Here is a 56,646-nt window from a genome sequence, read left to right as displayed (position 1 = left end):
CATCTGCCAGGGCATGAATGGTGTCATCGCCGCTTCCGCCGAACACATCGGTGCTGACCGTTACGCTTCCGAAGACAGCAAGCTCCACATTGGCCGTGGCGTTGATAGTGTCGTTTCCGCTGCCGCCATCGAGCAGCACATCTGCGGTCTTCTCGGTGCTCTGAGGCGGGCTCTCACCCTGAAGGGTGACGGTCCCATCGAGGTGGTCGTTGCCTGCCCCGCCGAATTGAATGGCAAGTCCGTGCAAATCGCCCTGCGGGACGACAACATTGGTTGTCAAAGTGTCATCGCCGCGACCGCCGATCAACGCGGTCCGGTTGAATGCGCTGCTCAAATGATCATCGCCGGCAAGGCCCAAGACAATGTCGCCGTCAGCCTGTGCGGCAAGGACATCGTCGTGTCTGGTGCCAATGATCAAACTGTTGATGGGATCGATGAGGGAAAGCCAATCGAAGGCCCGGGAATCTGGGAAAAACCCTTCAGTTCCCAACAATTGCTGAGCGGCCTGGCCTTCGATTTGAATCGTATTCGCCATATTTTCCTCCTTGGCACCGGGATAATGATGTCGACGAAAGCTGAGCGACGGAATCGAATTCCGCGAAGCACGAAAATAAATGACAATTAAATGACGGCATTATGCACTGCGCCCGCCGGCAAATTCAGGCCGCGTATTTTGCGGCTACAGGCCCCGTCTCGATTACCCTCCTACGTCGCTGTTGCCGTTGCGCAAATCATCGCGAATTTCCCGCATGCTGCCAGGAAATTGCGCCGATCAGAAGCGGATTGGGATTCGGCCATCGGGTCGGGCTCTTCTGAGTTGAGTATCCGAATCTCTTTCTTGCAGCATGAAACGAACGAATAGATTTAATCCACCCAACAACAAAGCATTAAATCAGAAGTTGCGCGACATCTAATCACATTTAATGCGCACCGCGTAAATAAAGCCGGGTGCGACAATATATCCGGATATGTGGAACCGTTACGACTGGAGCGGTTCCCACTCGTCTCCGCGCCGCGCTTCGCGACAGGACGAGTCGCTTCGTAACATCAGGGATGACGCTGCGGCTCAGGTGAGCGGAAACCCGCGTGGCCGGGGCCGCTTGAATCCGCGGGGAAGCAGCCGGTGATGAGACTGAAGGGAAATCTTCAGCTCGTGCGCCTTCGCGATGACACCACCAGGAGATCGATGCAGCATCCGTGCGATGCTTTGTGCGGGGTAATCGCTACGCGCCATTCGCTTGAGATCGTCGATGTCGAGGTCAGACCAACGGCGTCCCATGATCCCTCGAGATAATTTTTTGAATGCGGATCGAAACGAGCAATTAATTGGATGGGCTTTGGGGGGACCGAATCGGGAAAGGCTTGCCGCGCTGAAAATGTACCGGGCCCCGGTTCTTTGACATTGCTAACACCGCGGCTGCTCCCGTTCTTCCCCGGGAAACTACGGCATTCGCGTGCAGAAACGTGAAGCAGTTCGATGGGGGGCGACTTCGGCGGTACTGCGCCTTGGCGCTCAGCGGAGCCGCGCTGACTTGGTCGGCTTGATCGTTCGAAGCGTGTTTCGGTTTGTCATCAAGCGGAATCCGTCCGTGAATTCAACAAGGCACCGGTTCTTGTTGCCGCGGACCAGCACGCGGCAACCTTGGCCCTTCCGTGCCTGGTCACGGCCGCGATAGATGTGTGTCAGCACTTTGTTGGACAGCACGATTGCCCTACCTTTCGTGCCAGGCTCAGTGAACGGCCCTGGCCGGGCGGCGGGACCGCTCAGGGGGCTCCGGAAAAATGCGCTAGGGTTCGGCACCGAATGGTAGTTCCAGGGATGTGCCTTTTTAAGCTACCTTTTCGGGTATAAACGCGAAGCGCGATATCAGGCCGTGCACGACAGGACGAAGCCAAGCGCTGAAGCGGCTGCTGCCGGATGACATTCTGAAGATCGTCATGCGCGGCCCCGAAGGAAGACAGAGTAGAACATATTCGCTTCTGATTGAATCAGAACCGAAGCTCCAAATTCTCGCCGGATCGCGTCGACGCCATATTCGGCATCCGCCTGATTTCAATGGCTGAATGTCCCGGCTAAGGCTGGCGGCGCCTTCGACCCGTTCAGTCCGGACCTAGCACGTCGAACAAACTGGCGACCCAGATAATCTGGATTGCCAACGCAAAGGCGACGAACGAAACGTGGTATCGTTCGGAAGCCGTAAGCAGCGCCCCTATTGTCCCGCCGATCAGGAGGCTCTGCCTTACCGGATAATACCAGCCATAGAATTGCTTGTAGTAGTTCGCTCCTTTCAGGAGCGTGTCGAAAACATCAACTGAAAACAGAATCAAAAGGAGAACGTAGAATACGGCCCTGCGATTCCAAAAATACTCCTTCAGCCCCTCATGTTCCCCGATGTTGTCCGGAAACACCATTGCGGACAGCATGACGAACACCACGGCGTAGCAGATGATGAGAAAATAGCTCTCGAACGTCCATCGCTCGATCTTGGACAGCGCGAATTCGAACCACCAGAAGTGGATGATGGCGAGGAACAGGAAGATGGCCCATCCAATATGGAGGAGGTTGATCCTCTCCTTTCCGGGGTGCTGAATGAACCGCGTCACGCCGCTGACGAGGCGGGCAAGGCTTATGCCCAGGATCATTCCGACGATGATGCGGATGTGGACGAAGATCTCGTGGCTCTGATGCAGGTCATTGTAGCCATCCATCCGAGTGCCCCCCGGTTGACGTCACAATGAGCTTCAGGCTCTGACGGCATGTGACTCCCGTGCCAGGAACCCTGGCACGTTCCGATCAGCTCGAACTGCGACGCCAACCAGGGATCTGGCTGGCGGACGCGTCACTTCGTGGTGTAGCCGCCGTTGACGAGAATGGTCTGACCCGTCATCCACCAGCCGTCGGACACCATGAAGCGAATCCAGGGCACGATGTCCTGGATATCGGTGAGACCCGTCCTGGTCAACTTCGACAGGGCTGCCGCGGTCTTGTGATAGGCGACCGCATCGGCGCCTTCGGCCGGGTAGAAGAACGGCGTGTCCATCGGACCGGGGCCGATCGCCGTCACCGAAATGCCCCGCGCGCCGAACTCCTTGGCCGCGGCGCGCGTAAAGTGTTCGACCGGCGCTTTCATGCCAGCATAGGCTGCATAGAACGGCGTGAACGCCCCCAGCAGGGACGTGACCAGGGTGCAGATCTTGCCATTGTCGTTGAGCGTCTTGCCCGCTTCCTTGAGGAAAAAGAAAGCCGACTTCGAATTTACCGCGCTCATCTCGTCGAATTCAGCTTCGGTGATCTCGGCCATCGGCTTCTTGAGCACCTTGCCGACGGTATTGACGGCGATATCCGGCCTGCCGATGGCGGCAACGGTTTCGGCAAACAGTTTCTCGACGGCGGCGGCGCTGGTGAGGTCGCCTTGAAAGGCTACGCCCTTGGCGCCGGCAGCATTGATGGCCTTCACGGTCTCGTCGGCGGCCGGCTTCGTCGCAGCGCTATTGTAGTGGATCGCGACGGCTTTCGCGCCATGCACCGCAAGGTCTCGCGCGAGCAGGCCGCCGAGATTTTTCGCGCCGCCGGCGATGATGACGGTCTTCCCCTGGATGCTGTGATCGATCATCTTCTTTCTCCTTCGTGCTGCTGGGGCGCCAACGGTTTGAACTCCCGTCACGTGCCGCCCTTGCGAAGGGAAGCCGCGATCGTGAAGGCACCTCTCGTATCGAGTCTATCCCTTGCCCGATGATTGATGCCGTTTCATCAACCGGGCGCGATACACGCGGTGAAACTGGGTGGTATTTCGACAACATGATCGCTTTCTGATAGCGTGCCAATGATTGATCGAGCGAGTGTTGCGCCGAGGATGACGTGGCCGGCATCCGCTGAACTGATGTTGTGGAGGAAGGACTTGCCAGCGTTGCTAGCTTGCGTTCCGGACGCCTGGGGTCCCAAATTCGGCACGGAAAGCGGCGCTGTCACACGAACGCGGACGGGCCCGAACGAAATCGCCTTCAGGGCGCCGGCGCATATAGCGCTGGTGATGTTCACGCCGCAGCCCAATCGCGAGATCGCTCTCAACAGCAGCCGCAAGACGGTCACGCTGGCGCCGGTCGGGACGATCGAGGTCGTACCGGCCGAGGCTGATCTGTTCGCGCGCTGGCGCGTCGCGAAGGAGAACCTGCTCGTCGCGCACGACCAACACCGTCTGGCTCAGCTCGCCGGAGCGGAGTTTCAGAACGAGGATTTCGAGTTCCAGCCGCCCAGGCCAGGCTTCGTCGACCAGCAGGCGCTGTTGCTCGCCAATCTGATCCGCGCCGAATTCCAGCGCGGCGAAGCCGCGAACGACCTCTGCTTTGACGCATTGATCACGCTGTTTGGCACTCACCTGTTGCGCAGCTATTCGTCCTTCAGCGCTCGGCCGCGCCCTCTGCTCAGCGGCGGTCTTTCACCCAGGGCATGGCGCGCCGTGACGGACTACATCCATGCCAATCTTTCGGAGAGCCTGTCCGTCGGTCGCCTTGCCGAACTGGCCGGACTTTCACCCAGCCATTTCCTGCGCGCCTTCCGGCAAACGTCCGGCCAGGCGCCCCACCAATATGTCGTCACGCAAAGGCTTGCCCTTGTCGAGCGGCTTACCAAGACAACCGACATGCCTTTCGCCGCGGTGGCCAAAGCCGCCGGCTTTTCCAGCAACAGCCATATGACCGCAACCATGAAGCGGACGCGGGGAGTCACGCCGAACAACCTTCGCCGCGACGACCGCCGCTAGTCCTTCGACCGCAGGATGCTGATCCGTGTTTCGTCGACGAAGCTCTTCGTATCCTGATCGGCCCGGCGGAACAGATTGCGTTCCACGACGAGTGAGCGGCCGCTGATGGTCTTGGTGCAGCGCTCCTTGAGATAGACGCCGCCGACCGGCTGGTCGCCCTGATCAGGCTGGCGTTCGGTGCAGGCCCAGCCCTCCGCGCCGTAGCGGGACTTGGCTTGCAGCCCGAGCAGGAACGCCTTCTTCCGGATGTAGAGGCGCGCCTTCGGATCGGTCTCGATCAGCAAGCCGGAGACATGCCCGCTATCGTCGATCGATAGGGTCAGAAGCGCCGGATGGCCCGCCACCATCGTGCCGTCCCGGCTGGTCATGGGATCATATCCAAACCGGATCGCCCGCGTTCCACTGGAGCCGGCAGGACAGTCACGCCAGTCCTTCCAGCCGGTCAAAATATGCCGCGGATCCGTCGCACAATAGAGGTCGACATAGCCTGATTCCGCCAATTCGTTCACGGCCATGCCGAGGCGGATGTCGCGCAGGTCGTTGCCGCCGAATTCTTCCGTCCGGGCCGGAGAATTGGCGAGCGCGACCGCCTGCCAGGCGAGCAGAACGCTGAGGATTGCACAAAGTTTCAACCTGATCGTCACTGGCTCTTCCCCGTGCTGGCCGTCGCATCATCCTGCTTCTTGTAGATGTCGCAAACCCGCGACGTGCTCGAGAAGAAGGTAACGCACTCCGCATAAGTCGGCTCGCCGGCGCCCTTGATATGCGCAAGCACATAGTCGGCGACCGCCTCGATATCCTTCTGCCGCAGGAACGTTCCGGCCTCAGGCGGCATATGCCTGCCCGCCTCCTCGCGGTTCATGCCGTAGCACTTCACCTCATCATAGGCGCCGCGCACGAAGAACGGCATGCCTGTGCTGGGCCGCCCGCAACTGACCGTTTCAATGATTTGCTCACGCGTCAGCACGGTCTTGCGCAGCGACAGCGCATCGCCACCGTAGCCGCCGCCGCCATTGCCGTGCCATTTGTGGCAACCCATGCAATTGGCCTTGCTGAACACCGCCTTGCCGGCATTGGTCGGATCCGAAGCCGTCGCTTGCGCCGACTGACCGAAAGCTGCGGCTGGCATCGAAAGAATCAGGGCGACGACACTCATGAGCAGCACACGTGCCGCCGCCGAGGATGCGTTGAAGATCATCATGACGTCTCTTGTTGACGAAGCAGGAGGGCCCGACATTGCGGGCCCTCCATGGTTGGAAACTCAGAGCGCGAACACGTAGAGCATCGATCCCGGCTGGATCTTCTTCAGCTCGGGCGTTGAATCGATGAACCACTTGTCCCAGGCGCCGCCGAGACCGACGAGGATGGCGAGATATTGCTTGCCATCGACCGTGAAGGTCATCGGCGGTGCGTTGACGCCGCCTCCGGTGTTGAACTCCCAGAGCTTCTGCAGCGACTTGGCATCAAGCGCCATCACTTCGCCGGACGGCTGGCCGCTGAAGACGAGATCAGGCGTTGCAAGAATGCCGCCCAGATTGGGGAACGGCGTTTCCATCTTGCCGGCGATCTTCCCGGTGGTGACGTCGATCGCGGTGACGCTGCCCGTGATCTTGAACGGCTGGCTCGGACCACCGCCGGTCCAGAACTCACGCGGCTTCAGCTTGTCGGGAGTAGCGACCTCGACCTTGATCCGGTTGCAGCTCTCGATCACAGGGATGTACCAGAGCTTCAGGTCCGGATTGTAGGCGGTCGGCGGCCAGTTCTTGCCGCCCATGTTGCCGGGGCAGATGTCGGTTTCCATGTTGGTGCGGCTTGGTGTCACCGAGGCGACGTACGTCTGCACGGCCTTGTTCGGGTCATACTCGATCGGCTTGCCGGTCTCCGCATCGAGCCCCTTGGTCCATGTGACCTTCTTGACGAACGGAAGGCCCCAAATGAACTTGCCGGTGGTGCGGTCGATCGCATAGGCGAAGCCGTTGCGGTCGGCTTCGAGCGCGAGCTTGCGCGGTCCGGTGGGTCCGGGAATATCGACCAGCACGTTCTCCGCCACGCTGTCATAGTCGTAAGGGTCGTTCGGCGTGTGCTGATAGTGCCACTTGATCTTGCCGGTGTTGGCATCGAGAGCCAGCGAGCTGTCGGTGTAGAGATTGTCGCCCGGCCGATACTCGTTGTCCCAGTCCGGTCCCGGATTGCCGACGCCCCAGATGATGGTGTCGGTCGACGGATCGTAGCTGCCGGTCACCCAGGTCGAACCGCCGCCGGCGGCAGCCGCGTTGTTGCTGTCCTTCCAGGTGTCGCTGCCTGGCTCGCCCTTGCCCGGAATCGTATGCGTGCGCCAGAGTTCCTTTTGGGTGTTGAGATCGGTCGCGGCGATCCAGCCGCGGATGCCGTATTCCGCGCCGGCCACGCCTGTGATCGCCATGTTCTTGACGATCAGCGGCGCGCCGGTGATGACCTCGCCCTTATCAGGATCGGCGACGGTGCGTTGCCAGGCGACCTGACCGGTCTCCTTGTTGGTCGCGATCAGCCGGCCGTCCAGCGTGTGGGAAACGACGAGATTGCCCCACAAGGCAACGCCGCGGTTGTCGACGCCGCAGCAGGCGACGGCGCCGGCCCAGTCACGGTCGGTCTTGGGATCCATCTTCCAGACCAACTGGCCGCGGCCGCCATGCGCGTCGATCTTGTAGACCGAGCCCCATCCATCGGTGACATAGAGGAAGCCGTTTTCGGCGATCGGCGTGCCTTCCAGGCCGCCATGGCTCCAGATGCCGCCGGGCTCGATGCCGCCGAGATGCATGGTCCAGGCGACCTTCAGGTTCTTCACGGTATCGCGGTTGATCTCCTTGAGGGAGGAGAACCGGTGCGCGGAGTAGTTCTGGTGATGATGAAGCCAGTTGCCCGGTTCCTTGTCGACGTTGAGCAGCCGTTCCTGGTTGACCTCATCGGCGGCGAAGGCTGGCAATGCCGCCATCATGCCTCCGGCGGCGACTGCTGCGGCAAGCAGACCCGCTCGCCTGGTGATTCTTCTTGCGTGACCTGAAAATCGCTCCATGAGCAAATGCCCTCCTTTGGCAAGTTCATGTTGGATCGAGCGTCCGGCACATCCGAACCGCTCAGTCGAGAAGCCTCGTTCAGCGGGCTCACCTTGCCCGTTGTCGCGATCACGGCGTTCGTGAAACCTCCACCTCCGTTTCCTTGGTTCCGGCTTTCTGGAAGACGACGGCGCATGTGAACTTCTCGCCGTCGACAAGCTTCTGCCGCGTCTGCAGCAGCATCACGTGATATCCGTCGCGCTTGAGCTCGGTGGTCTTGTTTTCCGGAATCGGAATCGACTTGATCTCGCGCATGGCCGGCGCGCCCTCGCCGCGATCGACGGTGTGCTTTTCGGAGAAGTTCGCGAACGGACAGCGGACGCGCAATATCGCGTCGGGCTCGGTCGCATCGTTCCTGATCGTCATCAGTAGCGGGAGATTGATGCCGATCTCGTTGGATGCAGGCACACGGGCGTTGGTCACCTGCAGCGGAACATCCGCCGCGGCGGCCCCGAGCGTCAGCCAGGTTCCGACCGCAACCAATCCAATCGCAAGGATTCTCGATCTGCGGGACAGCGATGTCGCTATGGCGATCATCGGTTACGTCCTGGCGGAAGCGTGATCCTGCGAGTGCCCTGTCGGCAGCGAGCGACAGGTGATGGATGCCCAAACGAAATGCTTCGTCCGACTCATCGGCGCATTCCTCCCAAGATCATTCTTTTTTCTTAGCGAGCGACGTTACGCTCGTTGCAAAAACAAATCATCCCAAAATATGGCGACGAGAGGACCGATGTCTGGAAAAGGATTCCAATGAATGATGCGCTTCACGCATTTCATTCCAACGATGCGCACAGAGACAAGGCGTGGTCACGCCCGCGCGAGAGCCAAGTGTTAGAGCCAAGTCTTCGTGAGTGCTCAACCAGCGCAGTGCAAGCGCGCTGGTACATTGGATTCCAAGTGGGCCATGATGGCCTCTAAGCGACCCCGGTACGTGTCAATCAAGCTTTGCTCAAATCACTCGAAGACTTCGTTGCACCGCAACAGCCGTGGCCGGCGACAGCGTTGTGATCCTCATTCTCCTTTGAGACCGGCGTCGCGGATCAACTGGCCCCACTTGCTCGTCTCCGCGTCGATGAACGCGCCGAACTCCGCGGCCGTGCTGCCGCGGACTTCCAGCCCCTGGGCGAACAGCTTTTGCTTCACGTCGGGATCGGCAAGGATGCGGACGATCTTGTCCTGCAGCCGATCGACGACGGAGCGCGGCGTAGCAGCCGGCGCCATGAAGCCGTACCAGCCGGTAGCGATCACATTGGGCAGACCTTGCTCACGCAAGGTGGGCGCGTCCGGATAGATCGGGCTGCGATCGACTGACGCCACACCCAGCACGCGGAACTTGCCGCTTTGGATATAAGGCAACGCCGTGCTGATCGCGGTCAGCGTGGCATCGACGCGGCCTGCCAGCAATTCAGTGTAAGACATCGCATCGCCGCGGAAGGGAACGTTGAGGCCCTTGACGCCCGCATCCCTGAACAACAGCTCGGCCGCCAGATGGGGTTGGGAGCCGGCGCCTGGAGAGGCGAAGGTAAGCCCGTTGGGCTGCTGCTTGCCGTAGGCGATCAGCTCCTGCAGGTTCTTGAAGGGCGCCTCCGCACTGATAATCAGGAACAGCGGCGCGATGACCGCCATCGCCACCGGCTGCAGGTCCTTGCGGTCATAGCCCAGTTTTCCGAACAACGCCTCGGCCGTCGCATAGGGCGCCGCGGCGTAAAGGAAGGTGTAGCCATCCGGCGTGGCGCGCGCGACCGCTTCGTTGGCGAGGCGCGTGCCCGCGCCCGGCCTGTTCTCGACGATGCATTGCTGGCCGAGCTGACGCTCGAGCTGCTCGGTCAGGATGCGCAGCGAGATGTCGTTGGCGCCGCCTGCCCCATACGGCGATACAAACCGCACAAGACGCGAAGGCCAGGCGCCCTGTGCGAACGCCCGGGAACCGCAGCCTGCAGCGAAGCAGGCCGCGACGCCGCCCAGCAGAGTTCGGCGTGTGACTTTCATGAATGCCTCCCTTTCGTTGTTGCACGTCCGCAGCGTGTTCTTGTTGTCTCTGCGGAACCGCACGGGTGCATGGCCGACCTCAGATCACTTTCTTCTGGGTGAGCCGTTCGATCTGCTGCTCCGAAAGGCCGAGCCAGTCCCGATAGACCTCGCGATTGTCCTGCCCGACGTCGCCGGCGGAATGACGCAATTGCGCGGGATCGGCGGCAAAGCGCGGGACGACATTCGCCATCGCCACCGAGCCGAAGTCGCGATCAGGAACGCGGGCGATCATCTCGCGCGCCTTGGCTTGCGGGTCTGCCGCGATCTGATCGATCGAATAGATCGGCGCGATCGTGCCCTGCGCGGCCGTGAATTTTGCGAGCACCTCCTCGAGCGTGTGCTCGGCGCACCACGCCGCGAAGATCTCGTTGAGCTCGCCCGCATGCTTCACGCGCCGCTCGTTGCCGGAGAAGCGCGGGTCCTCGATCAGGTCGGGCCGTCCGATCGCCCGGCAGTTCGCCGCATAGAGCGCATTGGTCGAACCTGCGAGCGTGACCCAGCGATCGTCCTTGGTGCGAAACACCGCCGCCGGCGCGGAATAGCCGTTGGCATTGCCGATCCGGCTGCGCACGAAACCAAGCTGGTCGAACTCGATGGGAAGGACATCGAGCAACCGGAACACCGCCTCGGTCAATGCGAGATCGATCTCTTCGCCGGGAGCATCGGGATCCCGCGCCCGCTTCCACAGCGCCGCGAGCACGCCGACGGCGCCGAACAGGCCGCCGATGGAGTCCCCGATCGGGTAGCCGGGATGCGTAGGCTCGCCGTCGGCCTCGCCCGTGATGTAGGTCAGCCCGCTCATCGCCTCGAAAATGCGGGCGAAGCCGGGTCTATCGCTATAGGGCCCGTCCTGTCCGAAATCCGTCGCACGCAGAATAACGAGGCGAGGCTGGATCGACCACAGGACTTCGTTCGAGAGACCCCAGCGATCGAGCGTGCCCGGACGAAAATTCTCGATCAGCACGTCGAAGCGCGGCAGCATCTGCTTGAACAGCGCAAGGCCTTCGGGGGCGCGAAGATCCAGCGTCGCGAATTTCTTGTTGCGGTTTGCCGCCTTCCACCACAGGGGCTTGCCGTCCTTCAACGGCGGGAACGACCTGAGCCCATCGCCCTGCCCCGGCATCTCGATCTTGAGGACCTCGGCGCCATAGTCGGCCAGCAGGGTAGCGGCCAGCGGCGCGGCGATGATGGTGGCGATGTCGAGAACCTTCAATCCCGCGAGCGGTCCGGCCATCTCATGCTCCGCTACTTGCGACGCGCATCGCGCCAGCGACCGTCGTTTCCCGCATCATTTCGTGACCTTCGTCTTGGGCCGTTCGCGCGGCTCGATGATCGGCTCGGCCTCGTTGACGAGCGAGCGGATGCTGACGGCAAGAGCCCGGATGCGCGGGCCGATCTCGGATTCGAGCTGTCCGGGCTGCAGGCGGAACGCAGGGATTCCACAATTGATGGCAAACGACTGCTTCAAGCGCCGCGCGTGAAACAGCGGCGCGGCGACCGCGTGGATCGACGGCATGTATTCGCCGTAGCAGGTGCAGAAGCCGCGATCCGCGCACTGCTGAATTCCGGCGCGGTACTTGTCGCGATGCGTGGACCACGCTTCGGCGTTATCGGTTTTGATCTGCCGCTCCAGCAATGCGGAATCAGCGGCAGGCAGTGTCGCGGCCGCAGCGCGTCCCATCGCCGTGCTGACGACGGGAATGGGCATGCCGATGTCTGGGACATGCGGTCCGACATCGCCCGATCTCGCGGACTCGACATAGACCATCGCCGTTCCGTCGAGCAGGCCGATCGAGACGGTGCCGCGCACGCTCTCCGCCAGTTCCTGCATCAACGGCCGCGCCACCTGGCGAAACTGCATGCCCGCAAGCAGCGGATGGGCCATGCGCAACGCCCGCGCGCCGAGACAGTATTTCGCGAGATCCTGGTCGTAACGGAGATAGCCGAGCTCGGCGAGCGTATGCGTCAGTCTCGCAACCGTCGGCCGCGGGATTCCCGTGCGCGCCGAAAGCTCCATGTTGCCGAGCATGGTCGCCTGGGCATCGAAGGCCTCGAGCACCACCAGCCCCTTGGCCAGCGTCGTGGCGAAAGCGGCATCGCCCGCGCTTTCAGCTAGCACCGCCTCCGCGGAGGGAGATGGAATGAAGGTCGGTTTGCGGGTCGCGGAAAGGGCCATGTGGCTCTGCTAGACCAGATCAGGATTTTTGTCCATATATTCTCCGTATTCATGAATTACGTCCACTATTCGGACGTTGGCCAGATAAGACATTAATTCTACTGTCTTACACGGGGTGCCGACAGGAGAATTCAGCTTGCGGCGCCGGGCGTGATGTGATTCTCGGCTTGCGTGTCGACGCTTCTTGAATGCTGGATCGCCCGGTCAAGCCGGACGATGACAGCGGAAAGCTGTTTGACATTTGAGTCAGAAGCCTTCCCCGTCATTCGACAGGACGACGCCGGTGCAAGGCGCGCCAGCGACAAAACAACGACGACGGAGAGAGCGTCGCGCTCCAGCCAACCCGGGAATCAACACAGGGCAAATGAATGGTCGGCCGGTTTTTCCTACTCGCAGCCTGGTGCGCGCTGCTCTGGTGCCTGCAGGTCGACCCTGGGCTTTCGCGCGATGCCGCTGCGGAAGCCGATGACATCGTCTGGACGGCGATCATTCCCGACGCTTTCCCGCGCTACGTCTACACGTGGCGCATGAGTCCGGACGGGAGCTACCGCGAGGACGGGCGCGATGCTGCAAGCGGCAGGCCGATCCAGGCCACGCTTTCCGGACATTGGAGGCGCGATGGGGCGCGCATGATTCTGCGGCAGGAGGGCTACCCCTTCGTCTTCGACGGGCTGGTGGTCGGGAGTAGCTATGCGGGCACGCTGCATCTCAACGGCCGCTCCTTCTCCCGCTTCTGCGCCGCCAAGGGCGAGAAGCCGCCCGGGCGCTGTGGCAGCGAGGCCGGCGTTGCGATGATGCAAAGGCGGGATTGATCGGATGATCGCGCCACGATCGTCGAGGCTTCGGTCTAGAGCATTTTCGGTTCTGATTGAATCAGAACCGAAGCTCTCGATTCTTGCTTTGACGCGTTTTCTTCACGCGAACCGGTGTCCACTTCGCTCGAAAACGCTCTGGGAGCGCCGATACCCGAATCAGGCCGAATCAGTTGGAGCCGGAGCGCGAAGCCCTGCGCGATCACCGTAATGAAAAACCTCCGGCAGGGCATTGCCGGAGGTTTCGGAGGTTTAGCATTAAGAGGTTCTGTCTCAGCGAGACCTAACGGGCCGGCCATGCTGCGCCGACTTAAGCCCTTACTACCTTAGAAAATTACCTGAGTAAATCATATTTTTTTGACCGTTCACTGAAGCCGCAGAGGTGGCGAATGGGAAGCAGCGAATGGCGAGTGGCGAATAGCGAGTAGGGAATGGCGAATAGAGAAGTGTGATGGAGTGCGCGATGCCCGCTCGCATTTCCTACTCCCTAATCCCTACTCGCCATTCGCCACTCACTCTTCACGCAACGAAAAATCCCCGGCAGTTGCCTGCCGGGGATTCTCTAGAGATGCATCAGATCGAGCGGATCAGAAGTTGCGCTGAGCGCGGACCTGCAAGCTGACCGTATCCTGGTCCTTGTACTCGTAAAGCGTGGTCGGCTTTGGGGCCGGCACAGCGAGAACGGCACCACCAGTGAACTTCTGGTCGAGGTGGAGCCAGATGACTTCGGCCGAGAACGTCAGGTTCTTGACCGGGGTCCAACGGGTGACCACGCCGAGCTGAGACACGTTGAAGTTCGGGTTACAGCTGTAATCCGCAGTGACGGCCTTGGTACCGGTGTAGTTGGCGCAGATGAACGCCTTTGCCGTGTTGTCGTAGCTCACGCTGGAGTAGCTGCCGAACAAGCTGGTCGACCAGTAGGGATCCCAGTTGTGGTTGAACGCACCACGGATACCCCAAGCCTTGGTCAGGTGGATCGAACCATCGCCACCGGCCGCGACCGGGAGATACACACCATCAGTGGTCGCACCGAAGCCGACGCTCTGATAGGCACCGAGCCTGCTGCTGCTGCCGAACATCGCAAAGCTCGGCGAGGCCCCTGACGTCGAGATCACCTGCTTGGTGTCGCCGACGGCATAGGTCGCATCCAACTTGATGTCGTCGCCGGGACCGGTCGGGATGTTCTTGATCTGCAACGCAGCCATCACTGCACCACCCCACTTGGTGTCGGGGTGACCGGACAGTTCCGAAGCGGCGGTCGGGGCCGCACCCGGCAGACCGACGCCACCTGCGGGAGCCCCAGCGGCGTTCAGCACGTTGTAGGAGCCACTGACTTCATGCGCAGCAGCCGAAATCTGGAACAGACCCCAAGCCTGATCGATGCGGATGTTACCGACGATGTCTGGAGCATGGACGCCCGCATACGCGTTGGCGACGCCACCGGTCGCGGTGAGAGGCAGCGTCAGGTTGGCAACCGTGGTGCGGTTGAACACGGTCGGATCATCGAGGCCGATGGTGCCCGATACGCCGTTGCCGAACTGCGCGGTGTACTGGATGTTGTTCACACCGGTGACGGTGTCATGACCGCCGAGCAGGTTGGACGAGTTGTTGCCCGGATAACCGTTCCAAGGCGTCGCAAACGCGGACGACGACTTACCGAAGGTAAAGCCCGCGAACTGGATGAACACGTACTCGACCGCGACATAGCCGCCGCCCGGCGTGTGCAGCAGGTTGGCACTTGCGACCGGAAGCGAACCGTTGATCGAGTTCGGGCTGTAGGTGTTGTTGCCGAGCGTATCGAACTGGAAGTCGCCCTGAGCGAAGGTGCGGACGACGCCATATTCCGTCGCGGTACGGGTATCGATCGTCAGCGCCATACGGGAGCGGGCGGAGAAGTAGTCTTGATAACGGTTATGCTGACCCGCATCACCGCTCCAAGCCTGCGAACCGTAGATGCCGCCGTTGAACGTGGTGTCGACACGCAGATAACCACCGATCTTCATGCAGGTATCGGTGCCCGGGATGTACCAGAAACCGGCACCATAGAGCGAACAGACCTTCACGTACTCGACCGCTTTGGCCTTGACGGGAAGATCGGCCGCCTGAGCCCCGCCCATCGAGAGCAGAGCCGCCGCTGAGCCGAGAATAAGGCTCTTAGCCACCTTCATTGTTAACCTCCAAGTAAGTGCTATGCACGAACCCCCGTGCAAAGCGGATTAGACTGCCCTCGAAAAAAACGTTGAGGATCAACGCATCTCTCAAGCCGGTGGACTGATGAGAACCACCTGAGACGAGACGGTCGGGTGCCCCCCTCCGTCGGAATGAAAGTTATGCATGTGCTATTTAGATAATCAAATTAGTTTACTCACTCATATATTGATTGCCACCTCGATGTGTCTTTTCGGCAACTGAGACGCGCACCGCCGAAGACCACCTGTTGCTAATTTCTCGTGCGAATTGACACGTATAACGGATTACCGCTGTCGTTTCCGCCGGACATCCGCTATGGAATCTGAAGGGGGTGAGTACAGTGCCCATGGATGAGTCCGCCACCAAGAGCGAGAATGTCATTCGGCGATTCGCCTGGGAGATCGCGGCGATCAGCGTTCATCTCGAGGAGATTCGCTACTTCTGGGCCAAGAAGCTCGGAATCAGCGGACCGCAATGGATGATGATCGTGGCGCTTGCCGACCTCGATCAGGGCGACGGCGTCCCCGTAAACGCTGTGTCAAAAATGCTGCATGTCGACCCGTCGTTCGTCACGACCCAATCGAAGCTTCTGGAGAAGAAAGGTTTAGTCCGTCGCAAGCCGGCGAAGGAAGACGCCCGCATCGTGAAGATGTCGCTGACGGACAAGACCTACAAGCAGCTCGCGGGCCTGACCTCGCAGCAGGAAAGCCTGAACGAGTTCATTTTCGCGGAATTCAGCCCGCGCGAGCTGGATGATCTGACCAACAAGCTCGCTGCCCTCAAGAAGCGCCTGGAGAAAGCCCGCCTGAAAGTGGCGGCGGACTTCTAGAGACACGAAGTCTTCCGGCCCAAACGCAAAGAGGGTAGCGACAGCGCGGCTTCGGACTATGCCCTCTTATAAAGGCTGCGCCGCGATGCGGGATGCTATCCAATCCAAAATGCACTCGTTGGCGAGAGTTGGATTGTCGAAGAGCCCCTGGCCTGCGGCAGTCTCCGCGCTCTCAAAAATCTCGAGCGTGATGTCCCGGTCGCGCCGCCCCGCCCGCAACTGATCCGTCAGTTCTGCAACCCTGTCCGCCCTGAGTCCGCCGCGCCCGCTCGCGGCAATCAGCAACGGACACCTGATGCTCCTCAGGATGCGGTCGGCTTCCAATTCAGGACACGATTCGATGCCGAATGGCCTGTCCTGCGGATTCAGGAATGACCCTATATGCAGATCCCAGATGCCGCCGTCGCAAACGGCCGCAGCAAAGCGATGGTCGAAGGCGATGCCGCGCGCGACAAAGGACGAACTCCAGCCATCGGCGAGGATCGCGATCCGCCGCTCATCGACATCGTCGCGGCCGACAAGGTAATCCATGATCGGTGCAATGGCCCGCTGCGGCTTGTGGCGCAGCGATACCTCCTCGAACGACTGGCCGGTGCCGTCGCCCAGGACGTCCACCGCAAGCAGCGCCATCCCGCGCTCGGAGGTGTGGTGCGCAAGCTTGAACAGGAATTCTTCCTTGTGGTGTCCGGGCTCTCCGATACAGATGACCACCGGCGCACGATCGCCGCCGCGGCGCGCCGGCAAATAATATCCCTGCAAGGTGAACTCGTTCAGCCAGGGTATCGAGACGACCTCGCCGACCGGCTCGCGGCAGTTGAGATATTTCGCGGCGCATTCGCGCATCGATGCGGTCGCTGACCGCCGCTTGTCCGGCGAAAGATCAAACGGATATGCGGCGGTAAGATAATAGTTGATGGCGCGCAGCCAATTGCTCCTCGCCGTCGCCAGATGGCCCTGTGCGGCCGCGGATGAAGCCCGCTCGCGATTGACTTCCGCGGCGCCAATCCATTCCCGGTGCCAAGAATCGTCGCCAGCGTCGCCAGCGAAATCGACGCGGCTGGCGGTGAGCCAGCATTCCGAAAAAGTCGCGCCGCCTTCCTGGACGGAAGCCAGCAAGCGCATGAACTCGAGCGAGAGATCCTCACGTTCAGGCCACCAGATCCCCCCTTGCGGGCTCAGATCAGAGTCCATGGCCGGAACCGCCCCCACGCGGGAGAGATGATCGCGAGGACTGCGATCTCCATAATCGACTACCGGCAACAATTAGCGCGTCCCCCAAAAAGTCTCAGCCAACATCAACAGCCCAACAAGCGCATCACAAAAGGTTCATGCGCGCTGTTCTTCCCCAACTTCGCCCATCGAGAATGAGGCCCTTCTTTCGGCGCAAATCACATTGCTGTCAAAGCAAATGGCGGGGTTGCGGCATTTTGCGACGATCGCGAGTCGATTGTGCTCACCCGTTCATCACTAAGAGAAGTTGCGATCTGTATCATAGCGGGCAGAGAGACAGCCAGCGCCAGCGATCCGGCGAGAATGGCCCCGCGAGTATGACGCCAAGTTCGGCTATCGCGGCGTCTGTCGCCGTAGCAACTTCGAGAGTCGATCAGCAGACAAATCAGACCGCGCAGCCGCGCGCGGCCTTGATGTGCACATCACTTTCACTCGCAGCGACCCGACCAACATCAGTGCGCCGATCGTCATCGGCGCACGAAACGATATACAGCTCGGATCACAGCTTCACCGGCCGCGGCGATAGTTCTTCGCGTAGTCGGGTACGGCGATACCGTGTTTCAAGGCCGAACAATTGCGCGGCTCGCCGGCGGTAAGTTGGAGCGGAATCACGCCCGACCAGGTGTCGAGCCGATAATCCTCTTCGGGATCCACCACGCCCTGATTCCTGATCTTGACCGAGGCTTCGGTTAGCGGAAACCGCACGAAGAGCGTGGCGGCGATTTCCTTCGGTTTCGGCGCGCGCACCTGGTGGCCTGGGCAGATATCCTCGATGAACGCTGCGACAAGGCGCTCCTTCTCGCCGGGATCGACGATCTTCTCAGCCGCCGCGAAAATCATGACGGAGCGGTAGTCCATGCTCATTCCAAATCCCGATCGTCCCGCAACGATCGAATCGATCAGGGTGACCGTGATGCAGGCGGGAGCGCCGGCGGCCAGCGCCGCGAGCGACTGATTGGCGGGACTGCCATGGATGTAGGCGAAGTCGCCGATCCTGACGATCGCGGTCGGAAGCACGCGCGGCGCGCCATCGACCACGACACCGACGTGACAAACCAGCGCCTCGTCGAGGATGCGATACATCACCTCGCGATCATAGACGGCGCGCTCCGGATGAAGCCGGACGCGGGTACGCTCGGTCGGCGATAATGTCGAGCCTGTCATGGCTGCCCTCACCTCGCGACGGCCCGACCGGCATCCTTGCGATGCGTCAGGTGATCGCCCTCATAGGCATTCCGCTCGGCTGCTTGCTTGCCTGCGATGTAAAGCTCGATCGAGTCGCGGAGCGATTTCGGCACCAGCACCCCTTCGACTTCGGTGCGCTTGCGGGCCTCGTAGCGGCGATCCGAAGGCAGCCGGACGCCGTCCTGTGCCAGCATCCTGCCGAACAGCAGTTCGGCATGTTCGAGCTGTTTGGCGCGATCCCCGTTCGCCATGCAGCGGACCGGATCGATCGCGATCACGAGTTCTCCGCCGCACGGAGCGCCCGTATTTGCCTTGTCGCGCTCGCCGGCTTCGAAGCTGAGGACATCTCCGAGCAGCGGGCCCGCCAGCAATTCCACCATCATGGCGATGTTGGAACCCTTGAAGCCGCCGAACGGAAGCTGCGCGCCGGCCAGCGCCTGGGCCGGATCGCTGGTCGGCGTGCCGTCCGGTCCAATGGCCCAGCCGTCGGGCAATGTCTTGCCGTCGCGAAGCCGAAGCTGAATCTCGCCGCGGGCGCTGGCGCTCGACGCCTGATCAAACACGACCGGAGGCTCGCCGTTTCGCGGCCAGGCGAATGCCATAGGGTTGGTGCCGAACAGCGGCTTTGTGCCGCCGGCCGGCGCGACATAGGGACTGGCGGCGACAAAGGCGAAGCCGACCAGGCCGTGCTCCGCCAGCCGCTCGACCTCCGGCCAAAGCGCGGCGACGTTGAGCGCGTTGTTCACCGCCATCGCCGCGATCCCCATCTTCTTGGCGAGCGCGGCGAGCGGCTCCGCGCCGCGCTCCAGTGCCAGCGGCGAGAAACCGTATTTCGCATCGACCTTGATCACAGCAGGCGCAAGTACCGACAGTTCAGGCTCGGCGTCCGGCGACGCCTGACCTGAGTGCAGCCCGTTCATATAGAAGGGCAGCCGGAACAAGCCGTGATGGCGGCATTCGTCCCGCTCGGCCATGGTCACGGTGTTCGCAATCGCATTTGCATGTGATGCACTAAATCCTTGCGCAAGCAGCGCGGCCTTGGCTGACCTGTGCACGTCAGCCAACGACATCAGGACGGCGTCCGACATCCCTTACTCCTGTTTCTCTCAGCTTTTTCGGCGCGAGGGGCCGGCCTAGCTGCGTTGAGAATTTTGCATATTATGCAAATTACGTCCAGACTATTTCGTAATCGGCAAATGCCGATAATTTAATCCTACATTGAAGTGCATGATATGCAAAAATTGTGCGGCGAGATCGCGCAAACGCCGTTCCCCGCCCAGCGAATCCAAGGGAGAAGCAAAATGCCGTCACCGACGAAATTCCTCAGGCTTGCAGTCGTGCCGATCGGCCTGGTCCTGGCCATGCAGCAGGGCCGGGCCGCCGACCCGGTCGTCTCGGACGACTTCGTCAAGATCGGCATCATGAACGACCAGTCCGGGCTCTATGCGGATCTGGCCGGTCCGGGCTCGGTGGTTGCGGCGAAAATGGCGATCGAGGAATTCGGCGGCACTATCCTCGGCAAGAAAATCGAGCTCGTCTCCGCCGATCACCAAAACAAGGCCGACATCGGCGCAGCAAAGGCGCGCGAATGGTTCGACCGGGATGGCGTCGACATGGTCGCCGACTTCTCGAACTCGTCGGTCGGCTTTGCCGTGCAGGCCCTGGCGAAGGACAAGAACAAGATCGCCATCATCATGGCGGCCTCTTCCGATTTCACCGGCAAGGCCTGCACCGCCACCTCGGCGCAATGGGTCTACACCAGCTATTCCAACGGCTACAGTCTCGCCAGGACGATGACCGATGCCGGCGACAAGAGCTGGTTTCTCCTGACGGTCGATTACGCATTCGGCCACGCCTTCGCCAACGATATCCGCAAGGCGGTGACCGAAGGCAGCGGCACTGTCGAAGGCGAGGTGCGCCACCCGCTCAACACCGCCGACCTCAGCTCATATCTGCTGCAGGCGCAATCCTCGAAGGCCAAGGTGGTGGCGCTGGCGAGCGCCGGCGCCGACATGGCCAACGCAATCAAGCAGGCGGCGGAATTCGGCATCAACAAGAGCAAGACCTTCGTGGCGCCGATCGTCTTTATCACCGACATCCATGCGATGGGCCTCGCCAGCACCCAGGGCCTGCGCTTCGTCTCGGCCTTCTACTGGGACCGCAATCCGGAAACCCGCGCCTGGTCGGAAAAGTTCTTCAAGCTGCACAAGGCCATGCCGACGATGACGCAAGCCGGCGTCTATTCGGCGGTGCGCCATTATCTTCACGCGATCGAAGCGGCCGGTACCGATGAAGCAATTGCGGTGATGGCGAAGATGAAGGAGCTGCCGGTGGATGACATCTTCACCCACAATGGCCGGGTCCGCGAGGACGGGCTGCTGATGCACGACATGTACCTGATGCAGGTAAAGCAGCCCCAGGAATCCAAGGAGCCATGGGACTATTACAAGATCCTGGCCACCTTGCCGGCCGACAAGGTGTTTCCGCCCTTGGAAGCGAGCGCATGCCCGCTGATCAAGAAGTGACTTGCACATTGTGGTACGGCGCAAGCCGGAGTTTGCGCCGTTTTTACCGCTGATCTTGCGTCCGATGCAAATCACCTCTAGAGCAAGTCCCGGTAAGCCATCACGATAGCTTTCGGGAGGGGCCATGGATCAGGCGCGGCTGATCGCCCGGCAACTTGGAGTGCGAATCCGTAAAGCGCGCACGGATCGGAAGCTCACGCTGCAGGCGCTCGGCAACGATACCGGCCTCTCGGCGGCCTATCTCTCGCGGGTGGAGCGCGGCGAGGCGGCGATGTCGATCGCCAATGTGATCCTGATCGCGACCCGGCTGAACATTCCGCTGCGTGACCTGTTCGAGGATTCCGGCGACGTCCAGGCGCCCAAATATTACACGATCTCGCGCCGGCGCCAGCGCGAGACTTCTCCGCCGCACTCCGCCAACGGCTATGACTATCACTGGCTCTCGGGCGACCTCGGAGACCCCAAGCTGAGCGCCTTCGTGCTCGATTTTCCGGTCACCTCGGACCTCGACATCAAGCTGCTTTCCCATGAGGGCGAGGAAATCCTCTACGTGCTCGAGGGCAGGATCGAATTTCAGATCGGCGAGGAACGCTTCGTGCTCGACCAGGGCGATTGCGTCCATCTGTTCGGCGACCGACCGCATATGGGCCGCAATGCCGGGCTTGGACCAGCGCGATTATTGATGGTCGTCACGCCGCCGGACGTGATCGAGCATCATTCGGAAACCTAGAGCATGATCCGAAGTGGAAACTTCTCCCTCGCGGCGAACGCAAAGCGTCTGCGCGGAGACCATGACCCGATTCCGTCTGATCGGATCATGATCCAGTTCGATCAATCGGCCGCAAGCGCACAGGACACGCAAGCGACCGCAGCCAGCGACATCTCGTAAGCCGAGCCTTTCGTGGATCGATGGGTCATCAGCAGACCGGCTGCAATCACCACCACCGCCATATAAAACGCGAACATGGCGCCGATCCATTTCCACTCGATTCGGCAAGCGTCGGGTGTGAGGCTTTCAATCAAGCTGCGCATGATCTCCTCCTCATCAGGAATCGGCGTGCGGTATAACTTGCTTCCGCGATGGGCTATGTGATCTGGTTCACAAACCATCCGAATGGAGCGCCACTAAAGCGTGATGAACCGTCATTCCGCTCTATCTTTTGTGTGAGCATGATATTCCCGCAGACGCTTCGAAAGTTGGCGCCTACTTTTCCGGATCATGTTCCGGTCCGAACGAGGTATCGATGACCGGCCCAGAGCTGAAAAAGCTCCGCGAGCATCTCGGCGAGGCTATTGGCCGGCCGCTCACGGCGGCCGACATGGCGAGGCTGTGCGGACTGAAGGAGCCCGAGGGCGCCAACACCGTCCGCCGCTGGGAGGTGACGGGACCGAGCGCGCAAGTCGCCGATCTCCTGCGCGTGCTGGCGATGGCCAGCGAGCACTATCCGATCCTCGAGAAGTTCAACGTGTTCGACCGCTATGACGTCCCGGAGAAGGAACGGCCGGCGCGCAAGGCTCAATTCCGCGAACAGATGCGCGAGGACGTCCGGCGCCGGCTTGGTTAAGCAAGTCTTGCCCGGTTAGGAATGGCTTCCGCAAAGCTTGCGCACCCAAGCGCAAATTAAGCCTTCCTTCACCCTTCCTTAAGCCGCCGTTAAGCACAAAAAACAATTACCGGCCAATAGGTTGGATTATCGACCGCGATCGTCCCCCGCTGACATCATTTTATTCAAATGCGGTCTTTACTCGCCCCAGGGGGCGCTGCGCGCAGCGTCTCGTTTGTATTTTCGAGGACTGGAAATGAAGAAGATCCTGCTCGCAACCGTTGCCCTCATGGCGTTCGCCGCAGCCGCGCCGGCATTTGGCGCCGATCTCGGCGCCCGCCCTTACTACAGCAAAGCCCCGGCGCCGGTTTACGCCGCGCCGATCTACAACTGGACCGGCTTCTATGTCGGCGGCCATATCGGCGGCGCCTTCACCAGCAGCGACAACTTTAATGGCTTCGCGCTCAGCGACCGCAAAACCCGCTTCCTCGGTGGCGTCCAGGTGGGCGGTGACTGGCAATTCCACCCGAACTTTCTGGTCGGTGTCGAAGGTCAGTATTCCTGGCTCGGAGGCGACCAGGTCAGCGCGGCGTTCCCCGGCGGCTTCGTCTACAACAACGACCAGCGCGGGATCGGCTCGATCACCGGCCGCGTCGGCTGGACCTGGGGCCCGGGCCTGATCTACGCGAAGGGCGGCTACGCTTACTCCGACAACAATGAGACGCTGAGGTTCGGCGGCGTCCCGGTCGGATTCGCGCTAAGCGACCGCCACCGCAACGGCTTTACCGTCGGCGGCGGCATCGAATACATGTTCGCGCCGAACTGGTCGGCCAAGGCCGAATATCAATTCTACGATTTCGGCGACAGCCGCTTCGTCGCGCCGGCCCCGCTGGTGCCGTTCGGCAGCTTCCACAATGACGAGCACACCGTGAAGGCCGGCATCAACTACCGCTTCAATTTCGGCAATTTCGGCGGGCCGCTGGCAACGGGCTACTGACCGCGATCCAAGAAATCTGAACAAGAGATCTGAACATCTGAACAAGAGATCTGAAAAAGGCCGGCATCTCGCCGGCCTTTTTTGATTCTCGAGAGGTTGTAGGCGCGAGTTTCCTGCAAGCACTGCGTGATCAATTCCGACGTGCGGTACAAAGCTACTTCAACGCCGCCATGCGCGGCAAAAATTGCGCCGCCGCACATTCGGGTTCCCGATTTTGTTAACCCGCCATCGCGATACTGCCGCGCGAGGATTCAAGCTCAAGGACAGTGACTGCGGGGGCAGGTAGATGGCGTTACGATTCCGCTTCGGTAAATTGAAACTTAAAGGCATCCGCCGCCCGCGATGGGGCGTCAGGGGCAGCCTGTTCGCGGCGTTCGCCGTCATCGCCGCCATGGCGATCGTGATCAGCGCGGGCGCTGCCATGGTGTTCGAACAGCTCGGCAAGACCATGGGCGACCTCTCCGGCCGCGACATCCCGCGGCTTGCCGCCAGCCTGCAATTGTCGGCGCAAAGCGCGAGCCTGGCGAGCCAGGGTCCGGCGCTGCTCGCCTCGCGCACCGAGGAGGCGCTGAACGAGCGCTCTGCCAAGATGAAGGAAACGCAGAAGCAGGCGCTGCAGAAGCTCGACGAGATCATCAAGCTCGGCGCCGACAAGGCGATCGGGAAGGCGCTGACCGAGACGGTCAAGAACATCGACGACGTGATCGAGAGCCTCGGCTCGGCCGCGCGCGAGCGGCTGGAGACGGCGGCGTTGCACGACAAGCAGTATGAAACGCTGCGCAAGGTGCAAGCCGAGTTCGTCGCGGCCTCGGCGCCGGCGATGATGGACGCGCAGAGCCAGCTCCATGCCATCCTCGGCGCGGCCGAGCCGTCGTCCGACGACGCAAGCAGCGCCGCACGCGTCGTCGAGCAGCTCGGCGATGTGATCGCCAGCGGCAACCTGATGGCCTCCAACATGGCCGCAGCGCTGTCGGCGACCAACAGCGACACGCTGGAAGCGATCGAGAAGGATTTCAAGCGGGTGCTCTCGCAGACGATTTCCAATCTGGAGATGCTGCCGAAGAATTCCGGCACCAAGGCGCTGGCCGATGCCGCCGCAAAGCTGCAGACGCTCGGCCAGGGCAAGACCGGCGTGTTCAAGGTCCGCCAGAAGGAATTGGACGCCACCGATTTCGGCGAGACCATCCTGGAGGAGACCCGCAAGCTCAATATTGGCCTCGGCATCAGCGTGCAGCAGCTCGTCGACGGCGTGCGGAAGGCGACCGATGCGTCCACCAGCCAGGCGCAACAAGAGATTTCGTTTGCGACCATGGTGATGCTCGCGCTCGGCATCGGCACCCTGATCGGCTCGATCCTGTTCGTCTGGCTCTATGTCGGCCGCAACATCCTCAAGCGGCTCAAGGGCCTGCAGGACGCGATGCAGCGGCTGTCGGCCGGCGATCTCGACACCGAGATCCATCAGAGCCGCCAGGACGACGAGATCGCCGCGATGGGCAACGCGCTGACGGTGTTCCGCGAAAGCATGATCGAGGGCCGCGCGCTCTCGGCCGAACAGGACAAGGACCGCATCGCCAAGGCTGAGCGCGCCTCGCGCATGGAAGCCCGCATCGTCGAATTCGAATCCACCGTCCGCAGCGCCCTCGACAGCCTGCAGAACGCCGCCAGTTCGATGCAGTCGACGGCGCAGAGCATGTCGGCGACCGCCGACCAGTCCAGCGCGCTGGCGAACACGGTCGCCTCCGCGGCCGAGGAGACCTCGGTCAACGTGCAGACGGTGTCCGCGGGCACCGAGGAGCTCTCTTCCTCGATCGCCGAGATCGGCCGCCAGGTCGTGACCTCGGCCGAGATCGCGCGCAAGGCGGTGGACGAAGCCGGCCAGACCGACGTCACCATGCAGGGCCTTGCCGAGAACGCCGGGCGCATCAGCGTGGTGGTCGACCTGATCCAGACCATCGCCTCGCAGACCAACCTGCTCGCGCTCAACGCCACCATCGAGGCGGCGCGCGCCGGCGAAGCCGGCCGCGGCTTTGCCGTGGTCGCCTCCGAGGTGAAGAGCCTCGCCAACCAGACCGCCAAGGCGACCGACGAGATCCGCCAGCAGATCGTCAGCATGCAGGAGGTGACGACGACGGCGGTTTCCGCGATCCGCAACATCAGCAATACGATCGGCGAGATCAACGACGTCACCACCGCGATCGCCGCCGCGGTCGAGGAACAGGGCGCGGCGACGCGCGAGATCGCCCGCAACATCCAGCACGCGGCCGGCGGCACCAGCGAGGTCTCAAGCAATATCGTCGGCGTCAGCAGCGCCTCGGCGGAAGCCGGCACCGCCGCCGGCGAGGTGCTGAACGCCTCCAGCGAATTGCGCCGGGAGGCCGAGGTGCTGCGCGCCGGAATCGACGCGTTCCTGTCGAATATCCGCGCGGCGTAAGGAACCGCCGCCACCCCGGGAACAACCGTAGCCCGGATGGAGCGAAGCGTAATCCGGGGCCGTCTCGCCCCGGATCACCAATCCCGGATTGCGCTTCGCTTCATCCGGGCTACGGGATATTCATGCCCATTATCCGAACCGGCATCTGCTTTTTTGAGCTAGCGCCGGGCGGCCGGTACCGCTAAGCCGGTAGGCGATGCATTCGAAAACAGACAGCATGCAGTCCTCGGCGGAGGCACTGCGATACCCCTTCGAAAATCACCCCGCCCCGGACCAGGTCGTGGAAGTGATGCCGGGCGTGCTCTGGGCGCGGCTGAAACTGCCGTTCCGCCTCAACCACGTGAACATCTACCTGCTCGCCGACGGCGACGGATGGACCATGATCGATTCCGGCTTCGGCAACGAGGAATCGATCGCAGCCTGGACCACGCTGTTCGAAGGCCCGCTCAAGGGCGTGACCATCACGCGGCTGATCGTGACCCATTCGCATCCCGATCATGTCGGGCTCGCCGGGTGGATCATCGAGCGGTTCGGCTGCCCACTGTACATGTCGCAGGTCGAATACCTGCAGTCGGTCTATCACCAGAACCGCGGCACCGCCGAACGATTGACCGCGCAACGTCTGTTCTTCCGCCGTCATGGCATGGACGAGGACCTGACCGACAAGCTGCTCGGCCGCGGCCAGGATTATCTGAAGCGGGTCTCGGTGCTGCCGGCGTCCTACCGCCGGCTGACCCATGGCGACGAGGTCGTCATCGGCACGCGGCGCTTCAAGGTCATCACGGGCGGCGGACATGCGCTCGACCAGGTGATGCTGTATTGCGCCGCCGACAAGCTGTTCCTCTCCGCCGACCAGGTGCTGAGCAAGATCTCGCCCAATGTCAGTGTCTGGGCCGTCGAGCCCGAACAGAACTCACTCGGCGAATATCTGGCCTCGCTGGCGAGCCTCACCACGACGCTGCCCTATGACGCGCTGGTGCTGCCCGGCCATGGCGTGCCGTTCTACGGCCTGAAGACACGGATCAAGCAGCTCGCCGACCATCACGAGGAGCGCTGCGGGCTGATCGCCGAGGCCTGCCGTGAGACCGCCAAGACCTCCAAGGAGCTGGTGCCGGTCGTGTTCCACAAGCACGTGCTGGATGCGCACCAGATAGGATTCGCCGCCGGCGAACTGATCGCCCACGTCAACTACATGCTGGTCGAGGGCCGGCTGACGGCCGAGGCAATCGACGGCGTCCTTCGCTTCCGCACCACCTGACGCTACGCTCCGGTTCGGCTGATCCGGACAATTACGGGCATCGTGCGATTGCGTAACGATGCGGCCCGCGAAGCTATTGGCGTGCATTCCAGCGGCCGGTCTAGGTCGTTGATCCACATCAACATTTGCCGCGCTTCCATGGACAATCTGTCCAATGTCTGGTGCATGCCCAAACATGGGATAGCGGATAGACATTAGAGATTGAAAAGCTCTAAGAAGAGGTGGCCGCCCCGGCCGGGTCCTGCTCCAGGTTTGCCGATGGATTACAGCCAGTTTTTCAGCGCCGCCCTTAACCGCCTCCATGACGAACGGCGCTACCGCGTATTTGCCGACCTCGAACGTATCGCAGGCCGCTTTCCGCATGCGATCTGGCACTCGCCGAAGGGCCAGCGCAGTGTCGTGATCTGGTGCTCCAACGACTATCTCGGCATGGGCCAGCATCCCAAGGTCGTCGGCGCCATGGTCGAGACCGCGACCCGCGTCGGCACCGGCGCCGGAGGCACCCGCAATATCGCCGGCACCCATCATCCGCTGGTGCAGCTCGAAGCCGAGCTCGCCGACCTCCACGGCAAGGAAGCATCGCTCCTGTTCACCTCCGGCTATGTCTCGAACCAGACCGGCATCGCGACGATCGCAAAGCTAATCCCGAACTGCCTGATCCTGTCGGACGCGCTGAACCACAATTCGATGATCGAAGGCATCCGCCAGGGCGGCTGCGAGCGGAAAGTTTTCCGCCACAGCGACCTCGCGCATCTGGAGGAGCTGTTGCGCGAGGCCGGTCCCGACCGGCCGAAGCTGATCGCCTGCGAAAGCCTCTATTCAATGGACGGCGACGTCGCGCCGCTCGAGCAGATCTGCGACCTCGCCGAGCGCTATGGCGCCATGACCTATGTCGATGAGGTCCATGCGGTCGGCATGTACGGGCCGCGCGGCGGCGGCATCGCCGAGCGCGATGGCGTCATGCACCGTATCGACGTGCTCGAAGGCACGCTGGCGAAGGCGTTCGGCTGCCTCGGCGGCTATATCGCCGCCAAGGCCGAGATCATCGATGCCGTGCGTTCCTACGCGCCGGGCTTCATCTTCACGACCGCGCTGCCGCCGGCGATCTGCTCGGCCGCGACCGCTGCGATCCGCCACCTCAAGACCTCGAGCTGGGAGCGCGAGCGCCACCAGGAACGCGCCGCCCGCCTCAAGGCGATCCTGAACGCGGCCGGACTGCCCGTAATGTCGAGCGACACCCATATCGTGCCGCTGTTCGTTGGCGACCCCGAAAAGTGCAAGCGCGCGACCGACATCCTGCTCGAGGAACACGGCATCTATATCCAGCCGATCAACTATCCGACCGTCCCCAAGGGTACCGAGCGGCTGCGGATCACGCCATCCCCCTATCACGATGACGGCCTGATGGACGGCCTCGCCGAGGCCCTGCTGCAGGTCTGGGAGCGGCTTGGGCTGCCGCTCCGCAAGCGGTCGATGGCGGCAGAATAACCCTAACGACGCGACATCAGGGATTGGAACGGTATCGTACGGTGCGCCGCCCGTGCGATGCCGTTATACTGCCCCTTCACGGCCCGCTCTGAGGCCGGGAAGGGAGATGAGCAGCGATGCTGCACGACTGGGGCGTCATCGCCGCCGCGTTCGGCTATATCGGGTTCCTGTTCTTTGTCGCCAGCCGCGGCGATCGTTCGCTGCCGACGAAGCGCGGTCGCGCGGGTATGGTGATCTACCCGCTATCGCTCGCGATCTACTGCACCTCCTGGACCTTCTTCGGCTCGGTCGGATTTGCGACCCGCACCAGCGTCGACTTCCTTGCGATTTATGTCGGCCCGGTCCTGATGATCGGCTTGTGCACGCCGCTGCTCCGCCGCGTGATCGGGCTTGCCAAGTCGCAGAACATCACGTCGATCGCCGACTTCATCGCCGCGCGCTACGGCAAGAGCCAGGCGGTGGCCGCCACCGTGGCGCTGATCGCGATCATCGGCTCGGTGCCCTATATCGCGCTCCAGCTCAAGGCGATCGCCTCCTCGCTGGAAACGATCCTGACCGAGGACAGGGCGTTTTCCTCGGTCCCCATCCTCGGCGACATCGCGCTGGTGGTGATGCTGGCGATGGCCGTATTCGCGGTGCTGTTCGGCACCCGGCAGGCTGATGCCACCGAGCATCAGCACGGCCTGATGCTGGCGGTCGCGACCGAATCCATCGTCAAGCTGGTGGCGTTCCTCGCCGCGGGCATCTTCGTCACCTTCTGGATGTTCTCACCGACCGAACTGATCGAGCGCGCGATGAAGACGCCGGAAGCGGTGCGCGCGATCGAATATGTGCCGTCGGTCGGCAATTTCCTGACCATGACGCTGTTGTCGTTCTGCGCGATCATGCTTTTGCCGCGCCAGTTCCATGTCAGCGTGGTCGAGAATTCAGGCCAGGAGGAGGTCGGGCGCGCGCGCTGGCTGTTCCCGCTCTATCTCGTCGCGATCAACCTGTTCGTGATCCCGATCGCGATCGCAGGGCTCGTGACCTTCCCGTTCGGCGCCGTCGACAGTGACATGTATGTGCTGGCGCTGCCGATGGAGGCCAACGCGTCGCTGCTCAGCGTCGCCGTCTTCATCGGCGGGTTGTCGGCGGGCACCGCGATGGTGATCGTGGAATGCGTGGCGCTGTCGATCATGGTCTCCAACGACATCGTGCTGCCGATGGTGTTGCAGCGAAGCCGCGAAGCGCTCGCCGGGCAGAAGGATTTCAGCGACTTCCTGCTGAGCGTGCGCCGCTTTGCGATCTTCGGCATCATGGTGATGGCCTATTTCTATTATCGCGCGCTCGGCAATACCCAGCTTGCCGCGATCGGGCTGTTGTCGTTCGCGGCGATCACGCAGCTTGCGCCCGCCTTCTTCGGTGGGCTCTTGTGGCGGCAGGCGACCGCGCGCGGTGCTATCGCCGGCATGGTGGTCGGCTTTGCCCTGTGGATCTACACGCTGTTTCTGCCGAGCTTCCTGGAGAGCAGCACCACGGGGCTGATGCTGCTGCAGCACGGCCCCTTCGGCATCGAGGCCCTGCGGCCGCAGGCGTTGCTCGGCACCGACCTGCCGCCGCTGCTGCACGGGGTGCTGTGGAGCCTGTCGCTGAACATCTTCACCTACCTCGTGTTCTCGCTGGCACGCGAGCCGACCTCGATCGAACGCCTGCAGGCCGACCTGTTCGTACCCCACACCTTCACGCCGATCGCGCCGAGTTTCCGGCGCTGGCGCACCACGGTGACGGTGCAGGACATCCAGAGCACGGTGGCGCAATATCTCGGGCCCGAGCGCGCCGGCCTCGCCTTCGAGGCGTTTGCGACCGAACGTGGCGGCAGGCCCGACGCGTCGGCGCCCGCCGGCCTCGAATTGCTGCAGCATGCCGAGCGCCTGATCGCGTCCTCCATCGGCGCCGCCTCCTCGCGGCTCGTGATGTCGCTGCTGCTCCGCAAGCGCACGGTTTCGGCGAAGGCTGCGCTGAAGCTGCTCGACGATTCCCATGCGGCGCTGCATTTCAACCGCGAGATCCTGCAGACCGCGCTCAATCATGTGCGCCAGGGCATCGCGGTGTTCGACGCCGATCTGCAACTGATCTGTTCGAACCGCCAATTCGCCGAGATCCTGGCATTGCCGGCGCATCTGGTTCAACTCGGCATCCCCTTGCCGGAAATCCTGGAGTTCATGGGCGCGGTCAATCCGTCAGGCTCCGGAGACGCCCAGATCATGCTGGAGAAGCGGCTCGCCGCCTACACCACCGAGGGCGAGCCTTACCTGGAGCGGCTGCCCGACCGCCACATGGTGATCGAGGTCCGCACCAACCGGATGCCCGGCGGCGGCTTCGTCATCACCTTCTCCGACGTGACGCCGAGCTTCGAGGCGGCCGAGGCGCTGGAGCGCGCCAATGCGACGCTGGAAAAGCGCGTGCGCGACCGCACCGAGGAACTCACCCGCCTCAATTCCGAGCTGGCGCTGGCCAAGAGCGCCGCCGAGGATGCCAACATTTCCAAGACGCGATTTCTCGCGGCCGCCAGCCATGACATCCTGCAGCCCTTGAACGCGGCGCGGCTTTACGTCACGAGCATGGTGGAGCGCCAGCAGGGCGGCGAGGATTCCCGCCTGGTCGAGAATATCGACGACTCCCTGGAAGCGATCGAGGAGATTCTCGGCGCGCTGCTCGACATTTCGCGGCTCGATGCCGGCGCCATGACGCCGTCGATCAGCCGCTTCAAGATCGGCGATCTCATGCGTTCGCTCGAAATCGAGTTTGCGCCGATCGCGCGTGCCAAGGGGCTGGAGCTGGCCTTCGTGCCCTGTTCGCTGGCGGTCGAGTCCGACCGTTCGCTGCTCAGGCGGCTATTGCAGAACTTCATCTCCAACGCGATCAAATATACGCCGCGCGGGCGCGTGCTGGTGGGCTGCCGGCGTCGCGGGAAGTCGCTCAAGATCTGCGTCTACGACACCGGCGTCGGCATTCCCGTGCTCAAGCGCGGCGAAATTTTCAAGGAGTTCCACCGCCTCGAACAGGGCGCGCGGATCGCGCGCGGCCTGGGGCTGGGGCTGTCGATCGTCGAGCGGCTGGCGCGCGTGCTCAACCATGGCATTGCGCTCGATGCCAATACGGGCGGCGGCTCGGTGTTCTCGGTGACCGTGCCGGTCGCAAAAGCCATCAACCATACGGGTCCCGTGACCAGCGCAACGCCGCTCGCCAAGACCCCGATCAGCGGCGCGCTGATCGTCTGCATCGAGAATGACCTGACGATCCTCGATGGCATGAAGACGCTCTTGACCGCCTGGGGCGCCGAGGTGATTGCGGTCGCCGATCCCGAAAGCGCGATCGGTGCGATCGAGGCCGCGGGCGGGCGCGTCACCGGCCTTCTGGTCGACTACCATCTCGACCGCGGCAACGGCGTCGCCGCGATCCGCGACATCCGCCGCCGCCTCGGCGAGGGGCTGCCCGCGATCCTCATCACCGCCGACCGCAGCCCCCATGTCCGTGCCGCCGCACGCGAGGAAAACATCGCGGTGCTCAACAAGCCGGTGAAGCCCGCGTCGCTGCGCGCCTTGCTCGGACAGTGGCGGACCCAGCAGATGGTCGCGGCGGAGTAACGGCGCGATGCCGTAGGGTGGGCAAAGCCAACGGGTCGCGCGAACGCGCGCCCGATGACAGGCTCCGCGTGCCCACCACCACGAGCGGGATGCTTATTGGTGGGCACGCTTCGCTTTGCCCACCCTACAATTCAGGTGTGGCTGATCACCCCTGCGGCGTGCCCTGGCGCCATTGGCCGCCGGCGATCTTGGCGGCGGCGATCACGGCCTGGGTGCGGCTTTCGACGCCGAGCTTTTGCAGGATCGCGGACACATGCGCCTTGATGGTGGCTTCGGAGACGCCGAGCTCGTAGGCGATCTGCTTGTTGAGCAACCCCTCCGACAGCATCATCAGGACACGCACCTGCTGCGGCGTCAGCGTCACCAGCCGGTCACGCAGCCGCGCCATCTCGGGATCGCCGGCCGACGACAGGTCGGTGTCGGCGGGAACCCAGACGTCGCCGTCCATCACCTTCATGATGGCATCGCGCAGCGTATCGACGCCGAAGCGCTTCGGGATGAAGCCCGACGCGCCGAAGTCGAGCGAGCGGCGGATCGTGGTGGCATCATCGCTGGCTGATACGATCACCACCGGAATCGCCGGATACTGCGCGCGCAGATAGATCAGGCCGGAGAAGCCGCTGATCCCCGGCATGGTCAGGTCGAGCAGAATTAGGTCAACGTCAGCGTCCTTCTCGAGCAAGGCGGTGAGCTCGTCGAACGAACCTGCTTCGGTAATGGCGGCCGCACTGACGACGCTCGCGACTGCCTGCCGCAGCGCATCGCGGAACAGCGGATGGTCATCGGCGATGACAAGATGGGTCTGGACAGCAACGGTCATCGGTATCTCTTGAGCGGGTCGCCGCCCCCTTTTTTGTCCCTTGTCCTCCGAGCGAAGGCTGCGTGCAAGCCGTAATTCTACCGTCTGTCGAAGCAGTTAATGCGCGCGCTTGTGCGTCGCAACACGCGGGCCGAAGTCCGGATCGGGACCGCGCAACCGGCAACTCCTCGCAGCGTGGAAGGGCGTGAAAAGGGCCGAAAGTCGTATTGGGGCGGCTTTTGCCGCGATGTTATCCTCCTTCCAAGCCCGTAGCTCATCCGGCCGAACTCGGCAGGCGAGTTCACCAGCAATAATTTGGGGGGAATGATCCAGATGTCCACAATGACTGCAAGTTCGGCGCGCCCTGGCGGCATGACAAAGGATGAACGCTTCGTCATCCTTGCCTCCTCGCTCGGTACCGTCTTCGAGTGGTACGACTTCTACCTGTACGGATCGCTGGCCAGCATCATCGGCGCGCAGTTCTTCTCGGCCTATCCGCCGGCGACTCGCGACATTTTCGCCCTGCTGGCCTTCGCCGCCGGCTTCCTGGTGCGTCCGTTCGGCGCCATCGTGTTCGGCCGCGTCGGTGACATCGTCGGCCGCAAATACACATTCCTTGTGACCATCCTGATCATGGGCCTGTCGACCTTCATCGTCGGCCTGTTGCCCAACGCCGCCACCATCGGCATCGCCGCGCCGGTCATCCTGATCGCGTTGCGCCTGCTGCAGGGCCTTGCGCTCGGCGGAGAATATGGCGGTGCAGCAACCTATGTCGCCGAGCATTCCCCGCAGGGCAAGCGCGGCTACTACACCTCCTTCATCCAGACCACCGCCACGCTCGGCCTGTTCCTGTCGCTGCTGGTGATCCTGTTCACGCGCACCGCGACCGGCGAACAGGCGTTCGCGGAATGGGGCTGGCGCATTCCGTTCCTGGTGTCGGTGCTGCTGCTCGGCATCTCTGTCTGGATCCGGCTGCGGCTGAACGAATCGCCGGTGTTCCAGCGCATGAAGGACGAGGGCAAGAGTTCCAAGGCACCGCTGACGGAAGCCTTCGCCAACTGGGCCAACGCCAAGATTGTGCTGCTCGCCCTGATCGGCGGCACCATGGGCCAGGGCGTGGTCTGGTACACGGGCCAGTTCTACGCGCTGTTCTTCCTGCAATCGATCCTGAAGGTCGACGGCTACACCGCCAACCTCCTGATTGCCTGGTCGCTCCTGCTCGGCACCGGTTTCTTCATCGTGTTCGGCATGCTGTCCGACAAGATCGGCCGCAAGCCGATCATCCTCGCCGGCTGCGCGATCGCGGCACTGACCTTCATCCCGATCTTCAAGATGATCACCACCAACGCCAACCCCGCGCTGGAAAAGGCGATCGAATCCACCAAGGTCGAGGTGGTGGCCGATCCCAAGGGCTGCGGCGACCTGTTCAACCCGGTCGGCACCCGCGTCTTCACCGCGCCTTGCGACACCGCGCGTGCCTACCTCGCCCAGTCGTCGGTGAAGTACGCGACGACCCCCGGCCCGGCCGGCTCCGGCGTGAAGGTCGTCGTCAACGGCAAGGAAGTGCCTTACGCTGACGCCAAGACTTCCAATGCTGTGGTGCTGGCGGCGATCCAGGCGGCGGGCTATCCGAAGACGGGCGACGCCGGCATCGTGAAGATGTCGCACCCGTTCGACATCTTCCGTCCGCAGGTCGCGGCCGTGATCGGGCTGTTGTTCATCCTGGTGCTCTTCGTCACTATGGTCTACGGCCCGATCGCCGCCATGCTGGTCGAACTGTTCCCGACCCGCATCCGCTACACCTCGATGTCGCTGCCCTATCACATCGGCAACGGCTGGTTCGGCGGCTTGCTGCCGGCGACCGCTTTCGCGATCGTGGCTTCCACCGGCGATATCTATGCCGGCCTCTGGTACCCGATCATCTTCGCGGCGATCACCGCGGTGGTCGGCTTCCTGTTCCTGCCGGAGACCAAGGACGTCGATATCAGCAAGACCTGAGACGAATCGCGCTTCCAGCGTTTGCTCGATCGGCCGCGGAGCGATCCGCGGCCGATTTTCTTTGAGCTGGCTGATCTCCAAGTTTCGTAGCCAGGGTGGAGCGCAGCGCAACCCGGGACACTTGTGTCGACATCTACCAGCGGTCCCGGGTTACGCTGGCGCTTCACCCGGGCTACGGAGCTTCCCGTGAGGAGAGACGATCTGCGTCATTTTGTGCTGCCGACGAATTGCAGCACGACCTCGCGCCGGTGCGGTCTGGCGCGATGCTCGATCAGGTAGATCGCTTGCCAGGTGCCGAGCGCGAGTTCGCCATCGAGTACCGGAACCTGGAGCGAGGTCGACGTCAGCATGGTCTTGATATGCGCCGGCATGTCGTCGGGACCTTCGGTGTCATGGCGCCATCCGCCATTCTCGGGCGCGAGGCGGCGCAGCACGGTGAGGAGATCCTCGAGCACGGTCGGATCGGCATTCTCCTGGATGGTCAGCGACGCCGAGGTGTGGCGGATGAACAGCGTCACTTGCCCCTCGGCCCCGCGCGCCTCGCGCAGGAATTTTGCGACCTCCGATGTCAGATCGGTGAAGCCAACGCCCGGCGTGTGCACGGTCAGTAGCGATGACACGATGGTGGTGGCACTGGCGATTGATGGGGCGCTGCGCGAGAGTGAGGTCATGAACGAAGGAACCTATCTACAAACGACCTAAATCTTCCCCGACGCGTCGCGCTGCACGCGGTTGGCCATCTCGACCAGGCGGCGCCAGGCTCGCTCGAGGAACGACATCATGCGGTCCATATCCTGATCGCTCGGCAACGGGATTTCGATCCGGCGTCCGCCCTCGGCAACCTTCGGCTCGCTTTTCTTCAGCGAATCCGATTTCGGCAGCGCCTCGTCGGTCTTGCCGGTGGTGGTCGGATCGCGCTGCGCGAGCTCGGCCTTGAGCGTCTCGTTCTCGGCCTGCAGCCGGCCGATTTCCGCGTCCATCGCGGCGCGCTCGTCGGGCACGGCATAGCAGGCCCAGCCCGTACCCGAATTATTGTTGCAGGTTGAGACCGTGCCGGTCCGCGTGTCGAGCCGCAGCACGCCATCGGCGGTGGCCGACAGCGCGTAACGGCCGTTCTCGGTATCCGGCCGGGATTGGGCAAAGGCTGTGCCGCTCAGGCTCAAGCTCAACGCCACACCGGCCAGGACCGTGGAAACTTTCGAGGATGAGTTTCGCATCGGCTTCCTCCCGCAAGATCAGCGTGCCCCTATACATCCGACGTATAGGGCGGCCTGCCCGACTTCAATGCATCGGCGAGCAAATCCAGCCGGTCCTGCCCCCAAAATACCTCGTCATCCAGCACATAGGCGGGCGAGCCGAATACGTCGGCCGTTATCGCATCCTGACGGTTCTGCTCATAGGCCGCGCTGATCGCCTCCGAGGCGGAACGTTCCACCAGCTTGCTGCCGGGCAAGCCCGCTTCGTCGGCAAGGCGCGCCACTGTCGCGGGATCGGCGAGATCGAGCTGGTCCTCCCAGACCGCGACAAAACCGCGCTTCAGGAAAAGATCGGGATGGAGCCCCAGCTCGATCGCAGCGATGACCGCGCCGTCTGCAAGGCGGGCATTGAAGGGCCAGTGCGCGGGCTTGAGATGAAACTGCAACCCGCGCCGATCGCGCCAGCGCTGCAATTCCACCATCCGATAACGTTGCCGCACCGGGTGGCGCTTGAGAAGCGGCAAGCCGCCGGTCTCCGAGAACAGGTCGACCAGCACCACCGGCTTGTAGTTCACCTTGAGATCAAAGCCAGTGACGAGATCGCGGAACGGCTGGTGACCGATATAGGCCCAGGGAGATTGAAACGAGAAGTAGTAGTCGACCTGGCGCGACATGACGGCTCCGAGCGGGATTGGTGCGACGATGCGCCCATCCCAACAGAGCGTCCCGACCGGTGCAAGACCGCCGCGGCCTGAATGTCGGCTGTTGCGTTGCGATGACAGGTCGCAGACATCTGGAATATCTCCAAAGAAGTGCAATCGAATCAATGCGCTAACTGGCTGTTACGCAATCTTGACTTGATCGGACACGGTAAGTATGGTCCGCGCGGCTTTTGAGGGTGGCGGCGCAATTTCCATCAACCGCAGCATCGTTTAGTGTCTGCCGCATGGCGGAAAACAAAAACGACAACGCAAGTGGAAATCGCGACCAGTCGTCGTCCGACGAAGCTGCGCTTTCCGCAAGGCTCGGAAGTCTGGATCATCGGTTGTCCGAAATACGCGACAGCCGCAAAATCAGGACTGATCAATCCGGAACTGAAAGCGGAGACGGTGCCGCCAGAGCTTCCGCTATGGCGCTCGGTTTCCGGCTTTCCTCGGAATTGGTCGCGGGCGTTGTCGTCGGGGCGGTGATTGGCTGGGGATTCGACCGTCTGCTGTCGACATCGCCGTTCGGTCTCATCGTGTTCCTGCTGCTCGGCTTCACGGCCGGCGTGGTCAACGTGGTGAGGTCTGCAGGCGTGGCCTCAGGCAAGCGCTGAGCCCTGGCGGAAGTCACGACATCTGTAATTCGATTGCCGGCGGATAAGCCGGGGGACCAAGAGCCGCGCGGATGAAAATCGATCCGATCCACCAGTTCAATATCGAGCCCCTCTTCACGATCGGCCATATCGGCGATCACACGATCGCCTTCACCAATTCGACGCTCTACATGTTCGTGGCGGTGGCGTTGATCTCGGTACTGATGCTGGCGAGCGGCCGGCAACTGGTTCCGGGGCGCCTGCAGTCGGTCGCCGAAATCTCTTACGAGTTCGTCGCCAGCACCATCCGCAGCACCGCCGGCGCGGAAGGTATGAAGTTCTTCCCGCTGATCTTCTCGCTGTTCATGTTCATCTGCGTCTCGAACCTCGTGGGCATCATCCCCTACACGTTCACGATTTCGAGCCACCTGATCGTCACCGCAGCGCTCGCGCTGCTCGTGTTCTTCACCGTCCTGATCTACGGCGTCTACAAGAACGGACTGAAGTTCTTCAAGATTTTCGTGCCGTCCGGCGTTCCGATCTACATCCTGCCGCTGGTCATGTTCATCGAGATCCTGTCGTTCTTCCTGCGGCCGGTCTCGCACAGCGTGCGTCTGTTCGCCAACATGCTGGCCGGCCATATCGCGCTGAAGGTGTTCGCGGGTTTCGTCGCGATGCTCGGCGTCTCGCTGGGCGCCGTCGGCTGGCTCGGCGGCGTGATGCCGCTGGCCCTCACGGTCGCATTGACCGCGCTCGAATTGCTGGTCGCTTTCCTGCAAGCCTACGTGTTTGCGATCCTGACCTGCATCTACCTCAACGACGCCATTCATCCGGGACACTGAGCGGTCCGGGGAATTTCCACCCACATCTGTCTTTCTCTCCAAGGAGCAAACTATGGAACCGGCAGCAGCTAAACTTATCGGCGCGGGCATCGCGTGCATCGGCATGGGCGGTGCGGGCGTCGGCGTCGGCGTTATCTTCGGCAACTACCTTGCCGCCGCGGTGCGCAATCCGTCCGCCGCCCAGGGCCAGTTCGGCAACCTGATCTTCGGCTTCGCCGTGACCGAAGCGCTCGGCATCTTCTCGCTGCTGATCGCGTTGCTCTTGCTGTTCGTTCCGCTCTGAGCGGTACACTTTTGCGCCGCCTGCGGGCGGCGTCCGTGACAGCTACAGGAGAACACCATGGCTGAGAGTCATGGCGAAGCATCAGGCCAGAAGGCCGGCGCCCACACCGAAGCCGATGGCGGCCACGGCGGAGCTTTCCCTCCGTTCGATTCGTCCACCTTCGCCTCGCAACTGGTGTCGCTGGCTATCGCCTTTGTCGTGCTCTACATCATCGTGTCGCGTTTCGCGCTGCCGCGTGTCGGCGGCGTGATCGAAGCGCGCCAGAACATGATCGAGGGCGACTTGGCGGAAGCGCAAAAGCTCAAGGACGAGTCCGCGGCTGCGCTGAAGGCTTATGAGAACGACCTGGCGGCCGCGCGCTCCCGCGCTCAGGCCATCAGCAGCGAGACCCGCGAGAAGCTGAACGCGGCCTCCGAAGCCGAACGCAAGGTGCTGGAGGACAAGCTTACAGCCAAGCTCCACGACGCCGAGAAAACCATCGCGGCGACGCGGGCGGCGGCGATGAGCAATGTCCGCGGCATCGCGGCGGACGCGGCGACCGCGATCGTGCAGCGGCTAACCGGCGTGGCGCCGGATGGCGCTGCGGTGAACGGCGCCGTCGACGCCTCGCTGAAGGGACAAGCCTGATGTTGACCGAGCCGGAAACCTGGGTTGCGATCGCCTTCGTCATCCTGATGGTGGTGTTTGCCTATCTCGGCATCCATCGCACGGTGCTGAAGGCGCTGGACAACCGCAGCGAACGCATCAAGGCCGAACTCGACGACGCTCGCCGCCTGAAGGAAGAGGCCGCAAAGCTGCTCGCCGAATACAAGGCCAAGCGCACGACTGCCGAGCGCGAGGCGGAGGAAATCGTCGCGAGCGCCAAGGCGGACGCCGAACGCATCGCGGCTGAAGCCAAGACGAAGATGGAAGATTTTGTCGCGCGGCGGACCAAGACCGCCGAGAACAAGATCGCGCTCGCCGAAGCCCAGGCTCTGGCGGATGTCCGCGCCGCTGCGGCGGATGCCGCAGTGACGGCGGCGTCCACCATCCTGTCGCAGTCGGTCAAGGGCTCCGTCGCCGACGACCTCCTGGCCAAGGGAATCGCCGAGGTTCGTTCCAAGCTGAACTGAGCAGCTTCAACGCAAACCAAAAAAAGCCGGCGCGAGATGATCGCGCCGGCTTTTTGTTGGCTGTCTTGTATGGTGGGCAAAGCGCAGCGTGCCCACCATTTACGGTCGGCGCAAGAAAAGGTGGGCACGCTTCGCTTTGCCCACCCTACGGCCGCCGTTTCAGCGCAGCCCTCCCGCTACCTCTTCCGCACCGCCTTCGGCTTTGGCTCGGGCTTCAGGGCCTGCGGGTCGAAGCCGATATAGAAGACGTAGTTTTCGGCAACGTCGGCCGACGGCGCCGGAAAGGTCAGATCTTCGGCCACCAGCGTAAAGGGTTCGCTGCCGGATTCGCCCATCGTCACCGTGGTCTGATAGGCCTTGGTCGCGATCGTCTTTTCCGAGACGCCGCCCTGCACCACGGCGACGCGCAGCGGCACTTGGACGGTCGGCGGGGCGCCGGCAGGACCGACGATGATCCGGCCCTGGATGCCGATCCGCGCCGTGATCTCGCCGCCACTGATTGCGCATTCGCGGGCGGTGCGGGTGATCGTCGCCTGGAACCGCAGGTCGCTGCCGACCGGCTCCTTGCCCGGCGCGCCCACCGCGTAAGTCGAGGCACCGGAGCGGATCGCCACCGGCGGACAGAGGACGTCCGATTCGTTGCTCTGGCCCTCGGCGGGCGCCGAGGGCTTCTCGGCCGGCGCCTCCTCGGACTTGCCGCCGCCGAACAGGCTCTTGAAGCGGTCGGTCAATGACTGTGCCGCCGCCGGCGCGGCCAGGGTGCCGCAACCAAGCGCGGTCGCCACCACTGCGGCGATCGCGGCCCCGATCACACGATGTCTTGCCATGCGAAATCCCTGCCATCCCATTTCCCGAGCGGCGTTATAGCAGCGCAATGGCGGCGAACCCAAGGCACCAACAAAGGCGCTAACCAGCGCTAAGAACCCGGTATTAACCCCGGAAATCCTCGTGCAACAGGCCAAACAGCAGGTGATCCTGCCAGATGCCATTGATGCAGAGATAGCGCCGCGCCAGGCCCTCGCGGGTGAATCCGCATTTCTCCAGGACGCGGATCGAGGGCGCGTTGGAGGGGATGCAAGCGGCCTCGATGCGGTGCAGATTGAGCTCTCCGAACAGCGAGGGCAACAGCACCCGCAGCGCCGTGGTCATGTAGCCGCGCTGCGCATAGGGCTCGCCGACCCAATAGCCGATGGTGCCGGCCTGCACGATGCCGCGGCGGACGTTGGCGAGCGTGATGCCGCCGACCATCACTCCGTCCACTTCGCGGAAGATGATGAAGGGATAGGAGCGGTCAGCAGCGATGTCCTCGGCATAGCGGCGCAGGCGGCGGCGGAAGCCCGAACGGGTCAAATCATCGGACGGCCAGATCGGCTCCCATGGCGTAAGATAAGCGCGGCTCAATTCGCGCAATTGCGCCCACTGCGGAAAGTCGGCCATTTGCGGCGCACGTAGCAGCAGTCCATGACCGCGCGGCATCAGGGCGGCCGGTCCGCTGGATGGCAAACGAAACAGGGCCATGCCCTTGAACTCCCTGCCCGCTATCGGGGCTGCCGGTCTAGTGCAGGAGCGTCTTCGCCTTCGACCGGGTCAATCCTTCCGCAAAAGACACCGCCGTGTCCAGACCTCTGCCGCTGCCGAGCGCCACCACCGCGGGCCGGCTGCGCGCGAGCAGCGCACGGGCGGCATTGCGGGTCGATTCGACACTCACCGAATCGATCCGGCTGACCAGTTCGTCCACCGTCAGCGGCCTGCCATAGGCTAGCACATGCCGTGCCAACTGCTCGGCGCGCGAGGAACAGCTCTCCAGCGCCATCAACAGCCCCGCCTTCATCTGCGCCTTGGCGCGGGCGACCTCGGCCTCGGTCAGGGTCTCCACGGCCTCATTCATCACGTCCACGATCACTTCCATCATTTCCGGCGCATCCGACGGATCAGTGCCGGTGTAGAGGCCGAAAAAGCCGGTGTCGCTATAGGGGGCGTGGAAGGTGTAGATCGAGTAGCACAGCCCCCGCTTCTCCCGCACCTCCTGGAACAGCCGCGACGACATCCCGCCGCCGAGCGTGTTGGTGAACACCTGCAGCGAGAACAGCGACAGGTCGGTCTGCGGCACGCCTTCCAGCGCCAGCGTCAGATGCGCCTGTTCGAGGTCGCGGTGCACGACGCGGGAACCGCCCTTGCCGAACATGGCCGCCAGCGGCTTCGGCGCGGGCGCTGCGTCGAAGCTTGCGAACTTCTGCGTTGCCTCTTCGACGATCCGCTTGTGGTCCACCGCGCCGGCAGCGGAGATCACCATATCGGGCCCGCGGTAATGAGTTGCGAGGTAGCCGCGCAGCATGTCGCGGTCGAACCCCTTGAGCGTCTTGGCGGTGCCGAGCAGGGAGCGGCCCATCGGCTGGTCGGGATAGCAGAGCTCGTTCAGGTGCTCGAACACGACGTCGTCGGGCGTATCCTGTGCCGCGCCGATCTCCTGCACGATGACGCTCTTCTCGCGCTCGAGCTCATCAGGCACGAAGGAGGGATTGGTGAGGATGTCGGCGAGCACGTCGAGCGCCAGCGGCACATCCGCCTTCATCACGCGCGCGTAATAGGCCGTGGTCTCGGTCGAGGTGCCGGCGTTGAGATCGCCGCCCACGGCCTCGATCTCCTCGACGATCTCGCGCGAGGAGCGGCGCGTCGTGCCCTTGAACGCCATGTGCTCGAGCAGGTGGGATATCCCGTGCTCGTTCGGCTTTTCGTCGCGTCCGCCGACGCCGGCCCACACGCCGAGCGCGGCCGTCTCCAGATGCGGCATGGTGTCGGTGACGACAGTCAATCCGGACGGCAACTTGGTAATCTCAACGCTCATCCGGCTACTCCCTGCTTGGCGGCGCGACTCACCGACAATACGAACTTTTCGACTTCCGCCTGATCGCTTTTCATCACCTTGAGGTGTTCGGGTTTGGTCATCAATCCGTCGAGCCAGGCCGGCAAATGCGGTCGCACCCCGCAGGCGGCCTCGACCGCATCGGGGAACTTGGCCGCATGCGCGGTCGACAGCACGATATTGGGAATCCTCGAATCGGCGCTGTCGCGGTCGGCGACCGCCAGCGCCACCGCGGTGTGGGGATCGACGAGATCCCCCGCCTCGCGCCAGGCGGCGCGGATCGCGGCCGCAGTCTCGGTCTCGTCCGCCTTGCCTGCGTCGAACTCCTCGCGGATCGCAGCCAACATCGCAGCCGGCAACACGAAGCGGCCGGACTGCTTCAGCGAATCCATCAGCCGCCGCACGCTGTCAGCGTCGCGCCGGCTTGCCTCGAACAACAGCCGCTCGAAATTCGAGGACACCTGGATGTCCATCGACGGCGAGGTCGTGGCGTGAACCTCGCGCACCTCGTAGATGCCGGTCTTCAGCGTGCGCGGCAGGATGTCGTTGACGTTGGCCGCGATCCGCAAGGACCGGATCGGCAAGCCCATGCGCTTGGCGACATAGCCTGCAAAGATGTCGCCGAAATTCCCGGTCGGCACCGTGAAGTCCACCGTCCGCTCCGGCGCGCCGAGCGCGACCGCCGAGGTGAAATAGTAGACCACCTGCGCCACGACCCGCGCCCAGTTGATTGAGTTCACGCCCGACAGCGACACCGCATCGCGGAAGTCGTGATGGTTGAAGAGCCCCTTCACGATCGCCTGGCAATCGTCGAAGGTGCCTTCGATTGCCAGCGCATGGATGTTGGCGGCGCCGGTCGTCGTCATCATCCGCCGCTGCACCTCGGAGATGCGCCCTTGCGGGAACAGCACGACGAGGTCGACATTGTCGAGATTGGCAAAGGCCTCGACCGCGGCGCCGCCGGTATCGCCCGAGGTCGCGACCACGATCGTGGTGCGCTGTGAACGCTTCGCCAGCACATGATCCATCAGCCGCGAGATCAACTGCATCGCGACGTCCTTGAACGCCAGCGTCGGGCCGTGGAACAGCTCCAGCAGGAATTGATTCGGGCCGATCTGGTCGAGCGGCACGACCGCGGGATGGCGGAACGTTGCATAGGCTTCGTTCGCCATGCGACCGAGATCGGGATCGGAAATCTCGCCGCCCGCGAACGGGCGGATGACGTCGACCGCGACTTCCCAATAGGGCCGTCCGAAGAAACCGGCGATGGTCTCGCGCGACAGGACCGGCCAGCTTTCGGGCACGTACAGACCGCCGTCGCGGGCGAGCCCGGTCAGCATCACATCACAGAAACCGAGAGCCGGGGCCTCTCCCCGGGTCGAAACATACCGCGTCAAACCGCCCTCCAAAGGCTCAAGCCTTTACCTTAAGCCCTTGATATCATGGAATTTATCGAGTTCTCGCTGCGCGGACTCGAAGCGCCACCATAAAGGGTTTTCGCGCCAAGGGGAAACCGCTTCTTGTGCGGCGCTGCCGCAAAGCACGGCCGGCTGGCCGGCTTGACGGAGGTGCACCGTCAAGCGCGCTGGGATGCGCCAATCTATCGCTGGCTTCACGATGGCAGTCGCACTGCCGTTCTTTCTCGGGCCGTCAGGACGCGATGGATCGCCGATCTCTGGCGCCTCGGAACCATTGCCGCTTTTTCCCGTTTATGTCCGCCATCGAGGCAAGGGGAGCAGCGACCAGCGGCGTGGCCGATGCTCCGGCACGTTGCATCAGAACCGAAACAAGCTCTAGGAATCGCCTGCACCGCCCTGCTGTTCCCGAATTGCCCCGGCAGAAGCGAATGCAAGCGATGGGAACGGTCGCGCCTTCGGGCGCGACCAGTTCCGCAGGCGATTAAGGGTCAGCTCAACCCCATCTCGACGGCGATACGGATCAGATCGGAATGGCTCTTGGCGCCGAGCTTCTGCTTCAGAAGCGAGGTTGTGTTGGCGACGGTCTTGTAGGAGATGTTGAGCGCCGCGGCGACCTCGCCGATCTTGTCGCCCCGGCCGAGCAGTCGCAGGATTTCCAGTTCGCGTGGCGACATCAGCGAGGCCGGATTGGCCTTGATGGCGGCGCCCGAAAAGGTCACGGCCTCGGCAAGGTGCGGCGATATGAAATTGTCCCCGGCCGCGACCTTGCGAACGGCTTTCACGAACACCCTGGGGTCGTCGGTCTTCGAGACATAGCCCTGGGCGCCTGCTTCCACCGCGCGGACCACGAAGGCCGGATCGTCGTTCATGCTGAACATGATGATCCTGGCCTCGGGATCTTCCTTGCGAATCCGGCGCATCAGCTCGAACCCGGAAACATCCGGGAGGTTGATGTCGACTACGGTAACATCGGGCTTCTTGCTGACATAGGCGCGGTGCCCCGACTTGGCGTCGGTGGCTTCCTCGATCTTCACCGAGCTGTCGGAAGCGAACAAGGACCGGCACCCGGACAACACGACCGGGTGGTCATCGACAATCAATATTCTTGTGGCCGGTTTCGGCGTATCTTGCATCACTTGCATTCTGTATCCAGAACATAGATGGCCGGGAACCTGTGAAAAGGGAAAACCGCCGGAGCGAATTAGAATTATCCAAATGTGGAAAAGATGTTCGCTCCGAACGCGGTTCTTCCTTCCGCTCGGTATCATGTTCGTGGCCGCGCTCCTGGTCGGAGCGATTTCGCTACAGCTCTTCGTGCCGGAACAACTGTCGGACGAGAACGCACCGGCCGCACGTTCGGCCAGGGTGGTTGCAGACGCGCTCAACAGCGCGCTTGGGACCTCGGCCAATCCGCAAGCGACGCTGGATGCCTTTGCGCAGGCGCTAGGCACGTCCGAAGCCATCCGCTTCCGACCCGACGGCGCAAGCCGCCCGCCCCCGGTCGAGGTGCAAACCCCGATCGGACGGGTGCCACGATGGTTCGTGGACCTGCTCACGATACCGGAGATCGGCGCATCGTTCCCCGTCCGGATCGAAGGCAAGCAGGTCGGCCAGATCATTTTCTCGCCCGACCTGTCGGCCGATATCTTCGAGAAATGGATCGGCTTTGTTGCGATCACATTCTCCGCGGTCGCGCTGACGCTGCTTACCGGTATTATCGCCCATTTCACCGCCGGCGCCGCGCTGCGCCCTCTGCAGGATCTCGGCGAAGGCCTCACCCGCATGCGCGGGGGTGATTATAAGCAGCTCATCCCCCAGTCAGGCCCGCCGGAGATCCGCCGAAGCGCCGAGGAAGCCAACGAACTTGCCCGGACGCTCTGCCGGCTGAGCCAGGACAATCGAGGTTTGCTGCGCCGTATCGTCTCGTTGCAGGACGACGAGCGGCGCGACATGGCGCGCGAACTGCACGACGAGCTCGGACCGCTATTGTTCGGCATTCGCGCCAAGGCGGTTGCGCTGCTCGAAGCGATCCCGCATGGCAACCTGCAACTTGCGGCCTCCGCCGACGGCATCCTGCAATCGGTCGAAGCGCTGCAGCAGGCCAACCGCCGCATCCTCGACCGGCTGCGGCCGCTCTACATCCAGGAATTGGGACTGGAGAACAGCATCGAGACCTTGTTGCAGTATGCGCGCGCACAAGCGCCCGGGCTTAAGCTCGTCTCGCAGATCGACGGCAGGCTGAATGCGATCGAGGGGCTGCTCTCGCAAACCGTCTATCGCGTGATCCAGGAGAGCATCACCAACGTGCTGCGCCATGCCCGCGCCCGCTCGGTCACCGTGGAGGCTTCGATGAAGGCGGCGGAGCTGATCGTGGAGGTATCCGACGACGGTATCGGCCTTCCCAAGGACTCTGTCTTCGGCCGCGGGCTGACGGGGATGCAGGAACGGGCGCGCGCGCTGAGCGGCACGCTCGAGCTGGTGCGCAAAGACGGACGGACCATCGTGCGCTGCTGCCTGCCGGTCGGCGACAGCGCGCTTGGCTAGACCATGAGCTCGTAGCCCGGGTGGAGCGGAACGCGTAACTCGGGACATCTGCGTCGGTGTAAGCGGTCCCGGGTTACGCTGACGCTCCACCCGGGCTACGGTACTGCGTCCGAGCTACTCGGATCTGATCCGACGTTGGCCGCGAAACCACAATGCGAAGACGATCAGCACCGCCACGGCTAGCGTGAACCAGGTGATGGCGTATTGCATGTGGTCGTCCTTGAGATTGACCTTCAGCGGTCCCGGCTTGGGAATGCCGCTGTCGGGCACGGGCGACTCCAGATCGATGTAGAAGGGCGCGACTGTCTTGCCGCCCTCGCCCCAGCCAAGTGCGCTTGCCATCACCAGATGATTGCGGACGAACCACAGGCGCTTTGCCGGATCTTCCTTCGGCGTCAGCGAGCCGGCGCTTTCGGGAAAGCGGAGATAGCCGGTCAGCTTGACCGGTTCGCCCGTGATCAGGGGTGCGGCCGCCCGATCCTGCTGGGCACGATCCTGCATCGTGTTCTGCACGAAGCCGGCATTGACCACGACGATCTCGCCGTCAGGCAGGCGCGCCGGGAGAAACGCCCAGGTGCCGGAACCGGAAATGTCGTCGCGGACCGCGGAGCCGGAGCTGAACACCATCGCATCCGGCAGCTTCGCATAGGTCGCCGTAACCGTGACGCGGCGGAATTCGTCGCTCACCGGACGGAGCGCAGCCCATTGCGAAGGCTGCGGCAGCGCTTCGGGCGCCCCCGCCAGGCGCTCGTTGAGGGCCGCGATCAGCGCATGCTTCTCGACCCGGCGCTGCAATTGCCAGATCCCGAGGCTCGTGAACACCACCACCAGGATCAACGTGAAAATGCCGAAGCCGGCGGCACCGCGCCGGTACGAGGATGGTGCGGTCATTTCTGCTCGCGCTTGATCAGCCGGCCCTCCGCCGCCTTGTGGTGGAACTGGAGTGCGATCAGAAGCGATTTCATCGAACGCAGCGGCAGCAAGGTGGTGACGACGATGAGCGGCAGCCAGAGCACCGCATGCACCCAGAATGGCGGCTGGTACTTGACCTCTACGATCAGCGCGCAGGCGACCACGATCGCGCCGGCCAGCATGATGATGAAGATCGCCGGTCCGTCACCGGAATCGATGAAGGCATAATCCAGCTCGCAACTCTCGCAGCGCGGAGCGAGCGTGAGGAAGCCCGCATAGAGCTTGCCCTTGCCGCAGCGTGGACAGCGACAGGCGATGCCGCGGAGCGCGCTCTCGGTAACCGTCGGAGGAGTGTCGGCAGGCATCAAGTGGTTCGATCTTCGCTTCCAAAAACCAAAAGGGCGGCCGTCGGGCCGCCCCCTTCTAGCACATCGCGGCGGGTTAATGCGCGGCGTGCGCCATGGCTTCGGCGCCGCGGCCCCACACGTAGATGCAGATGAACAGGAACAGCCAGACCACGTCGACGAAGTGCCAATACCAGGCGGCGAACTCGAAGCCGAGGTGCTGCTTGGGCGTGAAGTGGCCGGCATAGGCGCGGAACAGGCAGACCAGGAGGAAGATGGTGCCGATGATCACGTGGGCGCCGTGGAAGCCGGTCGCCATGAAGAACACGGAGCCGTAGACATTGCCGCCAAACGAGAACGTCGCGTGGGCGTATTCATAGGCCTGCACGCAGGTGAAGGCCGCGCCGAGCAGCACGGTCAGGATCAGGCCGTATTTGAGGCCCTGGCGGTCGTTTTCCAAGAGCGCATGGTGGGCCCAGGTCACGGTGGTGCCGGAGGTGAGCAGCAGCAGCGTGTTGAGCAGCGGCAGGTGCCAGGGATCGAAGGTCTCGATGCCATGCGGCGGCCAGGTGCCCGGCACGGCGCAAGCTCCGGCGGCGGTGCCCGCACCGCAACCGAAGATCGCATCGCGAGCGGCATGGACCGGATCGGCCGGGAACAGCGCAGCGTTGAAGAACGCCCAGAACCAGGCGACGAAGAACATCACCTCGGAGGCGATGAACAGGATCATGCCGTAACGGTGATGGAGTTGCACCACGCGGGTGTGGTCGCCCTTGTACTGCGCCTCGCGGATCACGTCGCCCCACCAGCTCGCCATGGTGTAGAGCACGCCGATCACGCCGATGCCGAACACGATCGGCGCGCCCGTGAACATGTGATGCATCCAGCCGATGGCGCCGAAGCACATGATGAAGGCCGAGATCGAACCGACCACCGGCCAGGGGCTCGGATCGACGAGATGGTAATCGTGATGCTTGACGTGCGCCTCAGCCATTGCAGTCTCTCCGTTCGCGTGCCGTCAGGCACGTATTCGTCTCAGAAATTCAAAGATTGCCCTTGCGCTTGTCCTGCTCGCCGGAGGCCACTGGCTTCGGGACCGGATCGCGCACGGAATAGAAAGTGTAGGACAAGGTGATCGATTTCAGGCTGTCGTTCTCGCGGTCGGCGACCAGCGCCGGATCGACATAGAACACGACAGGCATCTCGCGCTTCTCGCCCGGCGCCAGGGTCTGTTCGGTGAAGCAGAAGCAGTTGATCTTCTGGAAATAGGCCCCGACCGTCAGCGGCGCGACATTGTAAGCCGCCTGGGCCGTCGTGGTCCGCGTCGACTGGTTGGTCACTGTGTAGAAGACGGTGACGACTTCGCCGATCCTGACTTCGATCTCGTTCTGCTCGGGCTCGAACTTCCAGGGCAAGCCCGGCGCGACATTGGCATCGAAGCGGACCTCGATCTTGCGGGCAAGCGGCCCCTCCACCGGCGCGGAGGTCGCGACCTGGGTGGTGCCGTTGAAACCGGTGGCGCGGCAGAACCAGTTGTAGAAGGGCACGGCCGCATAGGACGCGCCGACCATCAGCACGACGACGAAGCCGCAGATCGAGGCAACCACCGCGTCACGCGTCAACGTGCGGCGGGACGCCTTTTGGCTCGTGCCGGACTGCTTGGGCGTGGTCGTCTCTTGCGCCATCTCGATCACATCTCAGATCGGCCGCACCAGGACGGCCGGGCCCTTGACCAGGGTGACCGCGAAGAACAGCACAACCAGCACACCGAGCGCGAGCGCAATGGCGATCGAGCGCTGGCGGCGGCTCCTGAGCTGCGCCTCGGTAAGAACAATTCCTTCCTGCTCGCGTTTGTCATCCATTGCGTGTTCATGCGCTCCCTACCCGACCCATGCTGCAACGGTGCGGAAGGCAACCTCGATCAGCAAGGTCGCGAACAGCGCGAACAAATAAAAAATGGAGAAAGCAAACAATTTGCGGCAGGCGCGATTGGCTTCCTTGCCCTCGCGGCGGCGATAGACGTCGACCGCGAGCCACAGCATGCCCGACCCGAGCAGGAGCGAGGCCACGCCATAGACCGCATCGAAATAGCCGAGCGGCCACGGCGCCACCGCGATCGCGACGAGCACGATCGTGTAGAGCAGGATCTGCAGCCGGGTCGCGTCGGGACCGGCGACCACCGGCAGCATCGGCACGCCGGCGCGGGCGTAGTCGTCGCTGCGGAACAGCGCCAGGGCCCAGAAATGCGGCGGGGTCCAGAAGAAGATGATCAGGAACAACAGCACGGGCTCGATCGACAACGAGCCGGTTGCGGCCGCCCAGGCCACCACCGGCGGCAGCGCGCCGGCGGCGCCGCCGATCACGATGTTCTGCGCGGTCCAGCGCTTCAGCCACATCGTGTAGACCACCACATAGAAGAAGATCGTGAAGGCCAGCAGCGCGCCCGCGACCCAGTTGACGAGGATGCCGAGCGTCATCACCGAGAAGAACGCGAGCGTCAGGCCGAAGGCGGTGGCTTCTCCACTTGTGATGCGGCCGCGTGGGATCGGCCGGTTGGCGGTGCGCGTCATCAACGCGTCGATATCGCCTTCATAGGCCATGTTCAGCGCGCCTGAGGCGCCTGCACCGACCGCGATGCAGAGGATCGAGGTGAAGGCCAGCACCGGATGGACGTGACCCGGCGCGATCATCAGGCCGACCAGCGCGGTGAAGATCACCAGCGACATCACCCGCGGCTTCAAAAGCGCGATGTAGTCGCCGACCTCGGCCTCGGAGATCCGCGGCAACTCGATGGCGTTGTGATCGACAACCGACACGATAGATTCGTTCCCTTAAATCAAGCAGAGAGCGCGACGCGCCCGTGAAGGGCGCGTCGCTGTTTCCTTTACTGCACGCGCGGCAGCACTTCGAACTGGTGGAAGGGCGGCGGCGAGGACAGCGTCCATTCCAGCGTGGTGGCGCCGGCGCCCCACGGGTTGGCGGCCGCTTGCTCCTTGCGGACGAAGGCGTCGATCACACCGTAGATGAAGATCAGCACGCCGAAGCCGGAGATGTAGGAGCCGATCGAGGAGACCAGGTTCCAGCCGGCGAACGCGTCCGGATAGTCGACATAGCGGCGCGGCATGCCCGAGAGACCGAGGAAGTGCTGCGGGAAGAACACCAGGTTCACGCCGATGAAGGTGAACCAGAAGTGCAGCTTGCCGATGGTCTCGCTGTACATGTAGCCGAACATCTTCGGGAACCAGTAGTACCAGCCCGCGAAGATGCCGAACACGGCGCCCAGCGACAGCACGTAGTGGAAGTGCGCCACCACGTAGTAGGTGTCCTGCAGCACGCGGTCGACGCCGGCATTCGCCAGCACGACGCCGGTGACACCGCCGACCGTGAACAGGAAGATGAAGCCGATCGCCCAGATCATCGGCACCTTGAACTCGATCGAGCCGCCCCACATGGTCGCGATCCAGGAGAAGATCTTCACGCCGGTCGGGACCGCGATCACCATGGTGGCGGCGACGAAATAGGCCTGCGTCGCCGACGACATGCCGACCGTGTACATGTGGTGCGCCCACACCACGAAGCCGATGCCGCCGATCGCGACCATCGCGTAGGCCATGCCGAGATAGCCGAACACCGGTTTGCGCGAGAAAGTCGAGACGATCTGGCTGATCATGCCGAAGGCCGGCAGGATCAGGATGTACACTTCGGGATGGCCGAAGAACCAGAACAGGTGCTGGAACAGCACCGGGTCGCCGCCGGCGTCGGGGGCGAAGAAGGCGGTGCCGAAGTTGCGGTCGGTGAGCAGCATGGTGATGGCGCCGGCGAGCACCGGCAGCGACAGCAACAGCAGGAACACCGTCACCAGGATCGACCACACGAACAGCGGCATCTTGTGCAGCGTCATGCCCGGTGCGCGCATGTTGAAGATCGTGGTGATGAAGTTGATCGCGCCCAGGATCGAGGAGGCGCCGGCGAGATGCAGCGACAGGATCGCGAAGTCGACTGCCGGCCCCGGGTGACCCGAGGTCGACAGCGGCGCGTACATGGTCCAGCCGGCGCCGACGCCGTTGGCGCCCGGTTCGCCCTCGACGAAGGTCGAGATCAAGAGCAGCGCGAAAGAGGCCGGCAAAAGCCAGAACGAGATGTTGTTCATGCGCGGGAACGCCATGTCGGGCGCGCCGATCATCAGCGGCACGAACCAGTTGCCGAACCCGCCGATCATCGCCGGCATGACCATGAAGAAGATCATGATCAGGCCGTGCGAGGTCACGAACACGTTGTAGGTGTGGGACTCGTGGAAAATCTGCACGCCCGGATACATCAGCTCGGCGCGGATCGCGATCGACATCGCAGCCCCGATGATGCCCGCAATGACCGCGAAGATAAGGTACATCGTGCCGATGTCCTTATGGTTCGTGGAGTAGAGATAGCGGCGCCATCCGGTCGGATGGCCGTGATCATCATGGGCGTGATCGTGTGTCGCTGCGCCTGTTGCCATGTCCTAGATCCTTAAGCCAATTCCCTTTTGGACCTTTGCGGTCCCATCGCCCTTATTCTTCCGATGCGCGAAGCCCGCCCCCGGGCTTGCAGCCCTACTGCGCCGCCTGACCAACCGAGGCGTATGAGTTCGCCGGGTTGCTGGCAAATTTCTTCTTCGCGGCATCCACCCAGCTCGCGAATTCCTGATCCTCGACGACTCGCACCGCGATCGGCATGAACGCATGGTCCTTGCCGCACAGTTCGGAACACTGGCCGTAATACATGCCGGTCTTGGTGGCCTTGAACCAGGTCTCGTTGAGACGGCCCGGGATCGAGTCGATCTTGATGCCGAAGGCCGGCACCGCAAACGAGTGGATGACGTCCGCCCCGGTGGTCTGGATCCGGATCACCTTGTTGACCGGCACCACCATCTCATTGTCGACGCCGAGCAGCCGCGGCTGCTTGTCCTGGGCAAGCAGCGAGTCGAACTCGAACTTGCCGTTATCCGGGTAGGCGTAGGACCAATACCACTGCTTGCCGGTGACCTTGATGGTCAGGTCCGACTTCGGCACGTCGAGCTGCAGGAACAGGAGGCGGAACGACGGCACCGCGATGCAGACCAGGATCAGCACCGGAACCAGCGTCCACGCTACCTCGATCAGCGTGTTGTGGGTGGTCCTGGAGGGGACCGGATTCGCGCGCGCGTTGAACTTCATCACCACCATGACGAGCAGCGCCAGCACGAACAGCGTGATCACAGTGATGACCACCAGCAGGAAGTTATGAAACCAGACGATGTTCTCCATCACCGGGGAGCCCGCCTGCTGCAGGGTGACTTCCCAGGGCGCCGGCTGCCCCAATTCGGCGAATGCCGTCCCGCCGGTCGCGAGCGCCATGCCCGCTACCGCACCCCCCAGCAACCGCCGGCCCATCAGGCCCATCGACATCCTCATGCCGCTCGCGCTCCCTATGATTTATCCCCTTAGCACCCCCGCCATACGGCGAGGATGCAGCACGATCCGCCCTGACAAACGGCCTGCCGGACGCACCTTCGGAAAGTACGGGGCCAGATCGTTAGAACGCGTCGAAATCTAGCCTCTCAAACCATAATTCGCAGGCGCTCGCAATGCAGTAGTAGGGCCCCAAGCCATGCGCGATCGGCTATTCCCGTGATGTGACATTTTCTCGATAAATCAGGCGATAGCGGCGCTCCCGCGGGCCACGCCGCTTGACAGGGCGATTGCTGGATGTACCCACAGGCTGGGCGCTCCGCAGGAACCTGATTCGCGCGAAGAGCACCCACCACGGCGCGAGATTTGCTTGGGGATCGCCTTCAAGGCGCCGTCATTGCGGTATCAGTCGTTTTGCGTGCCGCCGGCAGCCGGGCAATGCACCGGACCTTGGCCGGGGAAACCAAGCCGGCATGGCCGGCCATCAAAGGATCGACCCGGATGGGCGCTTTGAAACATCACAGCGGACGTAGCTGGAGTGCCACCAACTGGCTGGGCGGCCTGCTAGCGCTCACGTTCATGTTGGGCCTGATGCAAGCGGCCCACGCCCAGGGGGCGGTGCGCTCGGTCCATGGCGATTGGCAGATCCGCTGCGACACCCCGCCGGGCGCCCAGAGCGAGCAATGCGCGCTGATCCAGAGCGTGGTCGCCGAGGACCGTTCCAATGCCGGCCTCACCGTGATCGTGCTGAAGACCGCCGACCAGAAGAGCCGCCTGATGCGGGTGGTCGCGCCGCTGGGCGTCCTGCTTCCCTCCGGGCTCGGCCTGAAGCTCGACAATCAGGACGTCGGCCGCGCCGGCTTCGTCCGCTGCCTGCCGAACGGCTGCGTCGCCGAGGTCGTAATGGACGACAAGCTGCTCGGCCAGCTCAGGGGCGCCAAGACCGCGACGTTCATCATCTTCGAGACCCCCGAAGAGGGCATCGGCTTTCCGCTCAGCCTGAACGGGCTGGCGGAGGGATATGACAAGTTGCCGTGAGGCAACCTCTCCCGAATTGCTGCAACAGCGCCTATCTTGATTGATGCTGTCCCGGCCAAGCCAAACATGAACGGGATGTAATTGCGTTGAATTCGGAGTCGTCATGACCAGTCCCGCCACAACCTCCCTGCTCGACCGCGCCAATCTCGACCGCGATGCCGTACGCCGCGAGGTCACGCGGGGGCTCCAAGGAGCGGATGACGGCGAATTGTTCCTCGAATTCGGGCAGACCGAGGCCCTGGTGTTCGACAATGGGCGGCTGAAGCAGGCGACCTATGACACCAGCCAGGGGTTCGGCCTGCGCGCGGTGAAGGACGACGCGGTCGGCTACGCGCATTCCTCGGACGTATCGCTGCCGGCGCTGATTCGCGCCGCCGATGCGGTGCATGCGGTGCGCGGCGGCTATTCCGGCAGCTTCGCCGCGGCACCGACGCACACGAATGTGAAACTGTACGGCGACGAGAACCCGCTGGATGCGCCGGGCTTCGAGGCCAAGGTCAAACTGCTCGGCGAGATCGACGCCTATATCCGCGACAAGGACCCGCGGGTGCGGCAGGTCTCCGCAAGCCTGACCGCGACCTGGCAGGTGGTGGAAATCGTCCGGCCGGACGGCGAGAGCTATCGCGACATCCGGCCGCTGGTGCGGGTCAATATTTCCGTGGTTGCGGGCCAGGGCGACCGGCAGGAGAGCGGCAGCAAGGGTTACGGCGGCCGCGAAGGTTACGCCCGTTTCATAGAGACCAAGGCCTGGCGCGACGCTGCCGACGGCGCGCTGCGCGAGGCGCTGGTCAATCTGGAATCGGTGCCGGCGCCGGCCGGCGAGATGGACGTGGTGCTGGGCGCCGGCTGGCCCGGCGTGATGCTGCATGAAGCCGTCGGTCACGGGCTCGAGGGCGATTTCAACCGCAAGAAGACTTCGGCCTTCGCAGGCCTCATGGGCCGGCAGGTCGCCGCCAAGGGCGTCACCGTGGTCGACGACGGCACGATGGCCTCGCGCCGCGGCTCGCTCTCGATCGACGATGAGGGCACGCCGACCAACCGCACCATGCTGATCGAGGATGGCATCCTGGTCGGCTATATGCAGGATCGCCAGAACGCGCGGCTCATGAACATGAAGCCGACCGGCAATGGCCGGCGGCAGAGCTATGCCCATGTGCCGATGCCGCGCATGACCAACACCTACATGCTGGCCGGGAAGAGCGATCCCGCGGAGATCCTCGCCTCGGTGAAGAACGGCATCTATGCCGCCAATTTCGGCGGCGGCCAGGTCGACATCACCTCGGGCAAATACGTCTTCCAGTGCACCGAGGCCTACAAGATCGAGAACGGCAAGCTGGGGGCGCCGCTGAAGGGCGCGATGCTGATCGGCAACGGGCCGACCGACCTCAACCGCATCACCATGATCGGCAACGATCTCGCGCTCGACACCGGCATCGGCACTTGCGGCAAGAACGGCCAGGGTGTGCCCGTCGGGGTTGGCCAGCCGACGCTGCGCATGGAGCGGATCACCGTAGGAGGAACCGGCTAGTGAGCAACGACGAAGTGGCGGTCAGCAAACCCACAAGCTGGCGTTCGCAAGCAGCTCAACTCGCGGCGATCGTCGCTGTCGTGTTCCTCGCCAAGGGCGCGATCGCCGAGCCGTTCTACGTGCCGTCGGGCTCGATGGAGCCGACGCTTTTGATCGGCGATGCGCTGGTCGCGTCGAAATACCCTTATGGTTACGGGACGGCCTCGCTGCCGATCCAGATCACGCTGCCGGAGTCGAGCGGCCGGCTGTTCGGCGAGCCGCCGCAGCGCGGCGACGTCGTGGTGTTTCGCTGGCCCGGCGACCGCTCGCAGGCCTGGGTCAAGCGCGTGGTCGGCCTGCCCGGCGACCGCATCCAGATGCGGCAGGGCCAGCTCTTCATCAACGACCATCCCGCGACGTTGAAGCCCGACGGCAGCGGCGAAGCCGAGGACGACCGCGGCCACACCGAGACCGCCTATCGCTATGTCGAGACACTGCCGAACGGCGTCAGCCACGCGATCTTCAAGATGCGCGACAACGGCCGCCTCGACAACACGCCTGAGGTCACCGTGCCGCCGGGAGAGCTGTTCGTGCTCGGCGACAACAGGGACAATTCCGCCGACAGCCGCGTCTCCGTGCGCGACGGCGGCGTCGGACTGCTGCCGGTCAACAACCTGATCGGCCGCGCCGACGCAGTGGTCGGCTCATGGGACATGGGCATCCGCAGCCAGCCGGTCTGGACCTGGCCGTCAGGCTTCCGGTTCGCGCGGTTCTTTACCTCGGTGCACTAGCTAGTAGACCCTCATGGTGAGGAGGATCGGGATAGGGGGAAGCCTCGCGGCTTCGCCCCTCCCACACCACCGGACGTACGGGTCCGTATCCGGCGGTTCGGT

Annotated in this window: 53 protein-coding genes (1 of these 53 only partly in view); 21 read left to right on the top strand and 32 right to left on the bottom strand. The window is 63.1% G+C overall.

The window, feature by feature from the left end:
- The 3 genes from AAFX91_RS05155 to AAFX91_RS05145 form a co-directional block, all read right to left on the bottom strand.
- Nucleotides 1–535: the start of a calcium-binding protein gene (locus tag AAFX91_RS05155; protein WP_394565756.1), read on the bottom strand. 1,073 nt of this gene lie to the left of the window's left edge; the window shows 535 of its 1,608 coding nt (coding positions 1–535); the start codon lies at nt 533–535; its stop codon lies beyond the left edge, outside the window.
- Between the two features lie 1,565 nt (nt 536–2,100).
- On the bottom strand, nt 2,101–2,709 hold the full coding sequence (locus AAFX91_RS05150) for a hypothetical protein (RefSeq protein ID WP_130579940.1): 609 nt from the start codon (nt 2,707–2,709) through the stop codon (nt 2,101–2,103).
- A 131-nt stretch (nt 2,710–2,840) separates the two neighbouring features.
- Nucleotides 2,841–3,614, bottom strand: coding sequence for an SDR family oxidoreductase (locus AAFX91_RS05145; RefSeq protein WP_394565755.1), 774 nt, complete (start codon nt 3,612–3,614; stop codon nt 2,841–2,843).
- A gap of 285 nt (nt 3,615–3,899) precedes the next feature.
- Here AAFX91_RS05145 and AAFX91_RS05140 point away from each other — a divergent pair, with 285 nt between their 5' ends.
- Nucleotides 3,900–4,760: a helix-turn-helix domain-containing protein gene (locus AAFX91_RS05140; RefSeq protein WP_394565754.1), complete on the top strand. Its 861-nt coding sequence runs from the start codon at nt 3,900–3,902 to the stop codon at nt 4,758–4,760.
- On the opposite strand, the gene AAFX91_RS05135 is transcribed toward AAFX91_RS05140, so the two are convergent.
- From AAFX91_RS05135 to AAFX91_RS05105, 7 genes are all read right to left on the bottom strand, one after another.
- Nucleotides 4,757–5,404, bottom strand: a complete 648-nt coding sequence (locus AAFX91_RS05135) for a hypothetical protein (protein WP_394565753.1) — start codon at nt 5,402–5,404, stop codon at nt 4,757–4,759. The two genes, AAFX91_RS05140 and AAFX91_RS05135, sit on opposite strands and share 4 nt — an antisense overlap.
- Nucleotides 5,401–5,961, bottom strand: coding sequence for a c-type cytochrome (locus tag AAFX91_RS05130; RefSeq protein ID WP_394565752.1), 561 nt, complete (start codon nt 5,959–5,961; stop codon nt 5,401–5,403). The genes AAFX91_RS05135 and AAFX91_RS05130 overlap by 4 nt, the downstream gene beginning before the upstream one ends.
- Nucleotides 5,962–6,021: 60 nt before the next feature.
- Entirely contained in the window at nt 6,022–7,734 is a 1,713-nt protein-coding gene (locus AAFX91_RS05125; RefSeq protein WP_394565760.1) for a PQQ-dependent dehydrogenase, methanol/ethanol family, read from the bottom strand.
- A gap of 187 nt (nt 7,735–7,921) precedes the next feature.
- A complete protein-coding gene (locus AAFX91_RS05120) occupies nt 7,922–8,389 on the bottom strand; it encodes a copper chaperone PCu(A)C (RefSeq protein ID WP_130579936.1) in 468 nt (155 codons plus the stop codon).
- 474 nt (nt 8,390–8,863) lie between these two features.
- The gene (locus tag AAFX91_RS05115) at nt 8,864–9,841 is read right to left on the bottom strand and encodes a tripartite tricarboxylate transporter substrate binding protein (protein WP_130579935.1); all 978 of its coding nucleotides are present in this window, start codon (nt 9,839–9,841) and stop codon (nt 8,864–8,866) included.
- Between the two features lie 79 nt (nt 9,842–9,920).
- A complete protein-coding gene (locus AAFX91_RS05110; protein WP_130579934.1) occupies nt 9,921–11,117 on the bottom strand; it encodes a CaiB/BaiF CoA-transferase family protein in 1,197 nt (398 codons plus the stop codon).
- Between the two features lie 54 nt (nt 11,118–11,171).
- Nucleotides 11,172–12,059, bottom strand: a complete 888-nt coding sequence (locus AAFX91_RS05105) for an IclR family transcriptional regulator (protein ID WP_282531884.1) — start codon at nt 12,057–12,059, stop codon at nt 11,172–11,174.
- A gap of 368 nt (nt 12,060–12,427) precedes the next feature.
- Between AAFX91_RS05105 and AAFX91_RS05100 the strand changes: the two genes are divergently transcribed.
- Nucleotides 12,428–12,871, top strand: a complete 444-nt coding sequence (locus AAFX91_RS05100; protein WP_394565751.1) for a hypothetical protein — start codon at nt 12,428–12,430, stop codon at nt 12,869–12,871.
- Nucleotides 12,872–13,458: 587 nt separating this feature from the next.
- On the opposite strand, the gene AAFX91_RS05095 is transcribed toward AAFX91_RS05100, so the two are convergent.
- Nucleotides 13,459–15,039 (bottom strand): porin, encoded by a 1,581-nt coding sequence (locus tag AAFX91_RS05095; protein ID WP_394565750.1) that lies wholly within the window; start codon nt 15,037–15,039, stop codon nt 13,459–13,461.
- A 368-nt stretch (nt 15,040–15,407) separates the two neighbouring features.
- Here AAFX91_RS05095 and AAFX91_RS05090 point away from each other — a divergent pair, with 368 nt between their 5' ends.
- Complete coding sequence (locus AAFX91_RS05090; RefSeq protein WP_130579931.1) at nt 15,408–15,890, top strand: MarR family winged helix-turn-helix transcriptional regulator; 483 nt, start codon at nt 15,408–15,410, stop codon at nt 15,888–15,890.
- 66 nt (nt 15,891–15,956) lie between these two features.
- On the opposite strand, the gene AAFX91_RS05085 is transcribed toward AAFX91_RS05090, so the two are convergent.
- From AAFX91_RS05085 to AAFX91_RS05075, 3 genes are all read right to left on the bottom strand, one after another.
- On the bottom strand, nt 15,957–17,081 hold the full coding sequence (locus AAFX91_RS05085) for an alpha/beta hydrolase family protein (protein WP_394565749.1): 1,125 nt from the start codon (nt 17,079–17,081) through the stop codon (nt 15,957–15,959).
- Nucleotides 17,082–17,627: 546 nt separating this feature from the next.
- On the bottom strand, nt 17,628–18,284 hold the full coding sequence (locus AAFX91_RS05080; RefSeq protein WP_394565748.1) for a pyridoxamine 5'-phosphate oxidase family protein: 657 nt from the start codon (nt 18,282–18,284) through the stop codon (nt 17,628–17,630).
- Between the two features lie 8 nt (nt 18,285–18,292).
- Nucleotides 18,293–19,393 (bottom strand): Ldh family oxidoreductase, encoded by a 1,101-nt coding sequence (locus AAFX91_RS05075; protein WP_394565747.1) that lies wholly within the window; start codon nt 19,391–19,393, stop codon nt 18,293–18,295.
- A gap of 213 nt (nt 19,394–19,606) precedes the next feature.
- On the opposite strand from AAFX91_RS05075, the gene AAFX91_RS05070 reads away from it, so the two are divergent.
- Complete coding sequence (locus AAFX91_RS05070) at nt 19,607–20,830, top strand: ABC transporter substrate-binding protein (protein ID WP_394565746.1); 1,224 nt, start codon at nt 19,607–19,609, stop codon at nt 20,828–20,830.
- A gap of 124 nt (nt 20,831–20,954) precedes the next feature.
- Entirely contained in the window at nt 20,955–21,560 is a 606-nt protein-coding gene (locus AAFX91_RS05065; protein WP_394565745.1) for a helix-turn-helix domain-containing protein, read from the top strand.
- A 101-nt stretch (nt 21,561–21,661) separates the two neighbouring features.
- Here the strand turns inward: AAFX91_RS05065 and AAFX91_RS05060 are convergent, their stop codons facing one another.
- Nucleotides 21,662–21,862, bottom strand: a complete 201-nt coding sequence (locus tag AAFX91_RS05060; RefSeq protein WP_282531876.1) for a hypothetical protein — start codon at nt 21,860–21,862, stop codon at nt 21,662–21,664.
- Nucleotides 21,863–22,074: 212 nt separating this feature from the next.
- Here AAFX91_RS05060 and AAFX91_RS05055 point away from each other — a divergent pair, with 212 nt between their 5' ends.
- The 6 genes from AAFX91_RS05055 to AAFX91_RS05030 all read left to right on the top strand — a co-directional run bounded on the left by AAFX91_RS05055 (nt 22,075) and on the right by AAFX91_RS05030 (nt 32,174).
- Nucleotides 22,075–22,395 (top strand): hypothetical protein, encoded by a 321-nt coding sequence (locus AAFX91_RS05055; protein ID WP_394565744.1) that lies wholly within the window; start codon nt 22,075–22,077, stop codon nt 22,393–22,395.
- Nucleotides 22,396–22,630: 235 nt separating this feature from the next.
- The gene (locus AAFX91_RS05050) at nt 22,631–23,371 is read left to right on the top strand and encodes an outer membrane protein (protein ID WP_394565743.1); all 741 of its coding nucleotides are present in this window, start codon (nt 22,631–22,633) and stop codon (nt 23,369–23,371) included.
- A gap of 286 nt (nt 23,372–23,657) precedes the next feature.
- Nucleotides 23,658–25,802, top strand: coding sequence for a methyl-accepting chemotaxis protein (locus AAFX91_RS05045; RefSeq protein ID WP_282531874.1), 2,145 nt, complete (start codon nt 23,658–23,660; stop codon nt 25,800–25,802).
- 196 nt (nt 25,803–25,998) lie between these two features.
- Nucleotides 25,999–27,060 carry an MBL fold metallo-hydrolase gene (locus tag AAFX91_RS05040; protein WP_394565742.1) on the top strand — a complete coding sequence of 354 codons (1,062 nt, stop codon included), beginning with the start codon at nt 25,999–26,001 and terminating at the stop codon, nt 27,058–27,060.
- A gap of 258 nt (nt 27,061–27,318) precedes the next feature.
- Nucleotides 27,319–28,548 (top strand): 5-aminolevulinate synthase, encoded by a 1,230-nt coding sequence (gene hemA / locus AAFX91_RS05035; RefSeq protein ID WP_394565741.1) that lies wholly within the window; start codon nt 27,319–27,321, stop codon nt 28,546–28,548.
- Nucleotides 28,549–28,664: 116 nt separating this feature from the next.
- The gene (locus AAFX91_RS05030) at nt 28,665–32,174 is read left to right on the top strand and encodes a NahK/ErcS family hybrid sensor histidine kinase/response regulator (protein WP_394565740.1); all 3,510 of its coding nucleotides are present in this window, start codon (nt 28,665–28,667) and stop codon (nt 32,172–32,174) included.
- A gap of 145 nt (nt 32,175–32,319) precedes the next feature.
- On the opposite strand, the gene AAFX91_RS05025 is transcribed toward AAFX91_RS05030, so the two are convergent.
- Complete coding sequence (locus tag AAFX91_RS05025) at nt 32,320–32,994, bottom strand: response regulator transcription factor (RefSeq protein WP_282532205.1); 675 nt, start codon at nt 32,992–32,994, stop codon at nt 32,320–32,322.
- A gap of 351 nt (nt 32,995–33,345) precedes the next feature.
- Here AAFX91_RS05025 and AAFX91_RS05020 point away from each other — a divergent pair, with 351 nt between their 5' ends.
- Complete coding sequence (locus tag AAFX91_RS05020; RefSeq protein ID WP_394565759.1) at nt 33,346–34,971, top strand: MFS transporter; 1,626 nt, start codon at nt 33,346–33,348, stop codon at nt 34,969–34,971.
- Between the two features lie 206 nt (nt 34,972–35,177).
- On the opposite strand, the gene AAFX91_RS05015 is transcribed toward AAFX91_RS05020, so the two are convergent.
- Genes AAFX91_RS05015 through AAFX91_RS05005 form a run of 3 tightly spaced genes read right to left on the bottom strand, consistent with a single transcriptional unit; the run spans nt 35,178 to nt 36,841 of the window.
- On the bottom strand, nt 35,178–35,642 hold the full coding sequence (locus AAFX91_RS05015; protein WP_394565739.1) for a secondary thiamine-phosphate synthase enzyme YjbQ: 465 nt from the start codon (nt 35,640–35,642) through the stop codon (nt 35,178–35,180).
- Between the two features lie 27 nt (nt 35,643–35,669).
- Complete coding sequence (locus tag AAFX91_RS05010) at nt 35,670–36,188, bottom strand: hypothetical protein (RefSeq protein ID WP_394565738.1); 519 nt, start codon at nt 36,186–36,188, stop codon at nt 35,670–35,672.
- A gap of 29 nt (nt 36,189–36,217) precedes the next feature.
- On the bottom strand, nt 36,218–36,841 hold the full coding sequence (locus AAFX91_RS05005; protein ID WP_394565737.1) for a 2-hydroxychromene-2-carboxylate isomerase: 624 nt from the start codon (nt 36,839–36,841) through the stop codon (nt 36,218–36,220).
- 272 nt (nt 36,842–37,113) lie between these two features.
- On the opposite strand from AAFX91_RS05005, the gene AAFX91_RS05000 reads away from it, so the two are divergent.
- The 5 genes from AAFX91_RS05000 to AAFX91_RS04980 all read left to right on the top strand — a co-directional run bounded on the left by AAFX91_RS05000 (nt 37,114) and on the right by AAFX91_RS04980 (nt 39,701).
- Entirely contained in the window at nt 37,114–37,485 is a 372-nt protein-coding gene (locus AAFX91_RS05000; protein ID WP_130583480.1) for an AtpZ/AtpI family protein, read from the top strand.
- Between the two features lie 71 nt (nt 37,486–37,556).
- Nucleotides 37,557–38,306, top strand: a complete 750-nt coding sequence (locus AAFX91_RS04995) for a F0F1 ATP synthase subunit A (RefSeq protein WP_130227299.1) — start codon at nt 37,557–37,559, stop codon at nt 38,304–38,306.
- Nucleotides 38,307–38,358: 52 nt separating this feature from the next.
- Nucleotides 38,359–38,589 carry a F0F1 ATP synthase subunit C gene (locus AAFX91_RS04990; protein ID WP_027537362.1) on the top strand — a complete coding sequence of 77 codons (231 nt, stop codon included), beginning with the start codon at nt 38,359–38,361 and terminating at the stop codon, nt 38,587–38,589.
- 57 nt (nt 38,590–38,646) lie between these two features.
- Nucleotides 38,647–39,216, top strand: coding sequence for a F0F1 ATP synthase subunit B' (locus tag AAFX91_RS04985; protein WP_130583473.1), 570 nt, complete (start codon nt 38,647–38,649; stop codon nt 39,214–39,216).
- Complete coding sequence (locus AAFX91_RS04980) at nt 39,216–39,701, top strand: ATP F0F1 synthase subunit B (RefSeq protein ID WP_130583472.1); 486 nt, start codon at nt 39,216–39,218, stop codon at nt 39,699–39,701. The genes AAFX91_RS04985 and AAFX91_RS04980 overlap by 1 nt, the downstream gene beginning before the upstream one ends.
- 176 nt (nt 39,702–39,877) lie before the next feature.
- Here AAFX91_RS04980 and AAFX91_RS04975 read toward each other — a convergent pair whose 3' ends face one another.
- The 5 genes from AAFX91_RS04975 to AAFX91_RS04955 form a co-directional block, all read right to left on the bottom strand.
- Complete coding sequence (locus AAFX91_RS04975) at nt 39,878–40,528, bottom strand: hypothetical protein (protein WP_394565736.1); 651 nt, start codon at nt 40,526–40,528, stop codon at nt 39,878–39,880.
- Between the two features lie 103 nt (nt 40,529–40,631).
- Nucleotides 40,632–41,219, bottom strand: a complete 588-nt coding sequence (locus AAFX91_RS04970; RefSeq protein WP_130583842.1) for a GNAT family N-acetyltransferase — start codon at nt 41,217–41,219, stop codon at nt 40,632–40,634.
- Nucleotides 41,220–41,256: 37 nt separating this feature from the next.
- A complete protein-coding gene (locus tag AAFX91_RS04965) occupies nt 41,257–42,546 on the bottom strand; it encodes a M16 family metallopeptidase (protein ID WP_394565735.1) in 1,290 nt (429 codons plus the stop codon).
- A complete protein-coding gene (gene thrC, locus AAFX91_RS04960) occupies nt 42,543–43,961 on the bottom strand; it encodes a threonine synthase (RefSeq protein WP_394565734.1) in 1,419 nt (472 codons plus the stop codon). Before thrC ends, AAFX91_RS04965 begins: the two co-directional genes overlap by 4 nt.
- A 509-nt stretch (nt 43,962–44,470) precedes the next feature.
- On the bottom strand, nt 44,471–45,115 hold the full coding sequence (locus tag AAFX91_RS04955; RefSeq protein WP_394565758.1) for a response regulator: 645 nt from the start codon (nt 45,113–45,115) through the stop codon (nt 44,471–44,473).
- 133 nt (nt 45,116–45,248) lie between these two features.
- On the opposite strand from AAFX91_RS04955, the gene AAFX91_RS04950 reads away from it, so the two are divergent.
- On the top strand, nt 45,249–46,526 hold the full coding sequence (locus AAFX91_RS04950; RefSeq protein WP_394565733.1) for a histidine kinase: 1,278 nt from the start codon (nt 45,249–45,251) through the stop codon (nt 46,524–46,526).
- 114 nt (nt 46,527–46,640) lie between these two features.
- Here AAFX91_RS04950 and AAFX91_RS04945 read toward each other — a convergent pair whose 3' ends face one another.
- From AAFX91_RS04945 to coxB, 8 genes are all read right to left on the bottom strand, one after another.
- Nucleotides 46,641–47,417: an SURF1 family protein gene (locus AAFX91_RS04945; RefSeq protein WP_394565732.1), complete on the bottom strand. Its 777-nt coding sequence runs from the start codon at nt 47,415–47,417 to the stop codon at nt 46,641–46,643.
- Nucleotides 47,414–47,803 (bottom strand): DUF983 domain-containing protein, encoded by a 390-nt coding sequence (locus AAFX91_RS04940; protein WP_394565731.1) that lies wholly within the window; start codon nt 47,801–47,803, stop codon nt 47,414–47,416. Before AAFX91_RS04940 ends, AAFX91_RS04945 begins: the two co-directional genes overlap by 4 nt.
- 76 nt (nt 47,804–47,879) lie before the next feature.
- The gene (locus tag AAFX91_RS04935) at nt 47,880–48,776 is read right to left on the bottom strand and encodes a cytochrome c oxidase subunit 3 (RefSeq protein WP_394565730.1); all 897 of its coding nucleotides are present in this window, start codon (nt 48,774–48,776) and stop codon (nt 47,880–47,882) included.
- A gap of 49 nt (nt 48,777–48,825) precedes the next feature.
- Complete coding sequence (locus tag AAFX91_RS04930) at nt 48,826–49,467, bottom strand: cytochrome c oxidase assembly protein (RefSeq protein ID WP_394565729.1); 642 nt, start codon at nt 49,465–49,467, stop codon at nt 48,826–48,828.
- Between the two features lie 12 nt (nt 49,468–49,479).
- Nucleotides 49,480–49,644: a hypothetical protein gene (locus AAFX91_RS04925; protein ID WP_028167936.1), complete on the bottom strand. Its 165-nt coding sequence runs from the start codon at nt 49,642–49,644 to the stop codon at nt 49,480–49,482.
- 18 nt (nt 49,645–49,662) lie between these two features.
- The gene (locus AAFX91_RS04920) at nt 49,663–50,598 is read right to left on the bottom strand and encodes a heme o synthase (RefSeq protein ID WP_130582504.1); all 936 of its coding nucleotides are present in this window, start codon (nt 50,596–50,598) and stop codon (nt 49,663–49,665) included.
- A gap of 68 nt (nt 50,599–50,666) precedes the next feature.
- Entirely contained in the window at nt 50,667–52,277 is a 1,611-nt protein-coding gene (gene ctaD / locus AAFX91_RS04915; protein WP_282532218.1) for a cytochrome c oxidase subunit I, read from the bottom strand.
- A 94-nt stretch (nt 52,278–52,371) separates the two neighbouring features.
- Nucleotides 52,372–53,211 (bottom strand): cytochrome c oxidase subunit II, encoded by an 840-nt coding sequence (gene coxB / locus AAFX91_RS04910; RefSeq protein WP_130582505.1) that lies wholly within the window; start codon nt 53,209–53,211, stop codon nt 52,372–52,374.
- A gap of 498 nt (nt 53,212–53,709) precedes the next feature.
- On the opposite strand from coxB, the gene AAFX91_RS04905 reads away from it, so the two are divergent.
- The 3 genes from AAFX91_RS04905 (at nt 53,710) to lepB (ending at nt 56,544) form a co-directional block, all read left to right on the top strand.
- Entirely contained in the window at nt 53,710–54,246 is a 537-nt protein-coding gene (locus tag AAFX91_RS04905; RefSeq protein WP_394565728.1) for an invasion associated locus B family protein, read from the top strand.
- Between the two features lie 103 nt (nt 54,247–54,349).
- Nucleotides 54,350–55,774 carry a metalloprotease TldD gene (gene tldD, locus AAFX91_RS04900; protein WP_282532219.1) on the top strand — a complete coding sequence of 475 codons (1,425 nt, stop codon included), beginning with the start codon at nt 54,350–54,352 and terminating at the stop codon, nt 55,772–55,774.
- Nucleotides 55,774–56,544, top strand: a complete 771-nt coding sequence (gene lepB, locus AAFX91_RS04895; protein WP_394565727.1) for a signal peptidase I — start codon at nt 55,774–55,776, stop codon at nt 56,542–56,544. Before tldD ends, lepB begins: the two co-directional genes overlap by 1 nt.
- Nucleotides 56,545–56,646: the final 102 nt, after the last annotated feature.

The organism is Bradyrhizobium sp. 31Argb (assembly GCF_043638955.1).
Taxonomy (GTDB): domain Bacteria; phylum Pseudomonadota; class Alphaproteobacteria; order Rhizobiales; family Xanthobacteraceae; genus Bradyrhizobium.
The sequence above is the reverse complement of the archived record's forward strand: the minus strand, read 5'-3'. Positions and strand labels throughout refer to the sequence as shown.

Bases quoted from the DNA above. Each gene is read 5' to 3' on its own strand.
- AAFX91_RS05150 (WP_130579940.1), bottom strand. From the start codon at position 2,709: ATGGATGGCTACAATGACCTGCATCAGAGCCACGAGATCTTCGTCCAC.
- AAFX91_RS05145 (WP_394565755.1), bottom strand. From the start codon at position 3,614: ATGATCGATCACAGCATCCAGGGGAAGACCGTCATCATCGCCGGCGGC.
- AAFX91_RS05130 (WP_394565752.1), bottom strand. From the start codon at position 5,961: ATGATGATCTTCAACGCATCCTCGGCGGCGGCACGTGTGCTGCTCATG.
- AAFX91_RS05125 (WP_394565760.1), bottom strand. From the start codon at position 7,734: ATGATGGCGGCATTGCCAGCCTTCGCCGCCGATGAGGTCAACCAGGAA.
- AAFX91_RS05120 (WP_130579936.1), bottom strand. From the start codon at position 8,389: ATGATCGCCATAGCGACATCGCTGTCCCGCAGATCGAGAATCCTTGCG.
- AAFX91_RS05115 (WP_130579935.1), bottom strand. From the start codon at position 9,841: ATGAAAGTCACACGCCGAACTCTGCTGGGCGGCGTCGCGGCCTGCTTC.
- AAFX91_RS05110 (WP_130579934.1), bottom strand. From the start codon at position 11,117: ATGGCCGGACCGCTCGCGGGATTGAAGGTTCTCGACATCGCCACCATC.
- AAFX91_RS05105 (WP_282531884.1), bottom strand. From the start codon at position 12,059: ATGGCCCTTTCCGCGACCCGCAAACCGACCTTCATTCCATCTCCCTCC.
- AAFX91_RS05100 (WP_394565751.1), top strand. From the start codon at position 12,428: ATGGTCGGCCGGTTTTTCCTACTCGCAGCCTGGTGCGCGCTGCTCTGG.
- AAFX91_RS05095 (WP_394565750.1), bottom strand. From the start codon at position 15,039: ATGAAGGTGGCTAAGAGCCTTATTCTCGGCTCAGCGGCGGCTCTGCTC.
- AAFX91_RS05090 (WP_130579931.1), top strand. From the start codon at position 15,408: ATGGATGAGTCCGCCACCAAGAGCGAGAATGTCATTCGGCGATTCGCC.
- AAFX91_RS05085 (WP_394565749.1), bottom strand. From the start codon at position 17,081: ATGGACTCTGATCTGAGCCCGCAAGGGGGGATCTGGTGGCCTGAACGT.
- AAFX91_RS05080 (WP_394565748.1), bottom strand. From the start codon at position 18,284: ATGACAGGCTCGACATTATCGCCGACCGAGCGTACCCGCGTCCGGCTT.
- AAFX91_RS05075 (WP_394565747.1), bottom strand. From the start codon at position 19,393: ATGTCGGACGCCGTCCTGATGTCGTTGGCTGACGTGCACAGGTCAGCC.
- AAFX91_RS05070 (WP_394565746.1), top strand. From the start codon at position 19,607: ATGCCGTCACCGACGAAATTCCTCAGGCTTGCAGTCGTGCCGATCGGC.
- AAFX91_RS05065 (WP_394565745.1), top strand. From the start codon at position 20,955: ATGGATCAGGCGCGGCTGATCGCCCGGCAACTTGGAGTGCGAATCCGT.
- AAFX91_RS05060 (WP_282531876.1), bottom strand. From the start codon at position 21,862: ATGCGCAGCTTGATTGAAAGCCTCACACCCGACGCTTGCCGAATCGAG.
- AAFX91_RS05055 (WP_394565744.1), top strand. From the start codon at position 22,075: ATGACCGGCCCAGAGCTGAAAAAGCTCCGCGAGCATCTCGGCGAGGCT.
- AAFX91_RS05050 (WP_394565743.1), top strand. From the start codon at position 22,631: ATGAAGAAGATCCTGCTCGCAACCGTTGCCCTCATGGCGTTCGCCGCA.
- AAFX91_RS05045 (WP_282531874.1), top strand. From the start codon at position 23,658: ATGGCGTTACGATTCCGCTTCGGTAAATTGAAACTTAAAGGCATCCGC.
- AAFX91_RS05040 (WP_394565742.1), top strand. From the start codon at position 25,999: ATGCATTCGAAAACAGACAGCATGCAGTCCTCGGCGGAGGCACTGCGA.
- hemA (WP_394565741.1), top strand. From the start codon at position 27,319: ATGGATTACAGCCAGTTTTTCAGCGCCGCCCTTAACCGCCTCCATGAC.
- AAFX91_RS05030 (WP_394565740.1), top strand. From the start codon at position 28,665: ATGCTGCACGACTGGGGCGTCATCGCCGCCGCGTTCGGCTATATCGGG.
- AAFX91_RS05025 (WP_282532205.1), bottom strand. From the start codon at position 32,994: ATGACCGTTGCTGTCCAGACCCATCTTGTCATCGCCGATGACCATCCG.
- AAFX91_RS05020 (WP_394565759.1), top strand. From the start codon at position 33,346: ATGACAAAGGATGAACGCTTCGTCATCCTTGCCTCCTCGCTCGGTACC.
- AAFX91_RS05015 (WP_394565739.1), bottom strand. From the start codon at position 35,642: ATGACCTCACTCTCGCGCAGCGCCCCATCAATCGCCAGTGCCACCACC.
- AAFX91_RS05010 (WP_394565738.1), bottom strand. From the start codon at position 36,188: ATGCGAAACTCATCCTCGAAAGTTTCCACGGTCCTGGCCGGTGTGGCG.
- AAFX91_RS05005 (WP_394565737.1), bottom strand. From the start codon at position 36,841: ATGTCGCGCCAGGTCGACTACTACTTCTCGTTTCAATCTCCCTGGGCC.
- AAFX91_RS05000 (WP_130583480.1), top strand. From the start codon at position 37,114: ATGGCGGAAAACAAAAACGACAACGCAAGTGGAAATCGCGACCAGTCG.
- AAFX91_RS04995 (WP_130227299.1), top strand. From the start codon at position 37,557: ATGAAAATCGATCCGATCCACCAGTTCAATATCGAGCCCCTCTTCACG.
- AAFX91_RS04990 (WP_027537362.1), top strand. From the start codon at position 38,359: ATGGAACCGGCAGCAGCTAAACTTATCGGCGCGGGCATCGCGTGCATC.
- AAFX91_RS04985 (WP_130583473.1), top strand. From the start codon at position 38,647: ATGGCTGAGAGTCATGGCGAAGCATCAGGCCAGAAGGCCGGCGCCCAC.
- AAFX91_RS04980 (WP_130583472.1), top strand. From the start codon at position 39,216: ATGTTGACCGAGCCGGAAACCTGGGTTGCGATCGCCTTCGTCATCCTG.
- AAFX91_RS04975 (WP_394565736.1), bottom strand. From the start codon at position 40,528: ATGGCAAGACATCGTGTGATCGGGGCCGCGATCGCCGCAGTGGTGGCG.
- AAFX91_RS04970 (WP_130583842.1), bottom strand. From the start codon at position 41,219: ATGGCCCTGTTTCGTTTGCCATCCAGCGGACCGGCCGCCCTGATGCCG.
- AAFX91_RS04965 (WP_394565735.1), bottom strand. From the start codon at position 42,546: ATGAGCGTTGAGATTACCAAGTTGCCGTCCGGATTGACTGTCGTCACC.
- AAFX91_RS04955 (WP_394565758.1), bottom strand. From the start codon at position 45,115: ATGCAAGATACGCCGAAACCGGCCACAAGAATATTGATTGTCGATGAC.
- AAFX91_RS04950 (WP_394565733.1), top strand. From the start codon at position 45,249: ATGTTCGTGGCCGCGCTCCTGGTCGGAGCGATTTCGCTACAGCTCTTC.
- AAFX91_RS04945 (WP_394565732.1), bottom strand. From the start codon at position 47,417: ATGACCGCACCATCCTCGTACCGGCGCGGTGCCGCCGGCTTCGGCATT.
- AAFX91_RS04940 (WP_394565731.1), bottom strand. From the start codon at position 47,803: ATGCCTGCCGACACTCCTCCGACGGTTACCGAGAGCGCGCTCCGCGGC.
- AAFX91_RS04935 (WP_394565730.1), bottom strand. From the start codon at position 48,776: ATGGCTGAGGCGCACGTCAAGCATCACGATTACCATCTCGTCGATCCG.
- AAFX91_RS04930 (WP_394565729.1), bottom strand. From the start codon at position 49,467: ATGGCGCAAGAGACGACCACGCCCAAGCAGTCCGGCACGAGCCAAAAG.
- AAFX91_RS04925 (WP_028167936.1), bottom strand. From the start codon at position 49,644: ATGGATGACAAACGCGAGCAGGAAGGAATTGTTCTTACCGAGGCGCAG.
- ctaD (WP_282532218.1), bottom strand. From the start codon at position 52,277: ATGGCAACAGGCGCAGCGACACACGATCACGCCCATGATGATCACGGC.
- coxB (WP_130582505.1), bottom strand. From the start codon at position 53,211: ATGAGGATGTCGATGGGCCTGATGGGCCGGCGGTTGCTGGGGGGTGCG.
- AAFX91_RS04905 (WP_394565728.1), top strand. From the start codon at position 53,710: ATGGGCGCTTTGAAACATCACAGCGGACGTAGCTGGAGTGCCACCAAC.
- tldD (WP_282532219.1), top strand. From the start codon at position 54,350: ATGACCAGTCCCGCCACAACCTCCCTGCTCGACCGCGCCAATCTCGAC.